Annotated in this window: 50 protein-coding genes; 40 read left to right on the top strand and 10 right to left on the bottom strand. The window is 38.9% G+C overall.

Annotated features, from left to right (window positions below; all coding sequences use genetic code 11):
• Positions 1 to 235 precede the first annotated feature (235 nt).
• Together JIV24_RS15675 and JIV24_RS15670 are read right to left on the bottom strand one after the other, a co-directional pair.
• Positions 236 to 880 (bottom strand): HNH endonuclease, encoded by a 645-nt coding sequence (locus tag JIV24_RS15675; protein ID WP_200466008.1) that lies wholly within the window; start codon positions 878 to 880, stop codon positions 236 to 238.
• 6 nt (positions 881 to 886) lie between these two features.
• The gene (locus JIV24_RS15670) at positions 887 to 2,125 is read right to left on the bottom strand and encodes an AAA family ATPase (RefSeq protein ID WP_200466007.1); all 1,239 of its coding nucleotides are present in this window, start codon (positions 2,123 to 2,125) and stop codon (positions 887 to 889) included.
• Between the two features lie 267 nt (positions 2,126 to 2,392).
• Here JIV24_RS15670 and JIV24_RS15665 point away from each other — a divergent pair, with 267 nt between their 5' ends.
• Entirely contained in the window at positions 2,393 to 5,374 is a 2,982-nt protein-coding gene (locus JIV24_RS15665; protein WP_200466006.1) for a PEP/pyruvate-binding domain-containing protein, read from the top strand.
• A 26-nt stretch (positions 5,375 to 5,400) separates the two neighbouring features.
• On the opposite strand, the gene JIV24_RS15660 is transcribed toward JIV24_RS15665, so the two are convergent.
• Positions 5,401 to 6,591, bottom strand: coding sequence for a hypothetical protein (locus tag JIV24_RS15660; RefSeq protein WP_200466005.1), 1,191 nt, complete (start codon positions 6,589 to 6,591; stop codon positions 5,401 to 5,403).
• A 171-nt stretch (positions 6,592 to 6,762) separates the two neighbouring features.
• Between JIV24_RS15660 and acs the strand changes: the two genes are divergently transcribed.
• On the top strand, positions 6,763 to 8,652 hold the full coding sequence (gene acs / locus JIV24_RS15655) for an acetate--CoA ligase (RefSeq protein ID WP_234445847.1): 1,890 nt from the start codon (positions 6,763 to 6,765) through the stop codon (positions 8,650 to 8,652).
• An 82-nt stretch (positions 8,653 to 8,734) separates the two neighbouring features.
• On the opposite strand, the gene fabD is transcribed toward acs, so the two are convergent.
• Both fabD and JIV24_RS15645 read right to left on the bottom strand, forming a co-directional pair.
• Positions 8,735 to 9,625, bottom strand: coding sequence for an ACP S-malonyltransferase (fabD, locus tag JIV24_RS15650; protein WP_200466004.1), 891 nt, complete (start codon positions 9,623 to 9,625; stop codon positions 8,735 to 8,737).
• A 234-nt stretch (positions 9,626 to 9,859) separates the two neighbouring features.
• Positions 9,860 to 11,413, bottom strand: coding sequence for a M28 family metallopeptidase (locus JIV24_RS15645; protein ID WP_200466003.1), 1,554 nt, complete (start codon positions 11,411 to 11,413; stop codon positions 9,860 to 9,862).
• A 318-nt stretch (positions 11,414 to 11,731) separates the two neighbouring features.
• On the opposite strand from JIV24_RS15645, the gene rpsL reads away from it, so the two are divergent.
• The 36 genes from rpsL to JIV24_RS15465 all read left to right on the top strand — a co-directional run bounded on the left by rpsL (position 11,732) and on the right by JIV24_RS15465 (position 36,065).
• Complete coding sequence (rpsL, locus tag JIV24_RS15640; protein ID WP_200466002.1) at positions 11,732 to 12,115, top strand: 30S ribosomal protein S12; 384 nt, start codon at positions 11,732 to 11,734, stop codon at positions 12,113 to 12,115.
• 116 nt (positions 12,116 to 12,231) lie between these two features.
• Positions 12,232 to 12,708, top strand: a complete 477-nt coding sequence (rpsG, locus tag JIV24_RS15635; protein WP_200466001.1) for a 30S ribosomal protein S7 — start codon at positions 12,232 to 12,234, stop codon at positions 12,706 to 12,708.
• A 25-nt stretch (positions 12,709 to 12,733) separates the two neighbouring features.
• The gene (fusA, locus tag JIV24_RS15630) at positions 12,734 to 14,845 is read left to right on the top strand and encodes an elongation factor G (protein ID WP_200466000.1); all 2,112 of its coding nucleotides are present in this window, start codon (positions 12,734 to 12,736) and stop codon (positions 14,843 to 14,845) included.
• A gap of 18 nt (positions 14,846 to 14,863) precedes the next feature.
• Entirely contained in the window at positions 14,864 to 15,169 is a 306-nt protein-coding gene (rpsJ, locus tag JIV24_RS15625; protein WP_130642659.1) for a 30S ribosomal protein S10, read from the top strand.
• 20 nt (positions 15,170 to 15,189) lie between these two features.
• Positions 15,190 to 15,807: a 50S ribosomal protein L3 gene (rplC, locus tag JIV24_RS15620; protein WP_200465999.1), complete on the top strand. Its 618-nt coding sequence runs from the start codon at positions 15,190 to 15,192 to the stop codon at positions 15,805 to 15,807.
• Positions 15,807 to 16,436 carry a 50S ribosomal protein L4 gene (rplD, locus tag JIV24_RS15615; RefSeq protein ID WP_200465998.1) on the top strand — a complete coding sequence of 210 codons (630 nt, stop codon included), beginning with the start codon at positions 15,807 to 15,809 and terminating at the stop codon, positions 16,434 to 16,436. Before rplC ends, rplD begins: the two co-directional genes overlap by 1 nt.
• Positions 16,437 to 16,447: 11 nt before the next feature.
• Positions 16,448 to 16,738 (top strand): 50S ribosomal protein L23, encoded by a 291-nt coding sequence (gene rplW, locus JIV24_RS15610; protein ID WP_200465997.1) that lies wholly within the window; start codon positions 16,448 to 16,450, stop codon positions 16,736 to 16,738.
• A gap of 5 nt (positions 16,739 to 16,743) precedes the next feature.
• A complete protein-coding gene (gene rplB / locus JIV24_RS15605; protein WP_200465996.1) occupies positions 16,744 to 17,568 on the top strand; it encodes a 50S ribosomal protein L2 in 825 nt (274 codons plus the stop codon).
• A gap of 20 nt (positions 17,569 to 17,588) precedes the next feature.
• Complete coding sequence (gene rpsS / locus JIV24_RS15600) at positions 17,589 to 17,858, top strand: 30S ribosomal protein S19 (protein ID WP_143303607.1); 270 nt, start codon at positions 17,589 to 17,591, stop codon at positions 17,856 to 17,858.
• A gap of 38 nt (positions 17,859 to 17,896) precedes the next feature.
• Positions 17,897 to 18,316, top strand: coding sequence for a 50S ribosomal protein L22 (gene rplV / locus JIV24_RS15595; RefSeq protein ID WP_200465995.1), 420 nt, complete (start codon positions 17,897 to 17,899; stop codon positions 18,314 to 18,316).
• Between the two features lie 7 nt (positions 18,317 to 18,323).
• A complete protein-coding gene (gene rpsC, locus JIV24_RS15590; protein ID WP_200465994.1) occupies positions 18,324 to 19,043 on the top strand; it encodes a 30S ribosomal protein S3 in 720 nt (239 codons plus the stop codon).
• Between the two features lie 30 nt (positions 19,044 to 19,073).
• Positions 19,074 to 19,505 (top strand): 50S ribosomal protein L16, encoded by a 432-nt coding sequence (rplP, locus tag JIV24_RS15585; RefSeq protein WP_200465993.1) that lies wholly within the window; start codon positions 19,074 to 19,076, stop codon positions 19,503 to 19,505.
• 4 nt (positions 19,506 to 19,509) lie between these two features.
• Positions 19,510 to 19,707 (top strand): 50S ribosomal protein L29, encoded by a 198-nt coding sequence (rpmC, locus tag JIV24_RS15580; RefSeq protein WP_200465992.1) that lies wholly within the window; start codon positions 19,510 to 19,512, stop codon positions 19,705 to 19,707.
• A 7-nt stretch (positions 19,708 to 19,714) separates the two neighbouring features.
• Complete coding sequence (gene rpsQ / locus JIV24_RS15575) at positions 19,715 to 19,969, top strand: 30S ribosomal protein S17 (RefSeq protein ID WP_200465991.1); 255 nt, start codon at positions 19,715 to 19,717, stop codon at positions 19,967 to 19,969.
• Positions 19,970 to 19,971: 2 nt separating this feature from the next.
• Complete coding sequence (gene rplN / locus JIV24_RS15570) at positions 19,972 to 20,337, top strand: 50S ribosomal protein L14 (protein WP_200465990.1); 366 nt, start codon at positions 19,972 to 19,974, stop codon at positions 20,335 to 20,337.
• Between the two features lie 20 nt (positions 20,338 to 20,357).
• Positions 20,358 to 20,678: a 50S ribosomal protein L24 gene (rplX, locus tag JIV24_RS15565; RefSeq protein ID WP_200465989.1), complete on the top strand. Its 321-nt coding sequence runs from the start codon at positions 20,358 to 20,360 to the stop codon at positions 20,676 to 20,678.
• Positions 20,678 to 21,235, top strand: coding sequence for a 50S ribosomal protein L5 (gene rplE, locus JIV24_RS15560; RefSeq protein ID WP_200465988.1), 558 nt, complete (start codon positions 20,678 to 20,680; stop codon positions 21,233 to 21,235). Before rplX ends, rplE begins: the two co-directional genes overlap by 1 nt.
• A gap of 4 nt (positions 21,236 to 21,239) precedes the next feature.
• On the top strand, positions 21,240 to 21,509 hold the full coding sequence (gene rpsN / locus JIV24_RS15555) for a 30S ribosomal protein S14 (protein WP_200465987.1): 270 nt from the start codon (positions 21,240 to 21,242) through the stop codon (positions 21,507 to 21,509).
• Positions 21,510 to 21,563: 54 nt separating this feature from the next.
• Positions 21,564 to 21,959, top strand: coding sequence for a 30S ribosomal protein S8 (gene rpsH, locus JIV24_RS15550; RefSeq protein ID WP_200465986.1), 396 nt, complete (start codon positions 21,564 to 21,566; stop codon positions 21,957 to 21,959).
• Positions 21,960 to 21,971: 12 nt separating this feature from the next.
• Positions 21,972 to 22,523 (top strand): 50S ribosomal protein L6, encoded by a 552-nt coding sequence (gene rplF / locus JIV24_RS15545; RefSeq protein WP_200465985.1) that lies wholly within the window; start codon positions 21,972 to 21,974, stop codon positions 22,521 to 22,523.
• Positions 22,524 to 22,543: 20 nt separating this feature from the next.
• Positions 22,544 to 22,900, top strand: a complete 357-nt coding sequence (gene rplR, locus JIV24_RS15540; protein WP_200465984.1) for a 50S ribosomal protein L18 — start codon at positions 22,544 to 22,546, stop codon at positions 22,898 to 22,900.
• Positions 22,901 to 22,905: 5 nt separating this feature from the next.
• Positions 22,906 to 23,424 (top strand): 30S ribosomal protein S5, encoded by a 519-nt coding sequence (gene rpsE / locus JIV24_RS15535; protein ID WP_143303620.1) that lies wholly within the window; start codon positions 22,906 to 22,908, stop codon positions 23,422 to 23,424.
• Between the two features lie 11 nt (positions 23,425 to 23,435).
• On the top strand, positions 23,436 to 23,612 hold the full coding sequence (gene rpmD / locus JIV24_RS15530; protein ID WP_200465983.1) for a 50S ribosomal protein L30: 177 nt from the start codon (positions 23,436 to 23,438) through the stop codon (positions 23,610 to 23,612).
• Positions 23,613 to 23,641: 29 nt separating this feature from the next.
• A complete protein-coding gene (gene rplO, locus JIV24_RS15525) occupies positions 23,642 to 24,088 on the top strand; it encodes a 50S ribosomal protein L15 (protein ID WP_200465982.1) in 447 nt (148 codons plus the stop codon).
• Between the two features lie 4 nt (positions 24,089 to 24,092).
• A complete protein-coding gene (gene secY / locus JIV24_RS15520) occupies positions 24,093 to 25,439 on the top strand; it encodes a preprotein translocase subunit SecY (RefSeq protein ID WP_200465981.1) in 1,347 nt (448 codons plus the stop codon).
• Positions 25,440 to 25,460: 21 nt separating this feature from the next.
• A complete protein-coding gene (gene map, locus JIV24_RS15515) occupies positions 25,461 to 26,246 on the top strand; it encodes a type I methionyl aminopeptidase (protein WP_200465980.1) in 786 nt (261 codons plus the stop codon).
• A gap of 15 nt (positions 26,247 to 26,261) precedes the next feature.
• On the top strand, positions 26,262 to 26,480 hold the full coding sequence (gene infA / locus JIV24_RS15510) for a translation initiation factor IF-1 (RefSeq protein WP_143303625.1): 219 nt from the start codon (positions 26,262 to 26,264) through the stop codon (positions 26,478 to 26,480).
• A 14-nt stretch (positions 26,481 to 26,494) separates the two neighbouring features.
• On the top strand, positions 26,495 to 26,611 hold the full coding sequence (gene ykgO, locus JIV24_RS15505; RefSeq protein ID WP_071792536.1) for a type B 50S ribosomal protein L36: 117 nt from the start codon (positions 26,495 to 26,497) through the stop codon (positions 26,609 to 26,611).
• An 11-nt stretch (positions 26,612 to 26,622) separates the two neighbouring features.
• Positions 26,623 to 27,000 (top strand): 30S ribosomal protein S13, encoded by a 378-nt coding sequence (gene rpsM, locus JIV24_RS15500; RefSeq protein ID WP_200465979.1) that lies wholly within the window; start codon positions 26,623 to 26,625, stop codon positions 26,998 to 27,000.
• A 10-nt stretch (positions 27,001 to 27,010) separates the two neighbouring features.
• A complete protein-coding gene (gene rpsK / locus JIV24_RS15495; protein WP_200465978.1) occupies positions 27,011 to 27,400 on the top strand; it encodes a 30S ribosomal protein S11 in 390 nt (129 codons plus the stop codon).
• A 144-nt stretch (positions 27,401 to 27,544) separates the two neighbouring features.
• Positions 27,545 to 28,150, top strand: coding sequence for a 30S ribosomal protein S4 (rpsD, locus tag JIV24_RS15490; protein ID WP_200465977.1), 606 nt, complete (start codon positions 27,545 to 27,547; stop codon positions 28,148 to 28,150).
• A gap of 9 nt (positions 28,151 to 28,159) precedes the next feature.
• Positions 28,160 to 29,152, top strand: a complete 993-nt coding sequence (locus JIV24_RS15485; protein WP_200465976.1) for a DNA-directed RNA polymerase subunit alpha — start codon at positions 28,160 to 28,162, stop codon at positions 29,150 to 29,152.
• A gap of 5 nt (positions 29,153 to 29,157) precedes the next feature.
• Positions 29,158 to 29,694, top strand: coding sequence for a 50S ribosomal protein L17 (rplQ, locus tag JIV24_RS15480; protein WP_200465975.1), 537 nt, complete (start codon positions 29,158 to 29,160; stop codon positions 29,692 to 29,694).
• 133 nt (positions 29,695 to 29,827) lie between these two features.
• On the top strand, positions 29,828 to 31,129 hold the full coding sequence (gene eno / locus JIV24_RS15475; protein WP_200465974.1) for a phosphopyruvate hydratase: 1,302 nt from the start codon (positions 29,828 to 29,830) through the stop codon (positions 31,127 to 31,129).
• A gap of 152 nt (positions 31,130 to 31,281) precedes the next feature.
• Positions 31,282 to 32,595, top strand: coding sequence for a citrate (Si)-synthase (locus tag JIV24_RS15470; protein ID WP_200465973.1), 1,314 nt, complete (start codon positions 31,282 to 31,284; stop codon positions 32,593 to 32,595).
• Between the two features lie 143 nt (positions 32,596 to 32,738).
• Positions 32,739 to 36,065 (top strand): two-component regulator propeller domain-containing protein, encoded by a 3,327-nt coding sequence (locus tag JIV24_RS15465; protein ID WP_200465972.1) that lies wholly within the window; start codon positions 32,739 to 32,741, stop codon positions 36,063 to 36,065.
• Between the two features lie 183 nt (positions 36,066 to 36,248).
• Here JIV24_RS15465 and ychF read toward each other — a convergent pair whose 3' ends face one another.
• From ychF to JIV24_RS15445, 4 genes are all read right to left on the bottom strand, one after another.
• Entirely contained in the window at positions 36,249 to 37,349 is a 1,101-nt protein-coding gene (ychF, locus tag JIV24_RS15460; protein ID WP_200465971.1) for a redox-regulated ATPase YchF, read from the bottom strand.
• 199 nt (positions 37,350 to 37,548) lie between these two features.
• Positions 37,549 to 39,054, bottom strand: a complete 1,506-nt coding sequence (hutH, locus tag JIV24_RS15455; protein ID WP_200465970.1) for a histidine ammonia-lyase — start codon at positions 39,052 to 39,054, stop codon at positions 37,549 to 37,551.
• Positions 39,055 to 39,439: 385 nt separating this feature from the next.
• Positions 39,440 to 40,804: a histidine--tRNA ligase gene (hisS, locus tag JIV24_RS15450; RefSeq protein ID WP_200465969.1), complete on the bottom strand. Its 1,365-nt coding sequence runs from the start codon at positions 40,802 to 40,804 to the stop codon at positions 39,440 to 39,442.
• 162 nt (positions 40,805 to 40,966) lie between these two features.
• The gene (locus JIV24_RS15445) at positions 40,967 to 41,917 is read right to left on the bottom strand and encodes a hypothetical protein (protein ID WP_200465968.1); all 951 of its coding nucleotides are present in this window, start codon (positions 41,915 to 41,917) and stop codon (positions 40,967 to 40,969) included.
• 592 nt (positions 41,918 to 42,509) lie between these two features.
• On the opposite strand from JIV24_RS15445, the gene JIV24_RS15440 reads away from it, so the two are divergent.
• Entirely contained in the window at positions 42,510 to 43,115 is a 606-nt protein-coding gene (locus tag JIV24_RS15440; RefSeq protein WP_200465967.1) for a hypothetical protein, read from the top strand.
• Positions 43,116 to 43,249: 134 nt separating this feature from the next.
• Complete coding sequence (locus JIV24_RS15435) at positions 43,250 to 43,429, top strand: transcriptional regulator (protein ID WP_200465966.1); 180 nt, start codon at positions 43,250 to 43,252, stop codon at positions 43,427 to 43,429.
• 62 nt (positions 43,430 to 43,491) lie between these two features.
• Here JIV24_RS15435 and JIV24_RS15430 read toward each other — a convergent pair whose 3' ends face one another.
• The gene (locus JIV24_RS15430; protein ID WP_200465965.1) at positions 43,492 to 44,160 is read right to left on the bottom strand and encodes a hypothetical protein; all 669 of its coding nucleotides are present in this window, start codon (positions 44,158 to 44,160) and stop codon (positions 43,492 to 43,494) included.
• Between the last annotated feature and the right edge of the window lie 290 nt (positions 44,161 to 44,450).

The following is a 44,450-nucleotide window of genomic DNA, read 5'->3' as shown; positions in this document are numbered from 1 at the left end:
AATATACCATTTAATCATCAGAATATCAATTAATTAAACCGCTTAATTTATTCTATTTTAGGACTTTAAACAACTTCATGATATCAAAATTCATATAAATACACATCCTTATTGATACTGTTATTATCAATTTTGATATAGGTGTTCATCTAATTTTATATGGATACACATCTTTTTTGATGTCGTAGATATCTGATTGGATGTCATAGAAATAAACATTGGGTTTGTCAAATGCTTAATTCCATTTAAGGTAAGAACTGAAAGTTGCATTTAGTGAATCAGAGTCCTTTATTATCCAGTATTTAAAACCCAAAAATTCTTTGCTAATATGCAGACTGTCAATGACGGCTTGTTTGTTTTCGGTTGACGGATTGCATTGATAATCAACCAATAGTTTTAGAAAGCCTTTAATTTGTTGCTTAATATCTTTATAGAACTCGTTGGTTCTGACATCGCGAATTTCATTTTTACCATTATGGAGTTTCTTTAGCAGAGTAATGGTGTCCACTGTTTGCTTATCGGTATTGATACTTTCAAATGTTGCTTTTTGAGATGAAAAATCGATACGTTGTTCTATTATTTCTTCTATCTGGTTGGTTGTTGGGTCAAGCAACTGTAGAGCATTGTGCTTCCTTCCATTACAGTAGGGGCATGAAAGAAACAAATTGTTCCATTTGAATTTTAACTCAGGGTAATAGCCTTCTGCTTTTGGTTTTAAGTGTTCAATTTCAAAGCTCTTGTGTGTCAATTGCTCGCAAAGGTAACATTTGCCATCGTGGTCTGTGATGAGTTGAGTCTGCACATCTTGTCCATCGTAAGCTGTGCATGGATTCTTGTGTAATGAGGCAGGAACTTTTTTAGCCTTGCGTACTTTAATCATACAAGCTTATTTGATAGGGTATTTTACTTTTAATAGAAGGTACTGTTCTAATATATTCTCAGGAGTTAAATTCTTATCCAGCTGGCCAAGTTCTTCATCAAGATTTTTAAGTTCTTTTGTTTCAGCCATATCTCGTTCTACCAAATCGAGTAATTCTTCAAATCGTTTCAGCTTGCAGTCAAGGTGAGATGATTCGCTGCTAACATTAAAGTAACCTTCTGCCAATGCTTCATATGAGTATGTACTCAAGTCGTCCAAACTTTCTTGTTTTTCTAAATCATAGGCCACAGCATTGTCAATAGAACTTAGTACAAATGGCGAGTGGGTGGTAACAATAAATTGAATATTAGGGAATACCTTTGTTAAAAATGGAAGAATGGTTTTTTGCAATTCTAAATGAAGGTGGGTTTCTATTTCGTCAATTAACACAATACCCTCTTTTTGAAAAGCACGGGTAATATTATCGGGTGATTGCATTTTTAGTATCAAATCGGCTACAATATCAATAATTGCCGAGTAGCCATCAGATAATTCATTAAAGCCAAAGCACTTGTTGTTTTCAATTATAGAAAAGGAGTAGTCTTTAAAATTAAACTCCAATTGAACATTGCTGTTGCCAAATATATCTTTTAAAAGGTTTGTAAAGTTATCGAACCAGACTCTTATTTCATCGGCATACTTTTCGTCATTCTCATTACGAGCTAAAGCTTCTTGAACTTTTAGGTCAACTAAGAATTTTAGGAATTCCTGTTGAGTGTTGTCTTGTATCTGGTAGAGTGTTTTTAGGTTCGGTTTCTCAGGGTTAGGGGGTTTGTTCATTAATGTCTTTCGATTGGCTTCATATATGGCCATGACGAAATTATTAGCATGAACTAGTTTAGATATTTCAATAATATGAGTAAAATTAATGTTTACCTTTCCAAAGGTATTTTGAAATTGTTCGTTATGGTATTTGAAGTTTTGTTCTTGTTGGTGTATAGCTGTATGAGGAGCATTTTGATTGATTAATTGTTCTAGTCTAATCTTGGAGGAATCTAAGAATTCTCCATATCGTAAAAATTGTAGCGTAGAATCGTTTATTATTCTGCTCAATAATTCTTTAAGTGAAATAAGTAAAGACGTTTTTCCACTTCCATTTTTACCCGTAATTATTAGATGTTTTTTCTCCTTTTTGTCAATAGGTATATGAATATTCTCTAAATGGAATATCTTGTTGATTTGAATATCAGTAATGAAGTGGCTCATACATTATAATTTAATTGGTGTTTAAAAATACAAATAACTTTACAATTAAAGTTAGTCATGTTTTGTTTCCATCTTTCTCAAAGCCCTAATCATTAGAGAAGGTCAAGCGAACTGTCACATAGCATGCCATTCTTAATCTCAAAATCATCCCTCTTTTCTTCTCATCCCAACATTTTTCACTTATTTTGCTGCTATTGTTCAATTCAACTTTAGGGTCAGTACTTTGTTGTCTAATAGTCTAAGCTCTATCAGTCTAAAATCTATAGGATGAATAACAACATCAACGAATTATCTCTTTCAAATCTATATAATCGTAAGCGTTCCGATCGTGACATTTTTCAGGAGCTAATGTCCTTTAAGGTCAAGGAAGTTTTACTCATTGCCAATCATTACGATGCCTATAGCATAGTGCGTGAAGGACGTTTTTTTGATAAGATATTTGGCGAGTACTTACAGTTGAATTTGTTTACAGCGCCCCGTATTACAAGTGTTGCCACCTGTGCCGAAGCTGAAGAATTAATGGCCGAGCGTGAGTTTGATATGATCATACTTATGGCAGGTCTTGATAAGCAGTTACCCTTGCAAATGAGTGCTCGCTTAAAAGAAGTGCAGCCCAATGTGCCTATTTTGTTAATGGTTAATAATAATGCCGATCTCAAGTTCTTTGACGAGGCGAGCGGTAATATTGAGCACATCGATCGTGTATTTGTTTGGAATGGTGATTCTCGTGTTTTTTTAGCGATGATTAAATACGTTGAGGACAAAATGAATGTGGCCAACGATGTAAAGGTGGGTGATGTACGTGTTATCCTCCTGGTGGAAGATTCACAAAAGTATTATACCCGTTATCTGCCATTGTTGTACTCGATAATTATGCGCCAAACGCAAGCGATTCTGAGCGAAGAATCGAGCGATCAGTTGCATAAAATCATGAAGATGCGTGTGCGTCCGAAAATTTTACTGGTAAGTAATTATGAAGATGCCGTTCAGATTGTAGATAAATACCTTGACAACCTCATTTGTGTGATTTCAGATGTGCAATATGCCCGCAATGGTGTCGACGATGTTGATGCTGGCGTTGAGTTGATTAAATATGTAAAGTCAAAAACCATAATACCAACCTTGCTGCAATCATCAGATCCGGCTAATGCTCTGCGTGCCGAAGCTGTTAATTCTGATTTTATCGATAAAAACTCCGATAGCTTATCACTTGATATATACAATTTCATCCACCAAAAACTCGGGTTTGGTAATTTTGTTTTTAAGAATACACGTGGCGCCAAAGTGGCGGTGGCACGTAATATGAAGGAGTTTGTTGATTGTATTGAAGAGGTTACACCTGAATCGTTACTGTATCATGCCCGCCGTAATGGTATTTCAACCTGGCTGATGGCTAGGGGAGAGATAACCATTGCTAAACGCCTCCGTCCATATCGGATTGAGGACTTTGAAAGTTCAACAAAGCTCCGACAAGCTATACTTGAAGTATTTGAAGATGTGCGTTTAAGGCGTCTTCGTGGCAAGGTTGTGATGTTTGATAAGGATATGGTTAAGAGTAGTCGATACATTGTGCGTATTGGCGAAGGATCCTTTGGTGGTAAAGGTCGTGGTGTGGCTTTCCTGAGTAATTTTATTGAGAACATCAACTTTGATCGCATCATCGATAATATTAATATTCGTATTCCGGTTACAACCATTATTGGTGCTGGTGAATTCACCCATTTTATTGAGAAGAACAATCTCTATACTTTGGCTTTCGTTGAAAAGAAATATGACGAGATTAAAGAGTTGTTCTTGAAATCGGAGCTAAGCGATGAGGTGAATGAAAAGCTAATGCAATATGTTGAGGTCATGGATCAGCCTTTGGCCGTGCGTTCTTCCGGATTATTTGAAGATAGTCTGTTGCAGCCTTTTGCTGGTGTTTATGCCACATTCATGGTGCCCAATAATCACCCCGATGTCAATGAGCGTTTCCGACAGTTATGTACTGCTGTCAAATTAGTTTATGCCTCCATGTTTAGTGATCCTGCCAAGGCTTATTTCGATGCGGTAAATTATAAGATTGAGGAGGAGAAAATGGCCGTTATTATTCAGGAGGTTGTTGGTGGCAAGGTCGGAGATCGTTTTTACCCTCATATTAGTGGTGTGGCACAGTCATATAACTACTATCCATTTTCTTATATGAAGCCTGAGGACGGTTTTGCCGTGTTAGGAGTTGGTTTGGGTAAGTATGTGGTTGGCGGAGAAAAAGCCTATCGTTTCTGCCCTAAACATCCAAAACTGGAATTGAATTCCATACAGGATCAGATAAAAGATTCACAAACCTATTTCTATGCCTTAGATTTAGAAAAAGATGATTTCTGCCTTGAAAAGGGGGGCGAAGATGCTGCCATTGTTAAGCTAAGCATTAAAGAAGCCGAAGAAGATGGAAACCTGAAGCATTGTGCTTCGGTGTATGATTACAATTACGACCGAATGACCAATGACTTCTCAAAACGTGGGCCGCGTGTGGTTAACTACTCAAATATTCTTAAGTACGACTATATTCCGCTTTCGCAAACGCTGGATATGTTGCTTCGTTTCTTTAAAGAGGCAATGGGTGCGCCTGTTGAAATTGAGTTTGCTGTTGATCTGGAGGCAGGGCGTCGAAATCTGCCAACTTTATACCTTTTGCAAATCAAACCGCTTATCCGTGTTGAAAACAATGTAAATATTGACTTTGAGGCAGAGGATACCGATAAAATGATATTGCAGTCGATTAAAGGTATGGGTAACGGTCGATTAAACCATATTAAAGATGTGGTGTATATGAATATTGATGTATTTGATCGTACCAAAACTGCTGAGATGGGCGCCGAGATGGCCGAAATTAATAAGTATTTCGAAGAGCAAGGCAAAGAATATGTACTGATTGGTCCCGGACGATGGGGTACACGCGATCGTTTTACGGGCATTCCGGTATTTTGGTCGCAAATATCACATGCACGTGTTATTGTTGAAATGGGCTTACCTGATTTTCCACTAGATGCTTCTCTGGGATCGCATTTCTTCCATAATGTCACATCCATGAATGTGGGATACTTTAGTGTTCACCATAATAATGACGAACAATTTGTAAAACTAGATAGGTTAAAATCACAAAAGTTGGTGCGCGAAACTGAATACTTTCGTCATGTTGAGTTTGAAGATCCATTAACTATTTTAATGGATGGGAAAAAGCAAAGAGCGGCCATTGTTATCAATGATTGATAAAAGGAAACCAATCTATGCAGTCATTATGATTGTTGAGCAATAGTAATGCAATTGTCACAAGGGTGGATCTGCTCTATATTTTTTTGAGAAGGGTTGGTTTTATTGGCTTCAATGAAATAATTCTTAGCCAATGTGAAGAGTTCAATTAGTTCAACTTCAGGTAATTCTCTTTTTGCTAACTGGTTTTGGGCAAAAGACAGGTAGCTGGTTGCTATTAGCGCAATTGGAAAATTATGCTGCGATTTTTCAATTTGGCTAAATAGTTCTTTTGCTTTGACAATGTCTTTTAAATAAAGGTTGATGTTGGCCAAAATGAGGTCGTTTGTTTGCAAACCACTGGTTTCGTATTGTTTTTTAATGGCGAAGAGTACTGTTCTATCTGTTAAAATACATAGTTTAACTATGTTGTCGTATGAAAAGTAGTTGAGGTGACTAGCTATTTGTGTATGGTAGAATTGAATTTCATCATTGGATTCGGCCTGGTACAGAATTTTTAAGTAGTTGATAGGTGGTAATGGTTGACCTGATAAAATAGCATATTTAAATATATTATTAGTCAGTGTTGTGTCCTTATTTTCTGAGGCTAATATTGCAAGGTTGGAAATGTTTTTGAAAAAGAGGTGTCTTATGGCTTGTTCTGTTTTAAGATCGTATTTATTAGTGATGTGACTGGCTTCCATTCTGTGTTTGCTATAGTCCGAGGAGTATGTCTGTGATGAAGGGAGTAATTTAGAGGAAAGAGAATTGTTATAAAACTTTAGTTCCGATGTCATCCAAATAAGATGCGAAAGCAGTAGTTTGGAAGTATTTAAATTCTTCTGCTTAATCTCCTTTTCTAGTACTTTACAACCCATTAAACTAACTCTTGGAAGGTCTATTAATTGGTATGCATAAAATGAATTAGAAGCGGTAGTGTGCCAATTGATTTCTCTTGTTATATCTGCCTTTTTTAAAATCTGTATAAAAGAGTCCAGTAGTAAAGGATTAAAGTTCTCAATATTGGTCTTTTTATTCAGGAACTTTTTTTGAAATAAAACAAGATTATCGTGATTTGTATTACTTTTTGTATCAGGATGATTGTTTATTAGATGAAGAGCTTCTTCAGGCTGATTATCTTTAATGTATTGTTTGATTTGTTTGTCAATATTCTGTCCATTGCTCGAAAGTGATAGACAAAAGTATACAATTGCTAAAGTGAGATATTTAGTTTGCATATCCTACAGACTGGTTTTAATATAAAGAAACAAAAATATATTCAATAGGCAATAGATGGTTTTGTTGAGTACTATAAGAGAATAAAAGGTCTGTAATAGTTGAAAATCTTCGTATCAGTTTATATCTTGATGACAATCACATTATTAATCGAGAGATAAACTGAAAATTCCATGATGGATTCTAAAAAATTTGTCTTCCCATCGGAAGATGTAAAAAACTATGCAACCATTCAATCTTATGATGACTTGTATGATGAGTCAATTGCCGACCGTGAAACATTTTGGGCTAATGAAGCCAAACGATTAGATTGGTATAAACCTTGGGATAAAGTGTTGGATGATTCGAGGCATCCTTTTTATAAATGGTTTGTAGGTGGTAAAACCAATATCATTCAGAATGCCATCGATCGACATTTAAAAACAGCAACCAGAAACAAGTTGGCTTTAATATGGGAGGGCGAACCCGGTGATTTAAAAACTTACTCTTACCATGCCCTTAACCGCGAAGTGGCCGAATTTGCAAATATACTTAAGGCGATGGGGGTTCATAAAGGAGATATTGTCACCATTTACATGCCTCAAATACCTGAGCAAATATTCGCTATGTTGGCCTGTGCTAAGATTGGTGCAGCACATAGCGTAGTATATGGTGGTTTTAGTCATGAGGCACTGGCTGAGCGTATTAATGCAGCTAACAGCCGCGTGGTTATAACCGCCGATGGGGGTTTTCGAAGAGGTAAAGCCACTAAACTAAAAGACATTGTTAATAAAGCCATGGAATTATCACCGACCATGGAGGTGTGTATCACGGTTAAGCGAACAGGTGAAGAGGTATACATGGAGAATGATCGCGATTATTGGTATCACGATTTAAAAGCCTTGCCTATTGCCAGTCATAAGTGTGCGACGGAGGAGATGGATGCTGAAGATATGCTCTTTTTATTATACACTTCTGGTTCTACGGGCAAACCCAAAGGTCTGGTTCATACTCATGGAGGTTATAGTGTTTATACCTCTGCCACTCACCGAATGGTATTCGATATTAAACCAGAAGATCGTTGGTGGTGTGCGGCCGATCCGGGGTGGATAACAGGGCATAGTTACATGGTATATGGTCCCTTAATCAATGGTTCTACCATTTTTATGTATGAAGGGGCTCCAAATCACCCTTATCCCGATCGATGGTGGCGTATGATAGATAAATATGGGATTACGGTTTTATATACATCGCCTACAGCTATTCGTGGATTAATGCGATATGGCGAATCATGGGTTAACCGACATGATATTAGTTCTTTAAGGCTGCTGGGTTCAGTTGGTGAGCCAATTAATCCAGAAGCCTGGCGCTGGTATCACGAGGTTGTAGGAAATAAGCAATGTCCTATAATGGATACCTGGTGGCAAACAGAAACAGGAGGTTTCGTCATTACGCCATTACCAATTACACCATTAAAACCCGGTTCTGCCACAAAACCCTTCTTTGGGCACGAAATAGGAGTTGTTGATGAGCAAGGAAAGGATGTAGCAGCTAATGATGTGGGTGCCCTTGTGATTAAAAATCCTTGGCCAGGTATGGCTCGTACCATTATGGGTGATGATGAACGATATAATGAAACATACTGGTCAAAATTTGAGAAGCAAAAGTATTACCATGCCGGAGATTCTGCTCGTAAAGATGAAGATGGGTATTATTGGATAATTGGACGAAGTGATGATGTGATTAAAGTGAGTGGTTATCGCCTAGGTACTGCTGAAATCGAAAGTGCGGCTGTGAGCCATCCTGATGTCGCGGAGGCTGCTGCTATTCCTTTGCCTCATGAGCTAAAAGGAAGCGGGATACATGTATATGTTATTTTAAAGGCCGGAAAAGAAGGTAATAAAGAACTTGCTAAGGAGTTGCTTGATCATGTGGCGAAAGTTATGGGGCCAATTGCAAGGCCTGAGGAAATTATTTTTGCAGATTCATTACCAAAAACACGTAGTGGAAAAATCATGCGTCGGGTTTTAAAGGCACGAGCATTAGGCGAAGATGAAGGTGATTTAAGCACATTGGATGATTAACCAAACAACAAAGGCAAGCTGTTATGCTTGCCTTTGTTATATCTATCAATCTATTAGTTTAATGAACTAACAGTCTGTTTTTTTATCCTTGATAAGTGCTGAACCCTTCGGTAGGCATCTTACGATCTACCTTTTTCACTAAGCCTTGTAATACTTTACCTGGGCCAACCTCTGTAAATGATGAAACACCATCTGCAATCATATTCTGAACTGTTTGTGTCCAGCGAACAGGAGCGGTTAATTGAGCAACTAAATTTTCTTTTATAGTTGCCGGGTCAGTAACAGCTTTAGCATTTACATTTTGGTACACCGGACAAACTGGCGTATTAAACTCAGTGGCTTCAATAGCTGCAGCTAACTCAGTTCTTGCAGGCTCCATCAAAGGTGAGTGGAATGCTCCTCCAACAGGCAATTTAATAGCGCGTTTAGCACCTTTTTCAGTTAAGGCCTCACAAGCTTTATCGATACCGGCAAAAGATCCAGAGATAACCAATTGCCCAGGGCAGTTATAGTTGGCAGCAACCACTACCTCGTCAATGCTCTGGCACACTTCTTCAACAATGGAATCTTCCAATCCTACGATAGCGGCCATGGTAGAAGGTTCAATCTCGCATGCTTTTTGCATCGCTTGTGCTCGCTGCGAAACTAATTTTAAGCCATCCTCAAAATTCATGGCACCAGCTGATACCAATGCAGAAAACTCACCCAATGAGTGACCGGCAGTCATTTCTGGCTTAAAAGTTTCGCCAAGTGTTTTAGCTAGTATTACCGAATGTAAAAAGATTGCTGGTTGCGTTACTTTTGTTTGTTTTAGGTCTTCATCGGTACCTTCAAACATTAAGTCAGTAATGCGAAATCCTAAAATTTCATTTGCTTTTTCAAATAGTTCCTTTGCCATTGGTGAGTTGTCGTATAAATCTTTACCCATTCCAACGTATTGGGCACCCTGGCCCGGAAATACAAATGCTTTCATAATTGCTTTTTTAATAAGGCAGACCACTGGTGTTGTTAAGAACGTTAATTATAAAAGTGACCTGCTTAATAAGTTAAGTTTCAATCGCTATCATCCCGGTATTAGCTGCCTTATGTTGATAAACAACAAAGGCTCACGGTTGACGAGAGCCATTAATTCTTTTAATTTATCGTGGCAAAGATAAAGCATAAAATTCCATTGCACCTAATAAAAGTTCACCAATTGCAATTTCGACTATTCGTTAGCTAAGTTCCAAAGACTCAGAAAGCTTGTTTTTACAATAGCTTCAAACTTCTGCCAGTCGATTCGGTCGACATGATCACTTGGCATGTGATACGATTCATGTCCGCCTGTATGGAACCACATAATAGGAATTCCTTTTTTCGCAAAGGGTGCATTGTCGCTCCCGCTTGTTGGATTATCCCATGCGCTATAATTAATCTTCAAGCCTAATTGATACTTGTCATTATATGTTTTGCATAACTCTTCTGCCTGAGGCCAGCTCTTTGTATATAATAAAGTAACAGCAGAATCTGCTTGCTCATAATTATAACTGCGACCTATCATGTCATAGTTATGGTAGTAAATAACCTTATGAATATCTTTAAATGTATTCACGAAAAATCGCGAGCCTAACAACCCTCTTTCCTCGGCTGTCCAATTGCAAAAGATAACCGTGCGCTTAGGTTGAATGCCAGTTTCCATAAATGCGCGGGCTATCGCTACTGTCCCTATTGCCCCCGAACCATTATCATCAGCTCCATTCCATATGTAACCATCATAACTGCCTAAGTGATCGTAATGTGCTCCTACTACAATGATTTCATCTGGTTTTTCAGAGCCTTCAATAACTGCAATTACATTTCTGCATTTTTTAAGCGAAACATTAGCTTTAGCATTAAGCTCAATAGAATTGTAATTGGTCTTTAGTTGTGCTGTGGTTTTTAAGTTTTGTATGTCGCTCAGGTACTTCTCAATAAACTGGTCAAAGTTTGGAATTAAATCTGATAGTAAGGCTTTTGATACCTTATAATAATAAGGTGAGTTTTTTTTATCATCTGGCAAGAACAGGTTTTTTTTATAAATGCCTGATGAACGTTTGTTTAATTCTTTTTCAGTGGGCGCTTCAAGTATTTCTGTATTCTCAAATGACTCTTTAAGGTAAGGATTACTCAAGTCATATTCAAATACGGCAACAACCCCTGACTTCTTTAAAACGTCACTTTTAACCTGATGCCATTGTTGTGTGTTTTTAGAATCTAAAAGTTCTTTTAGTTGGCTGTTTTCTGTAGTTTGAGGTAATCCCGATAAGCGTATTAGTATTTTGCCTTTACTATTCTTAAGGTTGATTTCTTTGAAGTTATCATCATTAATGCCAAAACCGCCCCATATAATTTCAGAATCGACGTTAAAAGATTCGGTGATACGTTCAGCCCTAAAGTGGGTTGGAAATGAATAGGTTTTACTCAATAATTCATTTTGCATCGAGATAGTGGCCTCAATCGGTTGACTGGCTATAAGTAGGGGTACGTCCTGAAAATACGAGTGTTCGTTAAATGGAGCAAGTTTACTTGATTGGTAAAGTGATGCTAAATAGTCGGCAGCCATATAGGCCCCTCTTGTGCAAGCCTCTCGGCCTTCAAACCAGTCTGAGGATAGGAAAGTTAGTTCTGCTTGAAGTGAAGATTGATTAATTGTTTTTAAAGCTTTTTCTATCTCATCTTGCGAATAGGTAGGTTTAAGAATTGTAAAAGCTAGGAATAATACTAATGAAAAATACCTGTTCATGTTAATTGATTTTTGAAACAACGAAAATAGGGCATGAAAAAGGTTATGCAAGGGCCAGCTTGTTGATAAGTGTGCAAACATGTTCATTCTTGCAATGAAATGCAACTAACAAATTGTTTTCCAAAGAGAAAAAATAAAATAATTTAGAATTTTTTAAAGCTTCGAGTATCTATTTTCCATTGGAAATTAGTACTTTTGCAGCGCTTTTTTGTCTAAAATTGTCAAAAAGGCTGAAAATCAGTGGGGTTTTACAAGGTATTAGTGTACCTTTGCACCCCGTTTAAAACGAAATTGTTTAATACAATATATTTAAATTTTATGCCAACAATTCATCAGTTAGTTAGAAAAGGACGAACAAAGCAGGTGGAAAAAAGTAAGTCACGTGCTTTAGACGCATGTCCTCAGAGACGAGGTGTGTGTGTGAGGGTGTATACTACTACACCAAAGAAGCCTAACTCAGCCATGAGGAAGGTAGCAAGGGTGCGTTTAACCAACGGAAAAGAGGTTAACGCTTACATTCCAGGAGAAGGTCACAACCTACAGGAACACTCTATTGTGTTAGTACGTGGTGGTCGTGTCAAAGATCTTCCGGGTGTACGTTACCACTTAGTTCGTGGCGCGTTAGATGCATCAGGAGTAGACGGTCGTACGCAGCGCCGTTCAAAGTATGGTACTAAGAAACCAAAGGCTGCTAAAAAGTAATTAAGACATTGTGAAGTGCGTTGTTTACTTGGTTAGTGCACTGGATGAGTAAATGTTTAAACATTGAAGACTAGTAATAACAGCCAAGAAGAATAACAAAGTAAACAAAAGAGAAGATGAGAAAAAGTAAACCAAAAAAGAGGATCCTCCTTCCGGATCCAAAGTTCAACGATCAGACAGTTACTCAGTTTGTGAATAACATGATGTTGGACGGTAAGAAATCAATCGCTTTCAAAATCTTTTACGATGCTATGGACCGTATGGCCGATAAAGCAGAGAAAGAAGGAAAGCCAGTATTGGAAATTTTCAAAAAAGCACTTGAAAACATTACTCCAGCGGTGGAGGTTAAAAGCCGTCGTGTTGGTGGCGCTACTTTTCAGGTTCCAACTGAAATTCGTCCGTCTAGAAAAGTATCTATCGGCATGAAGCACATGATTCTTTTCGCTCGCAAGCGTAGCGGAAAATCAATGGCAGAGAAATTGTCTGCTGAAATTGTTGCTGCATATAATTTAGAAGGCGGTGCCTTCAAGAAGAAAGAAGACATGCATAAGATGGCTGAAGCTAACCGTGCATTTGCTCACTTCAGATTTTAATCTAATTAGTTAAGAAATTATTGTCATGGGAAAGGCAGATCTTAAAAAGACCAGAAATATTGGGATTATGGCCCACATCGATGCTGGTAAAACAACGACTACAGAGCGTATCTTGTTTTATACCGGTATCACTCACAAAATTGGTGAGGTACACGATGGTGCGGCTACAATGGACTGGATGGAGCAAGAGCAAGAGCGTGGTATTACCATTACTTCTGCTGCTGTTACAACCAACTGGATTTATGAAGGTGTTGAAAACAAAGTCAACATCATTGATACCCCGGGTCACGTTGATTTTACGGTAGAGGTAGAGCGTTCATTACGTGTACTTGATGGTGCTGTAGCATTATTTTGTGCGGTAGGTGGTGTAGAGCCTCAGTCAGAAACTGTATGGCGTCAGGCTAACAAATACAATGTGCCTCGTATCGGTTTTGTTAACAAAATGGACCGTTCAGGTGCTAACTTCTTTGAAGTTGTACGTCAGGTTCGTGAGATGTTAGGTGCAAATCCTGTACCGTTGCAAATTCCTATCGGAGCTGAAGAGACTTTCGAGGGAGTTATCGACTTGATCGAAAACAAAGCTGTAGTGTGGTTTGACGATGAGCAAATGGGTTCACGTTACGAGCTTCAGGAAATTCCTGAAAACTTGAAAGCAGAAGCTGAAGAGTGGAGAGGGAAATTAGTTGAAGCAGTAGCTGAGCACGATGATGCGTTGATGGAGATGTATTTTGAAGATCCTGATTCGATCACACGTGACCAGATGCTAGAAGTAATTCGTAAAGCAACTATTGCTCAAACGATTACTCCAATGATGTGTGGTTCAGCCTTTAAAAACAAAGGTGTACAGCGTTTATTGGATGCAGTAATTCAGTACCTTCCTTCTCCAAGTGATATTGGTGAAATCGAAGGTGTTAACCCAAGAACTGAAGAAGCTGTTACATATAAGATGGACGAAGATGAGCCATTATCTGCGTTAGCATTTAAAATTGCTACTGACCCATTCGTAGGTCGTTTGGCATTTATGCGCGTTTATTCTGGTAAAATCGAAGCTGGTTCATACGTATTGAATACACGTACAAGCAAAAAAGAACGTATCTCTCGTCTATATCAGATGAAATCTAACAAGCAGTTACCACGCGAGGTTATCTCAGCAGGTGATATTTGTGCAGGTGTAGGTTTTAAAGATATTCGTACTGGTGATACTCTTTGTGATGAGAAGCACCCTATCGTACTTGAGTCAATGGACTTCCCAGAGCCAGTAATAGGTGTTGCTGTTGAGCCATTGTCGCAAAAAGATATGGACAAGTTAGGTGTTGCTCTTGGTAAATTAGCTGAAGAGGATCCAACATTCCGCGTTCAGACTAACGACGAAACTGGTCAGACAGTTATCTCTGGTATGGGTGAGCTTCACCTTGAGGTACTAATCGACCGTTTAAAGCGTGAGTTTAAAGTAGAATGTAACCAGGGTCAGCCTCAGGTGACATACAAAGAAACAATTACTCAGGAAGTTGAGCTTCGCGAAGTATTCAAAAAGCAGTCGGGTGGTCGTGGTAAATTTGCCGACATCCAGTTCCGTATGGGACCTGCTGATGAAGGAAAAACTGGTCTTCAGTTCGAAAGCATTATCAAAGGTGGTAACATTCCTAAAGAATTTATCCCATCTATTGAGAAAGGTTTCAAAGAAGCGATGTTAAATGGTGTTCTTTGTGGTAGTGAAGTAGAAGCATTGAAAGTAACTGTATTTGACGGTTCTTTCCACGCTGTCGATTCAGACCAGTTATCATTTGAGATTTGTGCTCGTCAAGGGTTTAAATCAGCATCAGCACAAGCTAAGCCTCTATTGTTAGAGCCTATTATGCGTGTTGAGGTTGTTACTCCAGAAGAGTACATGGGTGATATTATTGGTGACTTCAACAAGCGTCGTGGTCAGGTAGAAGGTATGGAATCAAAAGCTGGAGCTCGTGTAGTGAAAGCTAAGGTGCCTTTGGCTGAGATGTTTGGTTATGTTACAGCTTTACGTACTATTTCATCAGGACGTGCTACATCATCAATGGAATTCTTAGAGTACGCAGGTGTACCTAAGCAAATCGCCATTGATGTAGTAAAAGAAGCAAAAGGAAAAGTAGAATTATTATAACAATTAGTGTTCTCCACTATGAGTCAGAAAATTAGAATAAAACTTAAATCTTACGATCACAACTTGGTTGACAAGTCAGCTGAGAAGATTGTAAAGACAGTTAAGAGCACTGGTGCAGTAGTAAGCGGTCCTATTCCGCTTCCTACTCACAAGCGTATCTTCACTGTGTTGCGCTCCACATTTGTGAACAAGAAATCACGTGAGCAGTTTCAATTATCATCTTACAAGCGTTTGATCGATATCTATAGCTCAACAGCTAAGACGATTGATGCTTTGATGAAGCTTGAATTGCCAAGTGGTGTAGAAGTAGAAATTAAAGTGTGATAATCTTAAATGTTTAAACAATGCCAGGACTAATTGGAAAAAAAATCGGAATGACATCCGTTTTCAGTGCCGATGGGAAAAATGTTCCATGCACTGTTATCGAAGCAGGCCCTTGCGTAGTTACACAGGTTAAAACTGTGGAAACTGACGGTTACGAGGCTGTACAGTTGGCGTTTGACGACAAAAAAGAGAAAAGCACTACACAACCGGAAGCTGGTCATTTTAAAAAGGCTGGTTCTGCTCCAAAGCGTAAAGTTGTCGAATTCCACGAATTCGAGAATGAATTAAAGCTAGGAGAAGAGGTTGATGTAAAACTTTTCGAAGAAAACGCTTTTGTTGATATCACTGGTATCTCAAAAGGTAAAGGTTTTCAAGGTGTCGTAAAGCGTTACAACTTTAGAGGTGTGGGTGACGCTACCCACGGTCAGCACAACCGCTTACGCGCTCCTGGATCTATTGGTGCAGCATCCTACCCAGCAAGGGTATTTAAAGGTATGCGCATGGCAGGTCGTACAGGTGGCGATAGAGTTAAGGTTGAAAACCTTAAAGTGATTAAAGTAATTCCTGAGAACAACCTTATTTTGGTTAAAGGTTCTGTTCCGGGAGCAAAAGGCTCATATCTAATTATTGAAAAGTAATGGAACTGAACGTATTAACAATTGAAGGAAAAGAAACCGGAAGAAAGGTAACATTACCTGAAACGGTGTTCGGAATTGAGCCCAGCGACCATGCCATTTACTTGGATGTAAAACAATACTTGGCAAATAATCGTCAAGGGACTCATAAGTCTAAAGAACGTGCAGAAATAACAGGTAGTACCCGTAAGATCAAGAAGCAAAAAGGTACAGGTACTGCTCGTGCAGGTAGCATCAAGTCTCCTGTGTTCGTAGGTGGAGGTCGTGCATTCGGTCCTCGTCCACGTAACTACCGTTTTAAGTTGAATAAAAAACTTAAGCAGTTAGCTCGTAAATCTGCATTAGCTTATAAAGCACAATCACAAATGATCACTGTATTAGAAGACTTCAACTTTGAAGCTCCTAAAACAAAAGACTACGCAGCGTTGGTGACAAGCCTAAAGCTGAATGGTCAGCGTTCTTTGTTAGTGTTAAAAGAAGCTAATGACAATATCTATCGTTCAGCTCGTAACATTCAGCGTGCTGAGGTAGTGACATTGGATGAACTTAATACATTTGACATCATGAAAGCTAAAAACTTGGTGTTAGTAGAAAGTTCTGTAGAAGAATTCGGTAAACTGTTTAACGCATAAGGAGGCTCGTCATGAAAGTTATTATTAAACCGATTGTAACTGAAAAGATGACAGAACTAGGCGAAAAGTTGAATCGCTTTGCATTCGTAGTTGATAAAGGAGCTAATAAGCTTCAAATCAAAGACGCTGTAGAAGAGTTATACAACGTAAGTGTAGAGTCTGTCAATACAATGGTATACGCCGGTAAATCAAAATCGCGTTATACTAAGAGTGGAGTTATTGTTGGTAGAACAAATTCCTTCAAAAAAGCTGTAGTAACACTTGCTGAAGGAGATACTATTGATTTTTATAGCAATATCTAATAAAAATGGCAGTAAGAAAACTAAAGCCCACAACACCGGGGCAGAGACACAAAATTATTGGGGCGTTTGATACGATTACATCGGCGTCGCCAGAAAAGTCCTTATTGAGGCCATTAAAGAAATCCGGAGGTAGAAATAACTCTGGTAAAATGACCGTTAGAAATATCGGTGGTGGTCACAAGAGGAGATACAGGGTAATCGATTTTAAGCGTAATAAAGACGGTGTTAACGCAACAGTTGAGTCAATTCAGTACGACCCTAACAGGAGTGCTCGTATTGCATTACTAGCTTACGCTGATGGAGAAAAAAGGTACATTCTTGCACCTAATGGGTTGCAGGTAGGACAAGCTATTGCTTCAGGAACAGGGGTTGCTCCTGAGATAGGTAACAGCTTGCCATTAAGCGAGATTCCTTTAGGTTCCATTATTCACAACATCGAATTGCGTCCGGGTCAAGGAGGTACAATGGCACGTAGTGCTGGTACTTTCGCACAATTGGCTGCTCGTGAAGGAAAATACGCGGTTGTTAAATTGCCTTCAGGCGAAACAAGAATGGTATTGGTAACTTGTCGTGCTACTTTAGGTGCGGTTGGAAACTCAGACCACGCTCTTGAGCGTTCAGGAAAAGCTGGACGTAGCCGCTGGTTGGGTCGTCGTCCACGAGTTCGTGGTGTGGCTATGAACCCAGTTGATCACCCAATGGGTGGTGGTGAAGGTCGTTCGTCAGGAGGACACCCAAGATCTCGTACAGGGGTATTGGCTAAAGGTTTCAAAACCCGTCATCCTAAGAAGGCTTCTAATCAATATATCATTGAAAGAAGAAAAAAATAACCGGTTAAATTAAACGAATTATGAGCAGATCATTAAAAAAAGGCCCATTTATCGACTTTAAACTGGAAAAGAAAGTTCTTACACAGAACGAGTCAGGTAAGAAAACAGTTATCAAAACTTGGGCACGTGCGTCTATGATTTCTCCGGAATTTGTAGGGCATACTATTGCCGTGCACAACGGTAATAAATTTATCCCGGTTTATGTTACTGAAAATATGGTAGGACACAAATTAGGCGAATTTGCCCCAACCCGCACATACCGCGGTCATGGTGGTAATAAGAAAAAGTAATTGGCCTGCCAATATTTAAATTCTTTAAACAGTAAAAAATGGGTGCAAGAAAAAGAATAAGAGCTGAAAAAATAAAGGAAGCCAAGAAGACTGATTTCTTCGCAAAGCTTCGTAATGTACCGACTTCACCTAGGAAAATGCGTCTTGTTGCCGACATGATCCGAGGTAAAGAGGTGAACCTTGCTCTGGATATGCTGAAATTCTCATCGAAAGAAGCTTCCAGAAGGGTTGAGAAACTGTTGCTTTCTGCTATCGCTAATTGGAAAGAAAAGAACGAAGGTGTTCGCATCGAAGACGCTAACCTTTATGTGAGTGAGATCGCGGTTGATTCAGGCCGTATTTTGAAACGTTTACGTCCGGCTCCACAGGGTCGTGCGCACCGTATCAGAAAGCGTTCTAACCACGTAACGTTACGCGTTGCAAGCAAAGTAGTATCAAGTGAAACACAAGAAAACTAATAGCTAGATGGGACAAAAAGTTAATCCAATTAGTAACAGGTTAGGAATCATCAAAGGATGGGATTCTAACTGGTATGGAGGAAAGAACTATGGCGATAAGCTATTAGAAGACTCCAAAATCAGAAAGTACCTCAATGCACGTTTAGCTAAAGCAAGTATCTCACGTATCATTATTGAAAGGACATTGAAATTGGTAACTATTACCGTTTTCACTGCACGTCCTGGTATCATTATTGGTAAGGGAGGTTCTGAAGTTGATAAACTAAAAGAGGAGCTTAAGAAAATTACCGACAAAGAAGTTCAGATTAACATCTTTGAGGTAAAGAGACCAGAGTTGGACGCTATTATTGTAGCGAAAAACATCGCTCGTCAGGTGGAAGGACGTATCGCATATCGTCGTGCCATTAAAATGGCCATCGCTTCTACCATGAGAATGGGTGCTGAAGGTATCAAAATACAGATTTCCGGACGTTTGAACGGTGCTGAAATGGCCCGTAGCGAAATGTACAAAGAAGGTCGTACGCCTTTGCATACATTGCGCGCCAACATAGACTATGCTCAAGAAGAAGCCTTGACAAAAATGGGTCTGATTGGTATCAAAGTTTGGATTTGTAAAGGTGAAATTTATGGTAAGCCAGATTTATCACCTGCTTTCAACACCAAAGAAAAAGGTGGTGGAAACCGTGGAGGCGGTAGAGGTCCGAGAAGAAGAAATAATAAGAAGTAATTCTCCTTTCACATTAATTGATTAGGAACGATGTTACAACCAAAGAAAGTAAAATTTAGAAGAAGGCAGAAAGGCCGTATGAAAGGCGATGCTCAACGTGGGCAAGAGCTAGCATTCGGATCTTTCGGTATCAAAGCCTTACAAAGTAAATGGATTACAGGTCGTCAGATTGAATCTGCTCGTATCGCCGTAACGCGTTACATGCAGCGTCAAGGACAGATCTGGATTAGAATATTTCCAGACAAACCGATTACAAAGAAGCCAGCCGAAGTACGTATGGGTAAAGGTAAAGGTAGTCCGGAAGGATTTGTGGCCCCTGTTACTCCAGGACGCATTATTTTAGAATGTGAAGGAGTACCTTACGAAGTAGCTAAAGAAGCATTGCGCCTTGCCGCTCAAAAGCTTCCTGTAACTACGAAATTCGTTGTGAGAAGAGACTATGTTGAATCAGCAAATGCTTAATGACATGAAAGTAGAAGAAATCAAAGAATTAAGTGTAAGCGAACTTGTTGAGCGTATTGAAACTGAAACTGCAGCATTGCAGCAGCTTGAGTTAAACCACACAACTTCGCCATTGGAAAACCCAATGCAGATTAGACATTCTCGTAGAAACATTGCGCGCTTAAAAACTATTTTAAGTCAAAAGCAACTAACTGAAAAATAATTAACAGATGGATAGAAATCTTAGAAAAGAGCGTACAGGTATTGTAGCTAGCAGCAAGATGGATAAGTCTATCGTCGTATCTGTAGAGATTCGCGAAAAGCACCCCATCTACGGTAAGTTTGTGAAAAAGACAAAGAAGTTTCACGCGCACGATGAAGACAACACCTGCAATATCGGGGATACTGTGAAAATTATGGAAACACGTCCCTTGAGCAAGACTAAACGTTGGAGATTAGTTGAAATTCTAGAAAGAGCTAAGTAATCATGATACAACAAGAATCTAGACTTGCAGTTGCTGATAACAGTGGAGCCAAAGAAGTATTATGTATCCGTGTTCTAGGTGGAACACGGAAACGTTATGCCGGAGTAGGCGATCGTATCGTGGTAACTGTAAAAAGCGCAACAGCTGGCGGTGAATTGAAAAAAGGAACCGTTACCAAGGCTGTAATAGTGCGCACAAAAAAAGAAGTTAGACGTCAAGATGGTTCCTACATCCGCTTTGATGAAAACGCTTGCGTTTTACTGAATGCTGCCGGAGAAATGAGAGGAACACGTATTTTCGGACCTGTAGCCCGTGAGGTGAGAGAAGGATTTATGAAGATCGTATCACTGGCGCCTGAAGTACTTTAATCATCAAAGAGATTAGAACAATGGGTAAATTGCATATTAAAAAAGGCGACATCGTAATTGTTAATACTGGTGTCAACAAAGGCCAGGAAGGGAAAGTCCTTGAGGTATTCCCTGCCAAAGACAGAGCCATTGTTGAAGGTGTTAACATGGTGAGCAAGCACACAAAGCCTAATGCTGAGAGTCCGCAAGGAGGTATAGTTAAGAAAGAGGCTCCTATTCATATTTCAAATTTGAATGTGAAAGATCCTTCAACTGGAAAGCCAACACGTATTGGTCGTAAGTTGAATGATGATGGAAAACTGGTTCGAATTGCTAAAAAATCAGGGGAGGAGATCAAGTAATGAGTTATACACCTAGTTTAAGTAAACAGTATAAGGACGAGATTGTACCAAACTTGATGAAAGAATTCGGGTTTAAATCAATCATGCAGGTTCCTAAGTTAGAAAAGATTGTTATCAACCAGGGTCTTGGAGCAGCTACTGCTGACAAGAAAATGATTGAAATCGCAATCAAAGAACTTACGACAATCACCGGCCAGAAGGCTGTGTCTACACTTTCGAAAAAAGATATTTCGAACTTTAAGCTTCGTCAAAAAATGCCAATTGGTGTTAGAGTAACGTTGCGTCGTGAAAACATGTATGAATTCCTAGAACGTCTAATTCGTGTGGCTTTGCCTCGAATTCGTGACTTCAAAGGAGTTAGCAGTAAGCTTGACGGACGTGGAAATTATACCTTAGGTATTGAGGAGCAAATCATTTTTCCTGAAATAAATATTGACGATGTGTCAAAAATATTGGGTATGAATATTACCTTTGTGACCTCGGGAAAAACCGATGAGGAAGCTTACGCTCTGTTAAAAGAGTTTGGGTTACCATTTAAAAACGTGAAAAAGAACTAGTTATATGGCAAAGGAATCAATGAAAGCCCGCGAAGTAAAAAGGGCTAAGCTTGTTGCCAAATATGCTGAAAAGCGTGCCAGATTACTGGAAGAAGGCGATTATGTAGGTTTGCAGAAGCTTCCTAAGAACGCATCTCCAGTGCGCATGCACAACCGTTGCAAAATAACCGGACGTCCGAAAGGTTATATGCGACAGTTTGGTCTTTCAAGGATTCAGTTCCGCGAAATGGCTTCAGCTGGTTTAATACCTGGTGTTAAAAAAGCAAGTTGGTAAGAGTGTTAAATATTGTCCCGGTGATAATGCCGGGATCAATTTAATCTTTATAAAATGACAGATCCAATAGCAGATTTCCTGACACGAATCAGGAACGCCATCATGGCGGGTCATAGGGTTGTAGAAGTTCCGGCTTCCAACCTTAAAAGAGAGATGACCAAAATTCTTTTCGAGAAAGGGTACATCTTAAATTACAAATTCATCGATGATGACAAGCAAGGCATTGTTAAGATCGCACTTAAGTACGATCCTCAAACAAAAACGCCTGCTATCAAAGCGCTTAAACGCGTGAGTACACCTGGTCTACGTTCGTACGCCGGGTATCGTAGCTTACCTCGTGTTCTTAATGGACTAGGTATTGCTATCGTGTCAACATCGCATGGTGTAATGACGGATAAAGAAGCCCGAGTACAGAAATTGGGTGGTGAAGTATTGTGTTACGTTTATTAAAAAAGAAGAACTATGTCTAGGATAGGAAAAGCGCCAGTTAGCATACCTTCAGGAGTGAACGTAACAGTTAAAGACAATACGGTGACAGTTAAAGGCCCAAAAGGCGAATTGTCACAAGTGATTCACCCTGAAATGGAAGTGAAAGTTGAGGATGGCCAACTAACTATAGTTCGTCCCAACGAAGAAAAAGAAACACGTGCTCAGCACGGACTATACCGCTCGTTGATTAACAACATGGTGGTAGGAGTTTCTGAAGGTTACAAAAAAGAGTTAGAATTAGTAGGTGTAGGTTACCGTGCAACTAATCAAGGTCAACTACTTGATTTAGCATTGGGATATTCTCACCCAATTCAGCTTATGTTACCAAAGGAAATTAAAGTAGAAGCTGTTACTGACAGAAAAAGTAATCCTATTATTACACTTGAGTCAGCAGATAAGCAATTACTTGGACAAGTATGTGCTAAGATTAGGTCATTACGTAAGCCTGAACCTTACAAAGGAAAAGGTGTACGTTTTAAAGGCGAAGAAATTCGTCGTAAGGCCGGTAAATCTGCTAAAGTTTAATCTGAATTAAATTAGGAATTATGGCTTTTTCGAAAATAGAGAGAAGACGAAAAATTAAAATGCGCGTTCGCAAGAATATCAGCGGAACCGCAGAGCGTCCAAGAATGTCAGTATTTAGAAGCAATAAGCAAATTTCTGTGCAGTTAATTGATGATGTGAGTGGTAAAACATTAGCAGCATCTAGTTCTTTGTTAAAAGAAATCGCTGATCAGAAAGGTACTAAGTCAGAAGTTGCCGCTTTAGTAGGTAAAAACATTGCTGAAGTAGCTAATAAGGCTGGTATTACTGCTGTTGTGTTCGATAGAAATGGATACCTTTATCATGGTAGAGTTAAACAATTAGCCGACGCTGCTCGTGAAGCAGGGCTTAAATTCTAACAACGATGGCTGGAAATAACAAAAGAATCAGAAACAATAACGATCTTGAGTTAAAAGATCGTTTGGTTGCTATCAACCGGGTAACTAAAGTAACCAAAGGTGGTAGAACCTTTAGTTTTTCTGCCATTGTAGTGGTTGGAAACGAGAACGGCGTTGTTGGCTGGGGCCTTGGTAAAGCAGGCGAAGTAACGACTGCTATTGCAAAAGGCGTTGAAGCTGCCAAAAAGAATCTAGTTAAAGTACCTATTATCAATGGTACTGTTCCTCATGAGCAATTAGCTCGTTATGGTGGTGCAAGTGTATTTATGAAGCCTGCATCTCATGGTACTGGAGTTAAGGCTGGTGGTGCGATGCGTGCCGTATTAGAGAGTGTTGGTGTAACTGATGTATTAGCAAAGTCAAAAGGGTCATCTAACCCTCACAACTTGGTTAAGGCAACAATTGAAGCATTAACTGAATTACGTGACGCAGCAACTATTGCCGAGCAACGTGGTGTTTCAATGGAAAAAGTTTTTAACGGATAAATAAGGACAAAATGGCTAAGATAAAAGTAACTCAGATTAAGAGTAAGATCGGGGCCACAACCAGACAAAAAAACACTCTGGCTGCCCTTGGGCTGAAGAAACTTCAGCAAACCGTTGAACATGAAGCCACACCTCAAATTGAAGGAATGGTTCAAAAAGTACTACACCTGGTTGTAGTAGAAAGATAATTTGGTCGAACGAATTAGAGGAAATTAATATGAATTTAAATAACTTAAGACCTGCAAAGGGTTCGGTAAAGACCTCAAAACGTATCGGTCGTGGACAAGGTTCTGGTCGCGGTGGAACATCTACCCGTGGTCATAAAGGAGCTAAGTCACGTTCTGGTTACTCACGTAAGTTTGGTTTTGAGGGCGGTCAGATGCCGTTGCAGCGACGTGTTCCTAAATTCGGATTCAAAAATATTAATCGAGTTGAGTATAAGGCTGTAAACATTGAAATGTTACAGGCTATTGCTGAAAAGAAAGAGGTTAATGTAATTGATCCTGAAATTTTAAGACAAGCCGGTTTAGTTAGCAAAAATGACTTGGTGAAGATTCTTGGAAATGGTGAGCTTAAAGCTAAATTAGAGGTTAAAGCACATGCATTCTCAGAATCAGCAACTAAAGCTATTGAAGCAGCTGAAGGAACCGTAGTAAAATTGTAATTGAATGAAACTATTCGAAACCATCCGCAACATCTGGAAAATTGAGGATCTTAAATCCAGAATTACAACAACGATTGGACTATTGTTAATTTATAGACTTGGTTCTTTTGTCGTTCTTCCTGGAATTGATCCTACGCAACTTAGCGCACTAAAAAGTCAAACTAGGGACGGTGTATTAGGCCTGCTCGATATGTTCTCTGGTGGAGCGTTTTCTAACGCCTCTATCTTTGCATTGGGTATTATGCCTTACATCTCAGCTTCCATCGTTATTCAATTGATGGGTATTGCTGTGCCTTACTTTCAACGTCTTCAAAGGGAAGGTGAAAGTGGACGTAGAAAGATCAATCAAATAACTCGTTATTTGACTGTTTTGATTTTGGTAGTTCAAGCGCCAGGTTACTTAACAAACCTTTTTAATCAGTTGCCAGACGCGGCTTTTGTAGCTACAGGTTGGTCGTTTACTGTTACTAGTACAATCATATTAACTGCTGGAACAATGTTCGTAATGTGGTTAGGTGAGCGTATTACCGATAAAGGTATTGGTAATGGTATTTCACTAATCATCATGATTGGTATTATTGCTCGTTTACCTCAATCGATGTTTGCCGAGTTTATATCAAGAATGGAAGCTGCTAGTGGAAGCGGTGGTTTGGTTATGTTGCTAATTGAGTTTGTTGTGTTGTTCTTCGTATTTGCCGGAACAATTGCCTTGGTTCAGGGTACTCGTCGTATACCTGTACAGTATGCCAAGCGAATTGTTGGTAATAAGCAATACGGAGGCGTTCGTCAATACATCCCATTAAAAGTTAACGCTGCTGGTGTAATGCCAATTATTTTTGCGCAAGCTATCATGTTTATTCCTGTAACTTTTGCAGGTTTCGTTGATAGTGAAGCAGCAACAGGTTTTGCATCCATTTTTGCCAACTTTACGGGAGTATGGTATAATGTAATTTTCGCTGTAATGATTATTGCATTCACGTATTTCTATACGGCCATTACAATTAATCCAACGCAAATGGCTGAGGATATGAAGCGTAATGGTGGTTTTATTCCAGGTGTTAAACCAGGTAGGAAGACGGTAGAATTTTTAGACTCAGTAATGTCTAAGATTACCTTACCGGGTTCTTTTTTCCTTGCTTTGGTGGCAATTTTGCCTGCCTTCGCAATGATGGCTGGTGTTGATCAAGGATTTGCACAATTCTTTGGAGGTACATCTCTACTAATTTTAGTAGGTGTAGTTTTAGATACTTTGCAGCAAATCGAAAGTCATTTGTTGATGAGACATTATGATGGATTAACAAAATCTGGTAGAATCATGGGTAGATCCGGAGGCGGAGCTGCTGCACTTTAATATTGGAATACGATCATTGACATGATTTATTTAAAGACTGACGAAGAAATAGAGTTGATGCGCATTAGCAACCAATTGGTGGCTAAAACGCTTGGTGAAGTAGCAAAGGCCATTAAGCCTGGTGTTTCTACGTTAGAACTAGACAAAATAGCCGAGACCTTCATTAGAGATAATGGAGGTACTCCTGGCTTTTTAAATTATCAGGGTTTCCCTAATACACTTTGTACTTCTGTTAACGAACAGGTAGTTCATGGTATCCCTAACGATAATCCTTTAAACGAAGGAGATATTGTTTCGGTTGATTGTGGTGTTTTAATAAATGAATTCTATGGTGATTCAGCTTACACTTTCCCAATTGGAGAAGTTGCACCTGAAGTAAAAGCATTATTAGATGCAACCAAAGAATCGTTATATAAAGGCATTGAGCAAGCAATTGAAAATAATCGATTGGGTGATGTAGGTAATGCTATTCAAACTTACTCAGAAGAACGCGGTTATAGTGTTGTTCGCGAAATGGTAGGTCATGGAATTGGAAAAAACCTGCATGAAGCACCGGAAGTAGCCAATTATGGTCGCAAAGGAAACGGTACCAAATTAAAGTCGGGAATGGTTATTGCCATCGAACCAATGATTAATTTAGGCAAACGCCAAATTGTTCAGGACGACGATGGATGGACCATTAAAACGATAGATAGTAAGGTATCTGCTCATTATGAACATACTGTAGCAGTAAGAAAAGGTAAAGCTGATATACTTTCTAGTTTTAAATTTGTAGAAGAAGTATTACATTTGCAGTCTGAAAAATAAAAAGTTATAGAAATTATGGCGAAACAAGCCTCTATAGAACAAGACGGAACAATCATTGAAGCCTTATCCAATGCCATGTTTAGAGTGGAATTGGAAAACGGGCATATCATTACCGCACATATCTCTGGTAAAATGCGTATGCATTACATTAAAATTTTACCAGGTGATAAAGTAAAGGTAGAGATGTCTCCGTATGATTTGACAAAGGGAAGAATTTCCTATAGATACAAATAAAAAAGTGACTGATCATGAAGGTTAGAGCATCTGTAAAGAAAAGAAGTGCCGATTGCAAAATCGTAAAACGCAAAGGGCGCTTGTATGTGATTAATAAAAAGAATCCAAAGTTTAAACAACGTCAAGGATAAATTATAAGATTATGGCAAGGATTGCTGGAGTTGATATACCCTCAAATAAAAGAGGTGAAATCGCTTTAACTTATATCTTCGGTATAGGTAGAAGCAGAGCACAAGAGATTCTTCAGAATGTTGGCGTTGACGCTAATATCAAAGTTTCAGACTGGACCGACGCGCAGATTAAAGCTGTACGTGAAAATATTGCTGACAGTTATAAAATCGAAGGTGAATTACGTTCGGAAGTTCAATTGAACATCAAGCGTTTGATGGATATTGGATGTTACCGTGGAATTCGTCACCGTATCGGTTTACCATTACGTGGGCAATGTACTAAAAACAATGCTCGTACTCGTAAGGGTAAGAAGAAGACTGTTGCAAATAAAAAGAAAGCCACTAAATAATAAGTAAGATATGGCAAAGAAGTCAGGATCTCAAAAGAAGAGAGTTGTTAAAGTGGAGGCAGTTGGACAGGCTAGTATCCATTCGTCTTTCAATAACATTATCATTACTTTGGCCAACCAAAATGGTCAGGTGATTTCTTGGTCTAGTGCAGGTAAAATGGGTTTCCGTGGTTCTAAAAAGAACACACCTTATGCTGCACAGATGGCTGCTACTGATTGTTCAAAAGTAGCATTCGACCTAGGACTAAGAAAGGTAAAAGTTCATGTGAAAGGACCTGGTAACGGTCGTGAGTCTGCGATTCGTTCAATTCATGCGGCAGGTATTGAAGTAACAGAAATTGTTGATGTTACACCATTACCGCACAACGGATGTCGTCCTCCAAAAAGAAGAAGAGTTTAATAACTCTACTAGTTGTTAACCATAGGTTTTTGATGGCAAATTTTGAATAAGAATTGGTTATATGATTATTTCTCCTCTCTATAATCTAGCGGCTGCCATATTCAATATTTAAAATCAAAAATTTAAAATCAAAAATTTAGAAGAATGGCTAGATATATTGGTCCAAAAACACGAATCGCCCGAAAGTTCGGTGAAGCGATTTATGGCCCGGATAAAAATTTCGAAAGAAGAAATTTTCCTCCAGGACAACATGGTAATAACCGTAGACGTAAAACAAGTGAATACGGTCTACAGTTAAAAGAAAAGCAAAAAGCTAAGTACACATACGGTGTTTTAGAAAAACAATTCCGTAACCTGTTTAAGAAGGCTTCTCGAAGCAAAGGTATTACAGGTGAGGTGTTACTTGGACTTCTAGAATCTCGTTTAGATAACGTTGTTTATCGCATGGGAATTGCTCCTACAAGAGCAGCTGCAAGACAACTTGTATCACACCGTCACATTACTGTGGATGGTGGAATCGTAAACATCGCTTCATTTCAGGTTAAATCTGATATGGTAGTAGGAGTTCGCGAAAAGTCAAAATCGCTTGAAGTTATTTCAAACTCTTTGGCAAATACAGGTGTGCATAAATATTCCTGGTTAGAATGGGATCAAGATTCATTTGCAGGTAAATTCTTGAATGTACCTGAAAGAAGTGATATTCCTGAAAACATTAAAGAACAGTTGATTGTTGAATTGTATTCTAAATAATTAATTCTTATGGCAATATTAGCATTCCAAAAACCAGATAAAGTAATTATGCTGGAAGCCGACGAAAAATTCGGCAAATTTGAATTTCGTCCGCTTGAACCAGGGTATGGTATTACCGTTGGAAATGCCTTAAGAAGAATATTGTTGTCCTCACTAGAGGGATACGCAATTACGACTGTTAAGATCGAAGGCGTAGATCATGAATTTACCAGCATCCCTGGTGTAATTAATGATGTTACAGAGATCGTTCTTAATCTTAAGCAGGTTCGCTTCAAAAATCTGGTAGAAGATACAGAGCAGGAAACTGTTACTGTTAGTATTTCAGGTAAAGAAGAGTTTACAGCCGGTGATCTTAATCAATTTATGACTGGTTTTGAGGTGTTAAACCCAGAACTAGTAATTGCTAAGATGAATCCAGAGGTAAATCTGCAGATGGTTTTGACCATCGATAAGGGAAGAGGTTATGTTCCTTCTGAAGAGAATAAACCCGCTGAGGCAGAATTTGGTTTAATTGCTATTGATTCAATCTTTACACCTATTCGCAACGTTAAGTTTGCCATTGAAAACTATCGTGTTGAGCAAAAGACAGATTACGAAAAGTTAGTATTTGAAATTGAGTCTGATGGTTCTATTCATCCAAAAGATGCACTAAAAGAAGCCGCAAAAATATTGATTTATCACTTCATGCTATTTTCTGATGAAAAGATTACTCTTGATTCTGATGAGAAATTTGGCAACGAAGAGTTTGATGAAGAAGTATTGCATATGCGTCAACTTCTTAAAACGAAGCTGGTTGATATGGACTTATCAGTTCGTGCACTTAATTGCTTAAAAGCCGCCGATGTTGAAACATTAGGAGAGCTTGTAACATTTAATCGTAACGACTTACTTAAGTTCCGTAACTTCGGTAAGAAGTCACTTACTGAGTTGGATGATTTACTACTCAATATGGGGCTTACTTTCGGAATGGACACCGCAAAGTATAAATTAGACAAGGAATAAAAGCGATGAGACATAGAAAGAAATTTAATCATTTAGGTCGTAAGAGCGCGCATCGCAAAGCGATGTTGGCTAACATGGCTTCCTCATTGATTCTTCACAAAAGAATCAAGACTACGGTTGCTAAGGCTAAAGCATTACGTATGTATGTTGAGCCTCTTATCACTAAAACAAAAGAGTTAAGTACTGTTGAAGAACGTACTCATGCTCAAAGAACCGTATTTGCATCTTTAAAAGATAAATACGCAGTTAAAGAGTTATTTGGTGATGTAGCTGAGAAAGTTGCTGACAGACCAGGAGGATATACTCGTATTTTAAAGTTAGGAAACCGTTTGGGTGATAACGCAGAAATGTGTTTAATCGAGTTGGTCGACTACAATGAAAATATGTTGGAAACTAAGAAGTCCTCTTCAGCTGGTAAAAGAACACGACGCGGACGTAGAAAATCAACTGCTGAAACAGCGGTTGCTACAGAGGCGCCTGCTCAAGAAGAAACTACTCAAGAGCAAGCTTCTGATTCTACTGAAGCTGAATCAAAAGAATAAATCAATGTTAAAAAAGGAAAGACTTTCGTTTTTCCTTTTTTTTCTTGAAATTGCTTTAAAAGGGGATAATGATGAAATAGCATTATCCTTTTTTTATGACAGATTATCAATCAATACATAAACAAATATTATTATGGGACAAATTGCAAACATTCATGCACGTGAGATCCTTGATTCACGAGGTAATCCTACAATTGAGGTTGAAGTAACATTAGAAAGTGGTTTCGTTGGACGTGCTGCTGTACCTTCTGGAGCTTCTACTGGTGAGCACGAAGCTTTAGAATTACGTGATGGCGACAAAGGCCGTTACCTAGGAAAAGGTGTTTTAGGCGCTGTTAAGAACGTAAATGAAGTAATCGCTCCTGAATTAGTTGGAATGAGCGTACTTGAGCAGGTTGCGATCGATAATAAAATGTTAGAGCTTGACGGAACTAAAACTAAGAGCAAGTTAGGTGCTAACGCTATTTTGGGTGTTTCTTTAGCTTCTGCTAAAGCGGCTGCTGAATATTTAGGAATGCCATTGTATCGTTACATTGGTGGTACTAATGCAGTTACTTTACCAGTACCTATGATGAACATCATCAATGGTGGTTCTCACTCTGATGCAACGATTGCTTTCCAGGAATTCATGATTCGCCCTGTTGGTGCTTCTTCTTTCCGTGAAGGTCTTCGTATGGGTGCTGAGGTATTCCACGCATTGGCAAAAGTATTAAAAGGTAAAGGTCTTTCTACTGCTGTAGGTGATGAAGGTGGTTTCGCTCCTATGTTAGGTGGTACTGAAGAGGCTGTAGACTGCATCTTAACTGCAATTAAAAACGCAGGTTATAAGGCAGGACGCAAAGAAGATGGTGGTGATATTTCTATCGCTATGGATTGTGCCTCTTCTGAATTCTTCAAGGATGGCGTATATGACTACAGTATTTTTGAGCCAAACGGTATTAAGCGTAACTCTCAGGAACAAGCTGCTTACATGGCTGAACTTGTTGAGAAATACCCTATCGATTCAATCGAAGATGGTATGGACGAGAATGACTGGGACGGATGGGTTGCTTTACACAATGCTATTGGCGATAAGTGCCAGTTAGTTGGTGATGACTTATTCGTTACAAATGTTGATTACTTGAAAAAAGGTATTGAATTAGGAGCTGCTAACTCAATCCTTATCAAAGTTAATCAAATCGGTTCTTTAACTGAAACGTTGAACGCTATTGAAATGGCTCACCGTGCAGGGTATACTTCAGTTACTTCTCACCGTTCAGGAGAAACTGAAGATGCAACTATCGCAGACATTGCTGTAGCAACTAACTCTGGTCAAATTAAGACTGGATCATTAAGCCGTTCTGACCGTATGGCTAAGTACAACCAATTGCTTCGTATTGAAGAGGAATTGGGTGAGCGTGCTGTTTACGGATATGCAAAAGTTCAGAAGAAATAAGTAAATATTTCTCTAATATAGAAAAGGTTGGCCTTATGGTCAGCCTTTTTTTTATGTCCATATGTCTGCAGAACAATTATAGCACTTATCTGTTTTAACATTGCCTCGAACTCACACCAAGGCGCAGTATTAATTCAATCAGCTTACTCAATATGGATTATATTAAAGAAAAGATCATTGAAATAGGCCGCCCTAAGGCCGAGATGGTTAAAGACTTACTCAAAAAACACGGTGATGATGTTATTCAGGATGTTACCTTAGGTCAGGTTCTGACAGGGATGAAAGGCATGGTGTCCTTACTAACGTGTACTTCAAAGTTAGATGCTGAAGAAGGTATTCGTTTCCGCGGTTATTCGATTCCTCAACTACAGGAGCTTCTTCCGAAAGTAAAAAAGGAAGGAGAACCATTACCTGAAGGGTTATTTTACCTGATGCTAACGGGCGAATTACCAACAAAAGAAGATGTTAATCAAATAAGTGAACAATGGGCTCAGCGTTCACAAGGCATCCCTCCACATGTGTTTGATGTGATTAATGCTTTGCCAAAAGATGCCCACCCTATGATTCAGTTTAATACGGCGATATTGGCAATGTCTACCGAATCACAATTTAGAAAAGCTTATCTAACAGGGATGGATAAGAAGGACTATTGGGGGCCAACTTATGAGGGTGTGATGGATTTAATCTCGCGTTTGCCAGTGATTGCGGCCTATATCTATCGTCGAGTATTTCATAACGAGCAATACATCGATATTGATCCGAGTCATGATTGGGCAGCAAACTTAGCCCACATGATGGGACATGATACTGAAGAAGTACATCGACTGATGCGACTTTACATGATGATTCATGCCGATCACGAAGGTGGCAATGTGTCGGCGCATGCCACTCATTTAGTAGGCTCCGCTTTATCGAATCCCTATTATAGTTTCTCAGCTGGTATGAATGGCTTAGCCGGACCGCTACATGGAATGGCAAATCAAAATGTAATGCACTGGATTCATAAAATGATGAGGGAGATTGGAAGTGAAAATCCAACAGAATCGCAAATAAAAGAGTATGCAGAAATGACTCTTAAAAAGGGACAGGTAATTCCGGGATATGGCCATGCCGTATTGCGAAAGACTGACCCTCGATTTACGGTTCAGCTTGAGTTTGCTAAGAAATATGCACCAAACGCACCTTTGATTCAAATGGTGGATAAGATATACAATGTAGTACCAGGTTTATTGACACAGACAGGTAAAGTGAAGAACCCATGGCCAAATGTAGATGCTATTAGTGGTTCTTTATTATCATCCTTTGGCATTACCGAGTATCCGATATATACGGTTTTATTCGGCGTTTCACGTTCTTTAGGGGTGTTAACTCAGCTTATTTGGGATCGCTTATATGGATTGCCAATTGAAAGGCCTAAGTCGCAAAACTTAAAGTGGTTTGTTGATAAGGTAAACTATCAAAAATAATTATAAGCAAGAGAGGTTAAGCCTCTCTTTTTTGCTCTCTGATAGTTAAGCTTATTCAAACTCAGAATAAATGTTTGATATTTAAAGTTCTTTATTATTTATCGCTTGTTTTAGGTCGTAGGATTTTATTACTTTTATCATCAATGAGTGTGTTGATTCAAAGGATATTCTGTGGTTTATTTAATGCCATCTCTCAATTTCGTTTTTTAGCGAATATTGTGTTGGTAATTAGTTGTTTAAGTGTGGCTGATGCCCAGCAGGTTCGGTTATCCTACGAGCAGTATACTATTAATGATGGCTTGTCAAACAGCCATATCACCACTCTTTTTCAGGATAGCAGAGGTTATATTTGGATTGGTACATCTGATGGGCTAAATCGTTATGATGGTTATGGTTTTGATGTTTTCAGGCATCATCCCCTTGCTGATAGCACTATTGTAGGCAATTACATTCAGGCAATTACAGAAACGCCTGATGGTAATATATGGATTGGCACGAGAAACAGTGGTATCGCTATCTGGCAAAAAAAGGATGGTAAATTCAAGAATTTAGGAAAGACTTCCCCAATCTTTAAGGCACTCAGAGAGTATGGTGTGTATGGTATGGAAACCAATGGAGATGATGTGTGGGTGAAAACACGAAACGCCATTATTAAAATCAATCATGCAACTAAGGAATTTAAGCGATACGACCATTATTCATCCGTTTTAAAGAAAGGCATAAGTGAATCATATCCTGTTGTATCTGGCAATGGTAAAATATGGTTTGGCTCTAAGGATGGGATTCAATATATTCAGGAAGATGTGCAATCGATTAAGCACATTGCACCCACTAATAGAAAACAACAGGTTGAGATAAGTAGCCTTGCAAAAGTTAATGATTCCTTATTGTTCGCTGGTTCGAAAGAAGGATTATGGAGATACTCAATAAAACAGCAATCTTTTACACCATTATTTAAAAGTACAGATAAGTATAAAGTTGAGAGTGTTAATAGTATTCTGGCCTGTGATGATGGAGACGTTTGGTTATCTACTTCAAAAGGTTTAATGAATTCTAAGTCACCATATAATAGCTATCATAGTTATGTAATCAATAGTCAGTTAAATGCTGCCTTTAAAAAGATATCATCGATACTGATTGATAATAGTGGACTAATGTGGGTTGGAACAAGGCAAGATGGTTTATTTAAGATTGATAGTAAACCTTCAAAGTTTTCTTCTATAGCGGCAAGCGATGAAGTTGAATATCCAATTGATTGTTTCGATTTTCAATCTGTGTTTGTAGATGATGATAACACACTTTGGTTAGGGACAGTACAAAAGGGAGTTTATTCCATTCAGCGTGATACAAAGCGTTTCAAGCACTACACCATTTATCCGCCCTATGTGTCAAAAGATGATCCGGTAGTTAATACCATGTTTAAAGATTCGAAAGACAATATGTGGTTTGGTACCGACGATGGTGTGTTTATTCTTCATCGGGGTAGTAATCGAATACAGGAGTTTAGTTATACCAACAGTACTGATTTTAAATATTTACTTAAGACGAATAAGATTAAGGATATCATCGAAGATCGTTTGGGTCATATCTGGTTTGCAACACAATTTGGGCTCTATAAATTTGATGGTAGCAAAATGACGAGCTATTGGGCAGATAATGAAAGTGATAATGGATTGTGCGATGATGAGATTAATGTGTTGTTTCAGGATACCGATGGGTTGCTATGGATAGGAACGAATGATGGTATCAATACCTATAATATTGTTTCCAAGACTTTTAATCGTATTCGTAATATCGAAGGGCAGGAGAAGGTATTAAGCCATAACATTATATCAGATTTTGCCGAAGACCATGACAAAATTGTGATTGGGACACATTCCGGCTTATCTTATTTTGATAAGAACACCAAGGCTTCCTCTTTTTGGAAATATGACGATTTAATTAGTGGTAAGATATATGCTGTTGAAATCGACGATTTTAATCGCATATGGATAAGTACAGGCATTGGTATTTCAATGATTCTACCCGGAGGTTCACCAACGCATTACAATAAAAATGATGGCGTACCTGATTATAATTTTAATGTAAGCGCCTCTTGTAAGTTTGGCGATAATGAGTTGTTTTTTGGCGGAGATAAAGGTTTAACTATCATTAATGCCCTTGATGTGCCAAAAAATCTAAATAAACCTAAGGTAATAGTTACAGGTGCTAAGGTTTATCATAAAGGAAAACTAAGCAACGATTATCAGGGTGTGTTAGATGAAATTTCGGTTTTGTATAGGCGAAATACGATGATTAGGGTCTCCTTTTCAGCACTGGAATATACTTATCCGGCCGCAAATGTTTATCGCATAAAGTTGGAAGGACACGATGAAGGCTGGCGCGATGACACTTTTCAGAATTTTGTGAACTTTTCTAACTTGTCGCCTGGAGAATATATACTCAAGATTAAAGGTGCTAATAATGATGGTGTATATGCACAGGATGAAGCCCAGTTACTCATTGAGGTGAAACCTCCATTATGGATGTCAGGTTATGCTTATGCTTTTTATATCATATTCGCCGTATTGCTTATTCAAACGCTGATTAACTATCGAATCAGAAACTACAGAAAAGCATATAAGGCGCTGAATGAAAAGGCACTGGATAAGAAAAAGATAGAGGTTCAAAAGGAATCTTTATCGAGAATTCACCAAAGTTTGACTGATAGTATCAGTTATGCTAAAAGAATACAGGAAGCCATGATACCTTCGGAAGAGATGGTGAAGCAGATAATACCTGAGTCATTTGTGTATTTTCGACCAAAAGATATTGTTAGTGGTGATTTTTACTGGACATACAGAAGCGGCAAAAAAGTGTTTCTGGCAGCGGTAGATTGTACCGGACATGGTGTTCCCGGGGCCTTTATGTCCATCATCGGATATGACTTACTAAAGAATATAGTGGAGGTACAGGAAGAGCACTGTCCGGCTCAAATCCTAAATATGTTAAGCCGTGAGGTGGCTCTAACTTTTAAGAAGAATGGTCAAGATAAAGGTCTGAATAAGCAAAGTGTCGACGATGGTATGGATATCGCATTGGTGATGCTGGATGAAGAGAAGCAGGTGTTGCAGTTTTCAGGAGCCATGAACCCACTTTATATCATTCGGGATAATGAAATAATGACCTATAAGGGCGATCGCTTTCCGATTGGTTATTCTGATGATGAGCGTGAATTGTCTTATTCGTGTCAGGAAATTGAAGTGTATCCAAAAGATGTGATTTATCTTTTCTCTGATGGATTCGCCGATCAGTTTGGTGGTGCCGAAGGGAAGAAGTTCAAATACCGTCGATTCCGTCACTTATTGCTTAATATACATAAGCTGCCAATTGATGATCAAAAGGCCATCCTGCATCAGAAAATGGAAGAGTGGATGGGAACAGAGTATGAGCAGGTAGATGATATTCTTTTGATGGGCTTCAGATTGTAGATGATCAAATTGATGAACTGTTGAATGACAGATTTGTAGAACTATCAAAATAAAATGAGAATCGCTTGATGAGTTTAGAAGTTTAGAAGTTTATTATACATCAAAAGCCCAGCGTTTGCCGGGCTTTTGTATTTCTATTGTCTAGCTTCTATAAGCGAACTTGTTCGCGGTCTAAAGTCTAAATTACACATTAAAGCGGAAGTGCATGATGTCACCATCCTGAACAACATACTCTTTGCCTTCAACACTCATTTTACCAGCTTCTTTACAGGCTAATTCTGAGCCTAACTCTACAAAGGTATCGTACTTTATTACTTCGGCACGAATAAAGCCTTTTTCGAAGTCGGTATGGATAACACCGGCTGCCTGAGGAGCAAAAAATCCTCGGTGGAAAGTCCAGGCACGCACTTCTTTTTCACCTGCCGTAAAGTAGGTCTGAAGGTCAAGTAATTTGTATGCCGAGCGAATTAATTTAGCAACACCTGATTCTTTTAAGCCCATATCCTCCAGGAATTCCTGGCGCTCTTCAAAAGTCTCTAATTCTGCAATCTCTGATTCTGTTTTGGCAGCAATCATTAGTATTTCAGCACTCTCATCCTTAACTGCTTCACGTACGGCATCAACATGCTTATTGCCTTCCAATACCGAATCCTCGTCCACGTTGCAAACGTACATTACTGGCTTGTTAGTTAATAGCATTAAGTCGCCCGAAACCTTTTCTTCCTGCTCAGTTAACTCAACGGTACGAGCCGATTTTCCATTCTCAAAGGCTTCTTTGTAACGATAAAGTACCTCAACTAACTTCTTCGCATCAGCATCTTTTGAGGCCTTAGCAGCGCGTTCTGTTTTCTGTAAACGGGCTTCAACTGTTTCTAAATCTTTAAACTGAAGCTCTAGATCGATAATTTCCTTATCTCTGACAGGGTTGATTGAGCCATCTACGTGGGTGACGTTTTCGTCATCGAAGCAACGCAATACGTGAATAATGGCATCTGTTTCGCGAATGTTAGCCAAAAACTTATTACCAAGACCTTCACCTTTGCTGGCACCTTTTACCAAACCGGCAATATCAACAATCTCTACAGTTGTTGGTACCACTCGCTGAGGATTAACTAACTGCTCAAGTTTAACCAATCTGTCATCTGGCACTGTTATCACACCAACATTTGGCTCAATGGTGCAAAATGGGAAGTTTGCCGACTGAGCTTTTGCATTTGATAAGCAATTAAAAAGAGTTGATTTTCCGACGTTGGGTAAGCCAACGATTCCGCACTGTAATGCCATTATATTATCTGTTAATTTGTTACTCGATTGTTTTGAGCTGCAAAAGTAGTGGTTTTTTTTGAGATAGTATCAAGATATAAGTAGTGAGTATGGAGATGATTTACAAGGTTTAAAACATAAAAAAGGATCGCATCCTTATTTCCAATGGAGTTATAAAGATGCGATCCTATATGTTATTATCGGCCTGGGCCAATTTTACTTACTCACCAAATTCGCCGAATTTACCATTCTGAAGGAAGTCAATACTCTTCTCAATTTCCTTGTACATGATTTTGTCTTCTTTTACGAAGCTAACGTACTCGCGATATTGAGCTAAGAAATCTTCAAGGAAAGGCGAAGTCTTCGCCGGACGACGGAATTCCATTGCCTGTGCTGCATTGAATAACTCCATGGCCAATACACGCTCTACATTCTGAGCAATTTTTAATGCTTTGGTTGCTGCATTACCACCCATACTCACATGATCTTCCTGCTCGTTTGATGATGGAATACTATCAACTGATGAAGGTGTTGCCATCTGCTTGTTTAAGCTAACAATTGATGCGGCTGAATACTGTGGAATCATAAAGCCACTGTTTAAGCCCGGGTTGGCTACAAGGAATTCAGGTAACCCACGTTCACCTGAGATTAATCGGTAGGTACGACGCTCTGAAATACTGCCTATTTCACTCATTGAAATGGATAAGAAATCCATTGCTAATGCCAATGGCTCGCCGTGGAAGTTACCACCCGACACAATCAAATCATCCTCAGGAAAAACCATTGGATTGTCAGTGACTGAGTTAATTTCGGTTAATACCACGTTTGCTACGTAGTTGATGGCATCTTTGATGGCACCATGTACTTGTGGCACACAACGGAACGAATATGGATCCTGAACGTGCTTCTTCTCACGTGTAATCAGCTCACTACCTTCTAATATAGCTTTAATGTTGCGTGCTGTTTCAATCTGACCCGGGTGAGGGCGAACAGCATGTAACTGAGGGAAGAAAGGCTCAATACGACCATCAAAAGCATCTAAAGAAGTAGCTGCAATCATATCGGCATATTTCGATAAGCGGAAAGCTTTAAGCAAGGTGTAAACCGCATGTGAGCTCATAAACTGCGTACCGTTTAATAAGGCTAAACCTTCTTTGGCGCCTAGCTTAATTGGCTCCCAGTTGTTTTCTTTTAATACATCAGCAGCCTGACGTAACTCGCCTTTGTAATGTACTTCACCTTCGGCAATTAGAGGCAAGAATAAATGTGCTAGTGGTGCTAAGTCGCCCGATGCTCCTAAAGAACCCTGTTCGAATACGATTGGGTAAACGCCGTGGTTGAAGAAATCACATAAACGCTGAACGGTTTGTACCTGCACGCCAGAGTTACCAATACTCAAGGCGTGAATCTTCAACATCAACATTAGCTTAACCACATCACGAGGTACTTCACGACCAATACCACAGGCATGGCTTTTTACCAGGTTCTCTTGCAACTTGCTTAAGTCATCAGAAGAGATGGAGATGTTGCATAGTGAACCAAAGCCGGTGTTAATACCATAAACAGGGCCATCGTTATTGGCTACTTTATTGTCAAGGTATTGCTTACAATGCTCAATGCGTTTGATTGATTCGTCTGATAGTTCAAGGTGGTAGCCTTCAGTAAGAATCGTTTCAATAATTTCATATGATAGAGGTGCTGGTGAAATTTGAAATGTCTTTTGCATGGTATTTAAAATGATGCACTGTGCCTATCGCCCGGTGCAGGTTTAAAACTGGTGCATGGTGCTTAAAGCACGGTGCACGAAGATAATACTGTAATGATCGATTGGGTATTGTGTTTGTTATGGACTGAACTTCCCCCATCGCCTTTCAGGCACTTCCCCTGGGGGAAGATGACTCTGACTTCTGTTTATTCTCCCCTTGGGGAGATGCCGTAGGCAGAGGGGGTGTGTTATTGCGTCATAACAAAACAGGCAACGCCTGCTCAGGGGCAGCGGATATCACCTCCAAAGGAGATGAAAACTTGATCTCTGTTTTTTAATATTCGACCCATAAAAAAGCGGGGTAAACAATTAGATGCTTACCCCGCAAACTTAGGTATTTTCTTTATTAGATATTGATGATTTTAATCAATTCGTCAACACTAACTTTACTTTGCTCACCTGTTTCCATGTTTTTAACAGTTACCACGTTGTTATTACGCTCTTCTTCACCGGCTAACAGTACAAATGGTATCTCCTTTTTATTGGCATAATTCATTTGCTTCTTCATCTTTACCGAGTCTGGGAATAGCTCGGCATTGATGTCTGCCTGACGAACCTCTTTAAGGATTCGTAGCGCATATAATTCATCCTCGCCACCAAAGTTAACAAACATGGCACGTGTTTTAGCGCCATCAGCTTTAGGGAATAACTCCAGTTGGTTCATCACATCGTAAATGCGGTCGGCACCAAATGAGATACCAACTCCGGATACATCTTTTAGTCCGAAGATGCCAGTTAGGTCATCGTAACGTCCACCACCAGTAATACTGCCAATCTTCACATCTTTGGCTTTTACTTCAAAGATGGCCCCTGTATAATAGTTAAGTCCGCGTGCCAAGGTTAAATCCAGGTCAACTTCCAAATCAAGATTTAAAGTGTCCAGGTAGTTAAGAACCACTTCCAATTCATCCACTCCTTTTTGTCCTACTTCCGACGCTGCTAATACTTCACGAAGCTTGGCAATCTTATCACGATTCGAACCACTTAGCATGATAATAGGTTGAATGGTATCAATGGCTTCCTGCGATAAACCTTTCGAAGCTAATTCTTCATTCACCTTATCTAGACCTATTTTATCGAGCTTATCAATGGCTACAGTGATGTCTACAATTTTATCGGATGCATCAATGATTTCAGCAATACCTGATAATACCTTGCGGTTGTTAAGTAATAAAGCCACATTGATATTCAACAAGCGGTATACTTCATCAACTATCTGAATCAGTTCAACCTCATTTAGTAAAGAGTTACTGCCTACCACATCTACATCGCACTGGAAAAACTCGCGGTAACGACCTTTTTGCGGACGGTCGGCACGCCATACCGGTTGAATCTGGTAACGCTTAAATGGGAAGCTAATCTCATTTTGGTGCTGTACCACAAAACGTGCAAAAGGTACGGTTAAGTCATAACGTAAGCCTTTCTCGCTAATTTGTGACATCACTTTGTTGGAAGCTTTTTCAGCCAATAAACCTTCGTCGGCCTTTTTAAGGTAATCGCCCGAATTCAAAATCTTAAATAATAGCTTATCGCCTTCCTCACCATATTTGCCAAGTAGGGTGCTCAGGTTCTCCATGGCAGGCGTTTCAATGGGCAGGTAGCCATACTTTTGAAACACTGATTTTACCGTATCGAATATATAATTGCGTTTCACCATTTCCACTGGTGAAAAATCCCTTGTGCCCTTTGGAATGCTTGGTTTTTGAGCCATATCTAACTATTGTTTTGCTATTCAATTTTTAAAACGTGGCAAAGATACTAAAAAAGAGCGGAGAGGAAGGAATGAGGGATGAGAAGTGATTGTCTTTATATACAAGGTTCTTTGACTATACTTTTACCAGGTGTATATTTTCAAGAGGATTCAATCTGAATGTTATTCTATAATGGGAAACATAAAAGCAATGCCAACGACTAGCATATGTACAGGTGATTCGCTTGTTTTGTAAATGATCTCATTTGGCATAATAGTAACATTATCTCTATTAACATATTGGAAGTTAGGGGCTAAGTTGTAATTGAATTCAAGGGTGCTCCTGCTGAATAGTAGCCCAAATCCTAGTGATAAGTTAGCTGTTACCTTACTGTGTTTGTAAATTGTATCTCTATCTTTCTCCGTGGTAATTTCTCCAGTTTCAATATCAATTGATGTCGTCGTATCTAGATAGAAGGTAGAGGTGTATGAGCCAAAGATGCCTACTCCTAGCTCTAGGTAAGGACTAAGCACTCTGCTTTTTGATAGTTTTAAACGATTGATAAAGGTAACCGTATAGAATGTTTGTGAAGTCTTTAAATCTCCACCAGACCAACTATCTGATTTTCTAAATGTAGGATAGAATTCTGCACCAATTCCCGTGTGCCAATTTGGCTTATTCACCTTTGGATTAAACAGTATATCAGTGCCAAACCCTATTAATTCATTCTTATTAGCAATGCTCTGAAATTTACTCCTTGGAAATCCAATGATGATACCAGCCTCTATATAAAATTTAGGAATTAGACGCTTATCGTAAACAGCAGCTGTATCTGGTAGAACTATGTTATTTGCAGAATAGTCCTTTGAAAAACGATAAAGTAAATAGTTTTTTTCATCGCTGTAATCACGCTTTGATCTTATGGATTGAACAGGGTAATTTTCCTGCAGCTTACCTTTGTTTCCTATAGGTTCACTTTTAAATAGACTATCGCTCTTTATATTACTGATATGCGATATGTATTTTAAGCCAATAGTGTCTTTGAGGATAATCTTAGTAGTGTCATGTTGTGAATATACATAGGTAATACACAGTAAATAGAAATTTAAGATAACTGCTATTTTAGTGTTCATCTGTGGGTGTAATAAATTGAAATGCCAACTTGTTTAATTTAATTATTTTATTCTGTAGATGAAATATAAATAAGCTGCTTTTCAAACCTTCACAACCATCATTTAATTGTTTAAGAGTACCATTTAGTGGCTTGAGGTGCAATTTGGTATGACGAGAGCACGATTTAACACTACAAAAGTGCAATTACCTACTGCAAAAGTGCAATTATGGCGCAATAACTACTGTTTAATAGCTCGAGGGTGCTACTCTATGGTTATGGAGAGCTATTTAAAATAGTAGATTGCTATAATGGTTGATAGGCATGGTGTTTAATGAATTTACACCAACGTTTGGAGTGTAAGAGTTTAATTTATATATTCGTTTTGCCTAAATATAAAATCCTTATTATGATTACATCTTGCCCGTCCTTTATGGTTTTAAAACGACATCCGAAAAGAGCGTTCCGTTCTGAAAAATAATTAATCAATTTTAACAAACCAGTTAAAGCCTTTTAAGAGCATTCTGCTAGCTGCAGATGCATTTATTATGCTTTAGCACAAAACAATCATTATTTATGAGTCAATCACATGAAAGTCAACTTGAAAATGCAGAGTGTTAATTGAAGGCGTTAACAGTAATGATGCTATTAAAACCCGTATTGCGCCCATCTACACTGAAGAAAAGTTGGCCAATGGCCCGGTATTGTTCACCAACGCAAAGCTTGCTGCCAATCATCAGACTAAAGAAAAGGCTGAAGGAACTGCTGCGGTCAAAGCGTTTAATGGGGCGAAAGATGAATTACATAATAACTTTGTGCGTTTACGTCACTCCGTTCGCTATTTCTTTAAGTCTGATGTTAATATGCAGAATATGGTATACCTGAATGAAGATATACCGGGCAACTACGCCCAATGGAGTAATCTGATTGAACGCACTCTGAGTGTTGTGATGGCAACACCTGCTATTACCGAAAAGCTGTCGTTGGTAAACATCAGTACTGATGTGTTAACTGGTTGGCAAGACGATTTAATGAATATTGGTCAGCTTAAAATTGTGGCCGAAAAAGAAGATGGAGAAGCACAGGCAGCCTCGGTTAAAAAGCGTGAAACAATGGCTGAACTTAAGGCCTACTGTAGCGACTTGCGGGAGTGTTTAAACTTGTTTTATCATGGAAGCGAACGTCAGGTATTGGAGCAGGTGGGTATTACGGTTAAGTAATATCATCAATGTTATGCATACAAAATTTAAGGGAGCTGATTTTTGCTCCCTTTTTAATTCAATTCAAAAACAAATCCTGCTCACTACTTGTCTTTATACACAACAAAATAAACTACAACTTTAAAATTAAGGATATGTCAAACGCAACGGCAGTATTGGAAGCCTTGAAGCAGGCTGGTAAACCAATGCGAACAGGGGAAATTGTAGAAGCAAGTAAGCTTGATAAGAAAGAAGTGGAAAAAGCAATGAAGGAACTTAAGGTGGAAGCAAAAATTGTTTCACCAAAGCGCTGTTTTTGGGAGCCAGCTAAGTAAGCATATTATCAAATAAATGAAGTCTTGGAGGTTTTTGCTTTCAAGGCTTTTTTGTGTTTTAACTAGCAATGTTTGATGCAATTAATAAGTGTTTTTGTTAAGTCGTCGCCAGCTTTGAGTTGTAACTTTTTTCGAATGCGTTTGCGTGCTGCATATACCCCATCAGTAGTGATGTTTAATAGTTCCGATATTTGCTTGCTATTATATTGCTTCGCTATGTAATGGCATATTTTTAAATCGTGGCTACTCAACACTGGAAAACACTGACATAATTGTTGACTGGAACTGAGTAAGGCTTTGTTCTGGTTCTTGTTGCGTTCGGCCTTAAGTTCTCGCTCCAGAACGATTATATTTTGCTTAAGTCTGATTTTTTCGATATCAACCTCGCCATTTATTTTTTGTACATGACCAACCAGTAATTTCCTGCCATTAATACTTTGGTAGTGGGTGTGTAATTTGCAAGCAAAGAGTTCACCATTGCTTTTTCGACAGACATGTGTGTAATAACCATCAAAATTAACGTGTTCCGGCGTCATTTCATCGGGATAGAGATTGGCAAAATCTTCAGGCATCAAATCACGTAAATGATGTTTTTTGAATGATTGGATAGAGCTGTAGTTGTATAGGTCTAAGGCTTGTTGGTTCCCTGAAAGAATTTGTCCATTAAGTTCGGCTATGACAATGGCTTCGTCTTCTATTACGTTTGAAATCTGGGTGTTCAGGTATTTCATGGCTGTGAATTTGGTTAATGTAAAAATAACTTAAAAAACACAGATGTACCATAAAACTACCAATGCAATATTTCTAAAAGATGTTAAAAGCCAATAGTTTTGCGACTGTAAATCTTTATGGTTTCCCGATTCATACATTCTACTTGCCCTCTCTTTCCCTTGAGAGGGCAATTTCTTTTTATCTCGTAGATGTACCTAATTCGATCAAAGTATTTAAGGGGACTTCTATAAATTAAAACTTTGACATACAGATGTGTATTAGTATTTTCAGGCGATAAAATCAGCCGAAA

The organism is Carboxylicivirga marina (assembly GCF_016612505.1).
GTDB classification, from domain to species: domain Bacteria; phylum Bacteroidota; class Bacteroidia; order Bacteroidales; family Marinilabiliaceae; genus Carboxylicivirga; species Carboxylicivirga marina.
The sequence above is the reverse complement of the archived record's forward strand: the minus strand, read 5'-3'. Positions and strand labels throughout refer to the sequence as shown.

Coding starts and splice junctions, on each gene's coding strand:
- JIV24_RS15435 (WP_200465966.1), top strand. CDS start 43,250: ATGTCAAACGCAACGGCAGTATTGGAAGCCTTGAAGCAGGCTGGTAAA.
- rplE (WP_200465988.1), top strand. CDS start 20,678: ATGAGTTATACACCTAGTTTAAGTAAACAGTATAAGGACGAGATTGTA.
- rpsL (WP_200466002.1), top strand. CDS start 11,732: ATGCCAACAATTCATCAGTTAGTTAGAAAAGGACGAACAAAGCAGGTG.
- eno (WP_200465974.1), top strand. CDS start 29,828: ATGGGACAAATTGCAAACATTCATGCACGTGAGATCCTTGATTCACGA.
- JIV24_RS15465 (WP_200465972.1), top strand. CDS start 32,739: ATGAGTGTGTTGATTCAAAGGATATTCTGTGGTTTATTTAATGCCATC.
- acs (WP_234445847.1), top strand. CDS start 6,763: ATGATGGATTCTAAAAAATTTGTCTTCCCATCGGAAGATGTAAAAAAC.
- rpsD (WP_200465977.1), top strand. CDS start 27,545: ATGGCTAGATATATTGGTCCAAAAACACGAATCGCCCGAAAGTTCGGT.
- rplO (WP_200465982.1), top strand. CDS start 23,642: ATGAATTTAAATAACTTAAGACCTGCAAAGGGTTCGGTAAAGACCTCA.
- JIV24_RS15645 (WP_200466003.1), bottom strand. CDS start 11,413: ATGAACAGGTATTTTTCATTAGTATTATTCCTAGCTTTTACAATTCTT.
- rpsQ (WP_200465991.1), top strand. CDS start 19,715: ATGGATAGAAATCTTAGAAAAGAGCGTACAGGTATTGTAGCTAGCAGC.
- JIV24_RS15470 (WP_200465973.1), top strand. CDS start 31,282: ATGGATTATATTAAAGAAAAGATCATTGAAATAGGCCGCCCTAAGGCC.
- rpmC (WP_200465992.1), top strand. CDS start 19,510: ATGAAAGTAGAAGAAATCAAAGAATTAAGTGTAAGCGAACTTGTTGAG.
- rpsE (WP_143303620.1), top strand. CDS start 22,906: ATGGCTGGAAATAACAAAAGAATCAGAAACAATAACGATCTTGAGTTA.
- rpsC (WP_200465994.1), top strand. CDS start 18,324: ATGGGACAAAAAGTTAATCCAATTAGTAACAGGTTAGGAATCATCAAA.
- JIV24_RS15445 (WP_200465968.1), bottom strand. CDS start 41,917: ATGAACACTAAAATAGCAGTTATCTTAAATTTCTATTTACTGTGTATT.
- rpmD (WP_200465983.1), top strand. CDS start 23,436: ATGGCTAAGATAAAAGTAACTCAGATTAAGAGTAAGATCGGGGCCACA.
- infA (WP_143303625.1), top strand. CDS start 26,262: ATGGCGAAACAAGCCTCTATAGAACAAGACGGAACAATCATTGAAGCC.
- JIV24_RS15670 (WP_200466007.1), bottom strand. CDS start 2,125: ATGAGCCACTTCATTACTGATATTCAAATCAACAAGATATTCCATTTA.
- rplR (WP_200465984.1), top strand. CDS start 22,544: ATGGCTTTTTCGAAAATAGAGAGAAGACGAAAAATTAAAATGCGCGTT.
- rpsH (WP_200465986.1), top strand. CDS start 21,564: ATGACAGATCCAATAGCAGATTTCCTGACACGAATCAGGAACGCCATC.
- rplX (WP_200465989.1), top strand. CDS start 20,358: ATGGGTAAATTGCATATTAAAAAAGGCGACATCGTAATTGTTAATACT.
- rplW (WP_200465997.1), top strand. CDS start 16,448: ATGAAAGTTATTATTAAACCGATTGTAACTGAAAAGATGACAGAACTA.
- JIV24_RS15660 (WP_200466005.1), bottom strand. CDS start 6,591: ATGCAAACTAAATATCTCACTTTAGCAATTGTATACTTTTGTCTATCA.
- hutH (WP_200465970.1), bottom strand. CDS start 39,054: ATGCAAAAGACATTTCAAATTTCACCAGCACCTCTATCATATGAAATT.
- fusA (WP_200466000.1), top strand. CDS start 12,734: ATGGGAAAGGCAGATCTTAAAAAGACCAGAAATATTGGGATTATGGCC.
- rplF (WP_200465985.1), top strand. CDS start 21,972: ATGTCTAGGATAGGAAAAGCGCCAGTTAGCATACCTTCAGGAGTGAAC.
- rpsJ (WP_130642659.1), top strand. CDS start 14,864: ATGAGTCAGAAAATTAGAATAAAACTTAAATCTTACGATCACAACTTG.
- JIV24_RS15675 (WP_200466008.1), bottom strand. CDS start 880: ATGATTAAAGTACGCAAGGCTAAAAAAGTTCCTGCCTCATTACACAAG.
- rplQ (WP_200465975.1), top strand. CDS start 29,158: ATGAGACATAGAAAGAAATTTAATCATTTAGGTCGTAAGAGCGCGCAT.
- fabD (WP_200466004.1), bottom strand. CDS start 9,625: ATGAAAGCATTTGTATTTCCGGGCCAGGGTGCCCAATACGTTGGAATG.
- map (WP_200465980.1), top strand. CDS start 25,461: ATGATTTATTTAAAGACTGACGAAGAAATAGAGTTGATGCGCATTAGC.
- rplC (WP_200465999.1), top strand. CDS start 15,190: ATGCCAGGACTAATTGGAAAAAAAATCGGAATGACATCCGTTTTCAGT.
- hisS (WP_200465969.1), bottom strand. CDS start 40,804: ATGGCTCAAAAACCAAGCATTCCAAAGGGCACAAGGGATTTTTCACCA.
- rplP (WP_200465993.1), top strand. CDS start 19,074: ATGTTACAACCAAAGAAAGTAAAATTTAGAAGAAGGCAGAAAGGCCGT.
- rpsG (WP_200466001.1), top strand. CDS start 12,232: ATGAGAAAAAGTAAACCAAAAAAGAGGATCCTCCTTCCGGATCCAAAG.
- rpsN (WP_200465987.1), top strand. CDS start 21,240: ATGGCAAAGGAATCAATGAAAGCCCGCGAAGTAAAAAGGGCTAAGCTT.
- rpsK (WP_200465978.1), top strand. CDS start 27,011: ATGGCAAAGAAGTCAGGATCTCAAAAGAAGAGAGTTGTTAAAGTGGAG.
- rplD (WP_200465998.1), top strand. CDS start 15,807: ATGGAACTGAACGTATTAACAATTGAAGGAAAAGAAACCGGAAGAAAG.
- rplB (WP_200465996.1), top strand. CDS start 16,744: ATGGCAGTAAGAAAACTAAAGCCCACAACACCGGGGCAGAGACACAAA.
- JIV24_RS15665 (WP_200466006.1), top strand. CDS start 2,393: ATGAATAACAACATCAACGAATTATCTCTTTCAAATCTATATAATCGT.
- secY (WP_200465981.1), top strand. CDS start 24,093: ATGAAACTATTCGAAACCATCCGCAACATCTGGAAAATTGAGGATCTT.
- JIV24_RS15430 (WP_200465965.1), bottom strand. CDS start 44,160: ATGAAATACCTGAACACCCAGATTTCAAACGTAATAGAAGACGAAGCC.
- rplV (WP_200465995.1), top strand. CDS start 17,897: ATGGGTGCAAGAAAAAGAATAAGAGCTGAAAAAATAAAGGAAGCCAAG.
- ykgO (WP_071792536.1), top strand. CDS start 26,495: ATGAAGGTTAGAGCATCTGTAAAGAAAAGAAGTGCCGATTGCAAAATC.
- rpsS (WP_143303607.1), top strand. CDS start 17,589: ATGAGCAGATCATTAAAAAAAGGCCCATTTATCGACTTTAAACTGGAA.
- JIV24_RS15485 (WP_200465976.1), top strand. CDS start 28,160: ATGGCAATATTAGCATTCCAAAAACCAGATAAAGTAATTATGCTGGAA.
- ychF (WP_200465971.1), bottom strand. CDS start 37,349: ATGGCATTACAGTGCGGAATCGTTGGCTTACCCAACGTCGGAAAATCA.
- rpsM (WP_200465979.1), top strand. CDS start 26,623: ATGGCAAGGATTGCTGGAGTTGATATACCCTCAAATAAAAGAGGTGAA.
- rplN (WP_200465990.1), top strand. CDS start 19,972: ATGATACAACAAGAATCTAGACTTGCAGTTGCTGATAACAGTGGAGCC.